Source organism: Mesorhizobium comanense (genome assembly GCF_005503535.1).
Taxonomy (GTDB): Bacteria; Pseudomonadota; Alphaproteobacteria; order Rhizobiales; family Rhizobiaceae; genus Mesorhizobium; species Mesorhizobium comanense.
Map to the genome: position 1 here is coordinate 333942 of NZ_SCNN01000003.1, position 55454 is coordinate 389395.

54 protein-coding genes and 2 pseudogenes (2 of these 56 cut by a window edge) are annotated in these 55454 nt (G+C 64.5%); 26 read left to right on the top strand and 30 right to left on the bottom strand.

The annotated features are described in order from the left end of the window. The 3 genes from FFS37_RS08280 to FFS37_RS08290 all read left to right on the top strand — a co-directional run. A protein-coding gene (locus tag FFS37_RS08280) for a DNA translocase FtsK (RefSeq protein ID WP_137930441.1) crosses the window boundary here: on the top strand, nt 1-432 show its 3' portion. Its footprint begins 2238 nt before the window's first position; 432 of the gene's 2670 nt are visible here — the last part of the coding sequence; its start codon lies off the left edge, out of view; it ends in the stop codon at nt 430-432. A 135-nt stretch (nt 433-567) separates the two neighbouring features. After that, on the top strand, nt 568-1248 hold the full coding sequence (locus tag FFS37_RS08285) for an outer-membrane lipoprotein carrier protein LolA (RefSeq protein WP_137930548.1): 681 nt from the start codon (nt 568-570) through the stop codon (nt 1246-1248). Nucleotides 1249-1371: 123 nt separating this feature from the next. Then, nucleotides 1372-2178, top strand: a complete 807-nt coding sequence (locus FFS37_RS08290) for an exodeoxyribonuclease III (RefSeq protein ID WP_137930442.1) — start codon at nt 1372-1374, stop codon at nt 2176-2178. A 173-nt stretch (nt 2179-2351) separates the two neighbouring features. On the opposite strand, the gene FFS37_RS08295 is transcribed toward FFS37_RS08290, so the two are convergent. Both FFS37_RS08295 and FFS37_RS08300 read right to left on the bottom strand, forming a co-directional pair. After that, on the bottom strand, nt 2352-2807 hold the full coding sequence (locus FFS37_RS08295) for a cyclic nucleotide-binding domain-containing protein (protein WP_137930443.1): 456 nt from the start codon (nt 2805-2807) through the stop codon (nt 2352-2354). Between the two features lie 181 nt (nt 2808-2988). Beyond that, nucleotides 2989-3672 (bottom strand): response regulator transcription factor, encoded by a 684-nt coding sequence (locus FFS37_RS08300; protein WP_137930444.1) that lies wholly within the window; start codon nt 3670-3672, stop codon nt 2989-2991. A 144-nt stretch (nt 3673-3816) separates the two neighbouring features. Between FFS37_RS08300 and FFS37_RS08305 the strand changes: the two genes are divergently transcribed. Beyond that, entirely contained in the window at nt 3817-4353 is a 537-nt protein-coding gene (locus tag FFS37_RS08305; protein ID WP_171026214.1) for a L,D-transpeptidase family protein, read from the top strand. A 94-nt stretch (nt 4354-4447) separates the two neighbouring features. Here FFS37_RS08305 and FFS37_RS08310 read toward each other — a convergent pair whose 3' ends face one another. Further along, nucleotides 4448-4687: a hypothetical protein gene (locus FFS37_RS08310; protein WP_137930445.1), complete on the bottom strand. Its 240-nt coding sequence runs from the start codon at nt 4685-4687 to the stop codon at nt 4448-4450. 131 nt (nt 4688-4818) lie between these two features. Here FFS37_RS08310 and gcvA point away from each other — a divergent pair, with 131 nt between their 5' ends. Further along, on the top strand, nt 4819-5745 hold the full coding sequence (gcvA, locus tag FFS37_RS08315; protein WP_137930446.1) for a transcriptional regulator GcvA: 927 nt from the start codon (nt 4819-4821) through the stop codon (nt 5743-5745). A 109-nt stretch (nt 5746-5854) separates the two neighbouring features. On the opposite strand, the gene FFS37_RS08320 is transcribed toward gcvA, so the two are convergent. The 7 genes from FFS37_RS08320 to tsaD are packed head-to-tail and all read right to left on the bottom strand — an operon-like array spanning nt 5855 to nt 10628. Then, a complete protein-coding gene (locus FFS37_RS08320) occupies nt 5855-6598 on the bottom strand; it encodes a glycosyltransferase family 25 protein (RefSeq protein ID WP_137930447.1) in 744 nt (247 codons plus the stop codon). Nucleotides 6599-6614: 16 nt separating this feature from the next. Beyond that, on the bottom strand, nt 6615-7031 hold the full coding sequence (locus FFS37_RS08325) for a DUF1761 domain-containing protein (RefSeq protein WP_137930448.1): 417 nt from the start codon (nt 7029-7031) through the stop codon (nt 6615-6617). Nucleotides 7032-7080: 49 nt separating this feature from the next. Next, nucleotides 7081-7737 (bottom strand): class I SAM-dependent methyltransferase, encoded by a 657-nt coding sequence (locus FFS37_RS08330; protein ID WP_137930449.1) that lies wholly within the window; start codon nt 7735-7737, stop codon nt 7081-7083. Next, nucleotides 7734-8159 (bottom strand): EVE domain-containing protein, encoded by a 426-nt coding sequence (locus FFS37_RS08335; protein ID WP_137930450.1) that lies wholly within the window; start codon nt 8157-8159, stop codon nt 7734-7736. The genes FFS37_RS08330 and FFS37_RS08335 overlap by 4 nt, the downstream gene beginning before the upstream one ends. 37 nt (nt 8160-8196) lie before the next feature. Then, nucleotides 8197-8493: a YciI-like protein gene (locus FFS37_RS08340; protein ID WP_137930451.1), complete on the bottom strand. Its 297-nt coding sequence runs from the start codon at nt 8491-8493 to the stop codon at nt 8197-8199. Nucleotides 8494-8514: 21 nt separating this feature from the next. Further along, entirely contained in the window at nt 8515-9540 is a 1026-nt protein-coding gene (locus FFS37_RS08345) for an NAD(P)H-dependent glycerol-3-phosphate dehydrogenase (RefSeq protein ID WP_137930452.1), read from the bottom strand. Further along, a complete protein-coding gene (gene tsaD / locus FFS37_RS08350; RefSeq protein ID WP_137930453.1) occupies nt 9537-10628 on the bottom strand; it encodes a tRNA (adenosine(37)-N6)-threonylcarbamoyltransferase complex transferase subunit TsaD in 1092 nt (363 codons plus the stop codon). The genes FFS37_RS08345 and tsaD overlap by 4 nt, the downstream gene beginning before the upstream one ends. 99 nt (nt 10629-10727) lie before the next feature. Here tsaD and hemC point away from each other — a divergent pair, with 99 nt between their 5' ends. The 8 genes and pseudogenes from hemC (at nt 10728) to FFS37_RS08385 (ending at nt 18428) form a co-directional block, all read left to right on the top strand. Beyond that, nucleotides 10728-11654, top strand: a complete 927-nt coding sequence (gene hemC, locus FFS37_RS08355; protein WP_137930454.1) for a hydroxymethylbilane synthase — start codon at nt 10728-10730, stop codon at nt 11652-11654. Nucleotides 11655-11656: 2 nt separating this feature from the next. Then, on the top strand, nt 11657-12373 hold the full coding sequence (locus FFS37_RS08360) for a uroporphyrinogen-III synthase (RefSeq protein ID WP_137930455.1): 717 nt from the start codon (nt 11657-11659) through the stop codon (nt 12371-12373). A gap of 112 nt (nt 12374-12485) precedes the next feature. Then, complete coding sequence (locus tag FFS37_RS08365) at nt 12486-13958, top strand: COG4223 family protein (RefSeq protein WP_137930456.1); 1473 nt, start codon at nt 12486-12488, stop codon at nt 13956-13958. Nucleotides 13959-13968: 10 nt separating this feature from the next. Further along, nucleotides 13969-15594: a heme biosynthesis protein HemY gene (locus FFS37_RS08370; protein ID WP_137930457.1), complete on the top strand. Its 1626-nt coding sequence runs from the start codon at nt 13969-13971 to the stop codon at nt 15592-15594. A gap of 36 nt (nt 15595-15630) precedes the next feature. Next, a complete protein-coding gene (locus tag FFS37_RS08375; protein ID WP_137930458.1) occupies nt 15631-16110 on the top strand; it encodes a tellurite resistance TerB family protein in 480 nt (159 codons plus the stop codon). Nucleotides 16111-16143: 33 nt separating this feature from the next. Further along, on the top strand, nt 16144-16854 hold the full coding sequence (locus tag FFS37_RS08380) for a glutamine amidotransferase (protein WP_137930459.1): 711 nt from the start codon (nt 16144-16146) through the stop codon (nt 16852-16854). Nucleotides 16855-17237: 383 nt separating this feature from the next. Beyond that, nucleotides 17238-17447, top strand: a pseudogene (locus tag FFS37_RS36135) (ImmA/IrrE family metallo-endopeptidase); the annotation flags it as partial. A 63-nt stretch (nt 17448-17510) separates the two neighbouring features. Continuing rightward, nucleotides 17511-18428, top strand: coding sequence for an ImmA/IrrE family metallo-endopeptidase (locus FFS37_RS08385; RefSeq protein WP_232375604.1), 918 nt, complete (start codon nt 17511-17513; stop codon nt 18426-18428). Between the two features lie 100 nt (nt 18429-18528). On the opposite strand, the gene FFS37_RS08390 is transcribed toward FFS37_RS08385, so the two are convergent. The 9 genes and pseudogenes from FFS37_RS08390 to FFS37_RS08430 all read right to left on the bottom strand — a co-directional run bounded on the left by FFS37_RS08390 (nt 18529) and on the right by FFS37_RS08430 (nt 28743). Continuing rightward, nucleotides 18529-19131 carry a hypothetical protein gene (locus FFS37_RS08390; protein ID WP_137930460.1) on the bottom strand — a complete coding sequence of 201 codons (603 nt, stop codon included), beginning with the start codon at nt 19129-19131 and terminating at the stop codon, nt 18529-18531. A 212-nt stretch (nt 19132-19343) separates the two neighbouring features. Next, nucleotides 19344-19622, bottom strand: a pseudogene (locus FFS37_RS08395) (MFS transporter); the annotation flags it as partial. Nucleotides 19623-19845: 223 nt separating this feature from the next. Continuing rightward, nucleotides 19846-21084 (bottom strand): MFS transporter, encoded by a 1239-nt coding sequence (locus tag FFS37_RS08400; RefSeq protein WP_137930461.1) that lies wholly within the window; start codon nt 21082-21084, stop codon nt 19846-19848. A 152-nt stretch (nt 21085-21236) separates the two neighbouring features. Further along, nucleotides 21237-22337 carry an aminotransferase class I/II-fold pyridoxal phosphate-dependent enzyme gene (locus FFS37_RS08405; RefSeq protein ID WP_137930462.1) on the bottom strand — a complete coding sequence of 367 codons (1101 nt, stop codon included), beginning with the start codon at nt 22335-22337 and terminating at the stop codon, nt 21237-21239. Nucleotides 22338-22459: 122 nt separating this feature from the next. Further along, on the bottom strand, nt 22460-22924 hold the full coding sequence (locus FFS37_RS08410) for a MucR family transcriptional regulator (RefSeq protein ID WP_137930463.1): 465 nt from the start codon (nt 22922-22924) through the stop codon (nt 22460-22462). A gap of 216 nt (nt 22925-23140) precedes the next feature. Further along, nucleotides 23141-23845, bottom strand: a complete 705-nt coding sequence (locus tag FFS37_RS08415; RefSeq protein WP_137930464.1) for an ROK family protein — start codon at nt 23843-23845, stop codon at nt 23141-23143. Nucleotides 23846-23875: 30 nt separating this feature from the next. Beyond that, on the bottom strand, nt 23876-25252 hold the full coding sequence (gene zwf, locus FFS37_RS08420; protein ID WP_137930465.1) for a glucose-6-phosphate dehydrogenase: 1377 nt from the start codon (nt 25250-25252) through the stop codon (nt 23876-23878). A 22-nt stretch (nt 25253-25274) separates the two neighbouring features. Beyond that, nucleotides 25275-26291: a phosphogluconate dehydrogenase (NAD(+)-dependent, decarboxylating) gene (gene gnd, locus FFS37_RS08425; protein WP_137930466.1), complete on the bottom strand. Its 1017-nt coding sequence runs from the start codon at nt 26289-26291 to the stop codon at nt 25275-25277. Nucleotides 26292-26340: 49 nt separating this feature from the next. Next, on the bottom strand, nt 26341-28743 hold the full coding sequence (locus FFS37_RS08430; RefSeq protein WP_137930467.1) for a glucan 1,4-alpha-glucosidase: 2403 nt from the start codon (nt 28741-28743) through the stop codon (nt 26341-26343). A gap of 216 nt (nt 28744-28959) precedes the next feature. Here FFS37_RS08430 and FFS37_RS08435 point away from each other — a divergent pair, with 216 nt between their 5' ends. The 8 genes from FFS37_RS08435 (at nt 28960) to FFS37_RS08470 (ending at nt 36765) form a co-directional block, all read left to right on the top strand. Next, complete coding sequence (locus FFS37_RS08435; protein ID WP_137930468.1) at nt 28960-30222, top strand: GAF domain-containing sensor histidine kinase; 1263 nt, start codon at nt 28960-28962, stop codon at nt 30220-30222. After that, nucleotides 30222-30959: a response regulator transcription factor gene (locus FFS37_RS08440; protein ID WP_137930469.1), complete on the top strand. Its 738-nt coding sequence runs from the start codon at nt 30222-30224 to the stop codon at nt 30957-30959. The genes FFS37_RS08435 and FFS37_RS08440 overlap by 1 nt, the downstream gene beginning before the upstream one ends. Nucleotides 30960-31095: 136 nt before the next feature. Beyond that, nucleotides 31096-31290: a tautomerase family protein gene (locus tag FFS37_RS08445; protein WP_137930470.1), complete on the top strand. Its 195-nt coding sequence runs from the start codon at nt 31096-31098 to the stop codon at nt 31288-31290. Further along, on the top strand, nt 31290-32180 hold the full coding sequence (locus tag FFS37_RS08450; RefSeq protein WP_137930471.1) for an SMP-30/gluconolactonase/LRE family protein: 891 nt from the start codon (nt 31290-31292) through the stop codon (nt 32178-32180). Before FFS37_RS08445 ends, FFS37_RS08450 begins: the two co-directional genes overlap by 1 nt. An 86-nt stretch (nt 32181-32266) precedes the next feature. Further along, nucleotides 32267-33280 (top strand): ABC transporter substrate-binding protein, encoded by a 1014-nt coding sequence (locus FFS37_RS08455; protein WP_137930472.1) that lies wholly within the window; start codon nt 32267-32269, stop codon nt 33278-33280. 43 nt (nt 33281-33323) lie between these two features. After that, nucleotides 33324-34832, top strand: coding sequence for a sugar ABC transporter ATP-binding protein (locus FFS37_RS08460; protein WP_137930473.1), 1509 nt, complete (start codon nt 33324-33326; stop codon nt 34830-34832). Between the two features lies 1 nt (nt 34833). Beyond that, the gene (locus FFS37_RS08465) at nt 34834-35814 is read left to right on the top strand and encodes an ABC transporter permease (RefSeq protein WP_137930474.1); all 981 of its coding nucleotides are present in this window, start codon (nt 34834-34836) and stop codon (nt 35812-35814) included. A 3-nt stretch (nt 35815-35817) separates the two neighbouring features. Beyond that, nucleotides 35818-36765 carry an ABC transporter permease gene (locus tag FFS37_RS08470; protein WP_137930475.1) on the top strand — a complete coding sequence of 316 codons (948 nt, stop codon included), beginning with the start codon at nt 35818-35820 and terminating at the stop codon, nt 36763-36765. A gap of 215 nt (nt 36766-36980) precedes the next feature. On the opposite strand, the gene FFS37_RS08475 is transcribed toward FFS37_RS08470, so the two are convergent. Further along, on the bottom strand, nt 36981-37757 hold the full coding sequence (locus FFS37_RS08475; protein ID WP_210240446.1) for a TetR/AcrR family transcriptional regulator: 777 nt from the start codon (nt 37755-37757) through the stop codon (nt 36981-36983). Here FFS37_RS08475 and FFS37_RS08480 point away from each other — a divergent pair. Together FFS37_RS08480 and FFS37_RS08485 are read left to right on the top strand one after the other, a co-directional pair. Continuing rightward, nucleotides 37714-39381, top strand: a complete 1668-nt coding sequence (locus FFS37_RS08480) for an MFS transporter (protein WP_210240447.1) — start codon at nt 37714-37716, stop codon at nt 39379-39381. The two genes, FFS37_RS08475 and FFS37_RS08480, sit on opposite strands and share 44 nt — an antisense overlap. Nucleotides 39382-39478: 97 nt before the next feature. Continuing rightward, complete coding sequence (locus FFS37_RS08485) at nt 39479-41551, top strand: 3-hydroxyacyl-CoA dehydrogenase NAD-binding domain-containing protein (protein WP_137930478.1); 2073 nt, start codon at nt 39479-39481, stop codon at nt 41549-41551. A gap of 27 nt (nt 41552-41578) precedes the next feature. Here the strand turns inward: FFS37_RS08485 and FFS37_RS08490 are convergent, their stop codons facing one another. From FFS37_RS08490 to FFS37_RS08535, 9 genes are all read right to left on the bottom strand, one after another. Then, a complete protein-coding gene (locus tag FFS37_RS08490) occupies nt 41579-42463 on the bottom strand; it encodes an intradiol ring-cleavage dioxygenase (RefSeq protein WP_137930479.1) in 885 nt (294 codons plus the stop codon). 5 nt (nt 42464-42468) lie between these two features. Then, complete coding sequence (locus tag FFS37_RS08495) at nt 42469-44223, bottom strand: FAD-dependent oxidoreductase (RefSeq protein ID WP_137930480.1); 1755 nt, start codon at nt 44221-44223, stop codon at nt 42469-42471. Next, nucleotides 44216-45304, bottom strand: a complete 1089-nt coding sequence (locus FFS37_RS08500; protein ID WP_137930481.1) for a branched-chain amino acid ABC transporter permease — start codon at nt 45302-45304, stop codon at nt 44216-44218. Before FFS37_RS08500 ends, FFS37_RS08495 begins: the two co-directional genes overlap by 8 nt. Before the next feature lie 5 nt (nt 45305-45309). Beyond that, nucleotides 45310-46176: a branched-chain amino acid ABC transporter permease gene (locus FFS37_RS08505; RefSeq protein ID WP_137930482.1), complete on the bottom strand. Its 867-nt coding sequence runs from the start codon at nt 46174-46176 to the stop codon at nt 45310-45312. A 238-nt stretch (nt 46177-46414) separates the two neighbouring features. Continuing rightward, nucleotides 46415-47116, bottom strand: coding sequence for an ABC transporter ATP-binding protein (locus FFS37_RS08515; RefSeq protein WP_137930483.1), 702 nt, complete (start codon nt 47114-47116; stop codon nt 46415-46417). Further along, nucleotides 47116-47835 (bottom strand): ABC transporter ATP-binding protein, encoded by a 720-nt coding sequence (locus FFS37_RS08520; RefSeq protein WP_137930484.1) that lies wholly within the window; start codon nt 47833-47835, stop codon nt 47116-47118. Before FFS37_RS08520 ends, FFS37_RS08515 begins: the two co-directional genes overlap by 1 nt. 175 nt (nt 47836-48010) lie before the next feature. Beyond that, nucleotides 48011-49291 carry an ABC transporter substrate-binding protein gene (locus FFS37_RS08525; RefSeq protein ID WP_137930485.1) on the bottom strand — a complete coding sequence of 427 codons (1281 nt, stop codon included), beginning with the start codon at nt 49289-49291 and terminating at the stop codon, nt 48011-48013. 19 nt (nt 49292-49310) lie between these two features. Next, on the bottom strand, nt 49311-50372 hold the full coding sequence (locus FFS37_RS08530) for a maleylacetate reductase (protein WP_137930486.1): 1062 nt from the start codon (nt 50370-50372) through the stop codon (nt 49311-49313). Beyond that, nucleotides 50369-51238 carry a dioxygenase family protein gene (locus FFS37_RS08535; RefSeq protein ID WP_137930487.1) on the bottom strand — a complete coding sequence of 290 codons (870 nt, stop codon included), beginning with the start codon at nt 51236-51238 and terminating at the stop codon, nt 50369-50371. Before FFS37_RS08535 ends, FFS37_RS08530 begins: the two co-directional genes overlap by 4 nt. 91 nt (nt 51239-51329) lie before the next feature. Here FFS37_RS08535 and FFS37_RS08540 point away from each other — a divergent pair, with 91 nt between their 5' ends. Continuing rightward, the gene (locus FFS37_RS08540; RefSeq protein ID WP_137930488.1) at nt 51330-52280 is read left to right on the top strand and encodes a LysR family transcriptional regulator; all 951 of its coding nucleotides are present in this window, start codon (nt 51330-51332) and stop codon (nt 52278-52280) included. Between the two features lie 69 nt (nt 52281-52349). Here the strand turns inward: FFS37_RS08540 and FFS37_RS08545 are convergent, their stop codons facing one another. Then, nucleotides 52350-53156, bottom strand: a complete 807-nt coding sequence (locus FFS37_RS08545) for a response regulator transcription factor (RefSeq protein WP_137930489.1) — start codon at nt 53154-53156, stop codon at nt 52350-52352. A 115-nt stretch (nt 53157-53271) separates the two neighbouring features. On the opposite strand from FFS37_RS08545, the gene FFS37_RS08550 reads away from it, so the two are divergent. Together FFS37_RS08550 and FFS37_RS08555 are read left to right on the top strand one after the other, a co-directional pair. Then, nucleotides 53272-54408: an ABC transporter ATP-binding protein gene (locus FFS37_RS08550; RefSeq protein ID WP_137930490.1), complete on the top strand. Its 1137-nt coding sequence runs from the start codon at nt 53272-53274 to the stop codon at nt 54406-54408. Further along, nucleotides 54389-55454 carry the 5' portion of an ABC transporter substrate-binding protein gene (locus FFS37_RS08555; protein WP_137930491.1) on the top strand. It continues 98 nt past the right edge of the window, so 1066 of the gene's 1164 nt are visible here — the first part of the coding sequence; it begins with the start codon at nt 54389-54391; the stop codon falls past the right edge of the window. Before FFS37_RS08550 ends, FFS37_RS08555 begins: the two co-directional genes overlap by 20 nt.

Genomic DNA, 55454 nt, shown 5'->3' on the forward strand with positions numbered 1-55454 from the left:
CAGCTGCTCGGCATGGGCGACATGCTCTACATGGCCGGTGGCGGGCGCATCCAGCGCGTGCACGGCCCCTTCGTTTCCGACGACGAGGTCGAGAAGGTCGTCGGGCACCTGAAGCTGCAGGGCGTGCCGGAATATCTCGACGCCATCACCGAGGATGACGACGAGGACGACGACGAGCCGTCGGGCAAGGGTGGATCGGGCGGCGGCGGTGGCGGCAATTTCGAGGATTCCGACGATCCGTACGACCAGGCGGTGGCCGTGGTGCTGCGCGACGGCAAGGCCTCGACCAGCTACATCCAGCGCCGGCTCGGCATCGGCTACAACAGGGCCGCCTCGATCATCGAGAAGATGGAAAAGGAAGGCATTGTCGGCCCGGCCAACCATGCGGGTAAACGCGAAATCCTGGTGCCGACCGAAGAGGACAAGTTCTGACGGCACCAAGGCCCTTCGCAACCTTGAACCCTTGGGCGCGTTGAAGCGAAGCGGCCTCGCCCGACCGCCAAACTTCAGCCCAACTGGGGGTCCAGGACAGCGGCGGATACAGGAATCACCAAGAGAGTGACCGACATGAAAAACCAGTCTTCAACGCTCGGCGAATTTGCTCCCACCCGGCGGCAATTCCTCGGCCTCGGGCTTGTCGTCGCGGGGGCCGCGGCCATCAACGTGGTACCCGGGTTCCAGTTGCTGGCCTCGGCGCAGGCGGCCGTGCCGCCGGCGGCGCAGAAGATCGCCGACCATTTCTCCTCGGTCAAATCGATGAGCGGCGAATTCGTGCAGTTCGCGCCCAACAACCAGCAGACGGGCGGCAAGTTCTTCCTGGAGCGTCCGGGCAAGATCCGCTTCAACTACGATGGATCGTCGAACTTCCGGGTGATCTCGGACGGCCGGTCGGTGGTCATCCTCAACAAGAAGCTGAACACGTCGGATCTCTATCCGCTGTCGAAGACGCCGCTGAAGCTTTTGCTCGACGACAGGATCGACCTCTCCGGCGGCCGCGTCCAAAGCATCAAGGAAGAGAGCGATCTCACCACCATTCAGCTTGCCGACAAGTCGGTCTTCGGCAATTCGAAGATCACCATGATGTTCGACCCGAAGACCTATGAGCTGCGCCAGTGGACCATCACCGACGCGCAGGGCAAGGATACGACGGTCATGATCTACAACGTCAAGGAAGGCGTCAGCTTCGCCCCCGATACGTTCGCCATCGACTATACGGCCAATCGCGAGCTGAACACGAAGACGCGATAAGCTTATCGTACCGGGCTTCTCTCCTGCGCGCGCGGTAACGGCGGCCTGTGAGCTGCATCAGGTCGCTTGTCTTTCCGGCGCGCGGCTGGCAGTAGTTCGGCGATCTCTCGCCGGACCCGCCGCATGCCCTTTTCCGTCGCCACCTGGAACATAAACTCCGTTCGCCTGCGCATGCCGATCGTCGAGCGCCTGCTCGACGAGTACGCGCCCGATGTGCTGTGCCTGCAGGAGACGAAAGTCCCCGACGAACTGTTTCCCGAAAAGGCGTTCCGCAAGCTGGGCTATCAGCATATCGCCTTCCATGGCCAGAAGGGGTACCACGGCGTCGCCACGGTGGCGCGAAGGCCAATCGAACTGGTCGAAAAGCGGCGCTTCTGCGAGATCGACGACAGCCGGCATCTGTCGGTGAAGGTGCATGCCGGCGGCAAAACGATCCTGCTGCATAATTTCTACGTTCCGGCGGGCGGCGACGAGCCTAATCCCGAAATCAACAGGAAATTCAGGCACAAGCTCGATTTCGTCGCCGAGATGAACGCGATCCGCGCCGAGCACGATGAAGTGTCGGCCTCCGTGCTGGTCGGCGACCTCAACATCGCGCCGCTCGAACACGATGTCTGGTCGCACAAGCAACTGCTCAACGTGGTCAGCCACACGCCGGTCGAGACGGAAAATTTCGAGGCGATGCGGCTCGGCGGCGGTTGGGTCGATCTCATGCGGCTCAACATTGCGCCCGAACAGAAGCTCTACACCTGGTGGAGCTATCGCGCGCAGGACTGGGAGGCGTCGAACCGGGGCCGGCGGCTCGACCATGTCTGGTCTTCGCCCAACCTTGTCGGCGACTTCGCCGGCTACGAGATCCTGCGGGCGGCGCGCGGCTGGGACCGGCCGTCGGACCATGTGCCTGTGATTGCGCGGTTCGATCTGGACTAGGTATGCCGATATTCAGGTGAGACCGGCCTGCAAATGGCCGATACCTCCGCTTCCGGTGCTCACGTACCCAAAGTACGCTCCGCTCCGGTTCTCGATATCAGCCATTTTCGACTCGGCCTGACCTGAATCTCGACATACCCAGCGTCTTGGCTGCGGCCGATGATTGCCCGCTCTTACCCCGAAAAGCGCGGTGCCAGTTCCTCGATGCGGCGGATCATGGCCTGGAATTCCTCGGAAATGCGCTGGTGCAGCTTCACAGCGACCTCGGGGTATTCCTCCAGGATGCGGCGGAACATCTTGCGGCTCAGCCGGATCACCTCCGCATCGGTGGCGGCGGAAGCGCTTGTCAGCCGTCTCGTATCGGCAATCAGCGCCAGTTCGCTCAGCATGGTGCCGGGCCCCGCGCTGCCGATGGCGATGCGCTCGCCATCCTGTTCGCGGTAGAGCACGATCTTGCCCCTGACCACGACATAGGCCGAATCGGCCTCGTCATCCTCGCGGTAGAGCTTGCGATCGGCATTGAGCAGGGTGGTCTCGGCGCCGAAGGCGAGCAGGCGCAGCTGTTCCTGCGTGAAGCCCTCGAAAAGCCTCACGGCGGACAGGATGCGGATGTCGTCATCCAGCGCCATCTCTAGCTGCGTCCCCGAACGGTCAGTCCAGTCCCTCCTTCACGAGCCGATCCTCAATCCCCTAGCCGGATCGCACCCGAAAGCGGTCCCGCCCAGACCGCTCTATCCCTTAGGTTTTCGCAATTCCGGACGGAAAACCGCCCACGCTTTTCCTGGAATTGCTCATTGGATAATGAAATGTTTAAGGAACCAGCTTGTAGCCGCCGCTTTCTGTCACAAGAATTTCCGCATTGGAAGGATCGCGCTCGATCTTCTGGCGCAGACGGTAGACGTGGGTTTCCAGCGTGTGCGTGGTGACTCCGGAATTATAGCCCCAGACCTCTTCCAGCAGCACGTCGCGCGTCACCACTTTCTGGTCGGCGCGATAGAGGTATTTGATGATCGAGGCTTCCTTCTCCGTCAGCCGCACCTTGGCGCCGCGCGGGTCGATGAGCAGCTTCTGGCTGGGCTTGAACGTGTAGGGGCCGACCGAGAAGGTGGCGTCCTCGCTCTGCTCGTGCTGGCGCAGCTGGGCGCGGATACGCGCCAGAAGCACGGCGAAGCGGAACGGCTTGGTCACGTAGTCGTTGGCGCCGGCCTCGAGCCCGAGGATGGTATCCGAATCGGTGTCATGGCCGGTCAGCATGATGATGGGCGCCTTGTAGCCGCCCTTGCGCAGGATTTTCACCGCCTCGCGGCCATCCATGTCGGGCAGGCCGACATCCATGATGAGCAGGTCGATGAGGCCGCCGCGCGCCGCCGTGACGCCTTTTGCCGCAGTGGCTTCCTGCAGCACGTCGAATTCCTCGTAGAGGGACAGTTGCTCGACCAGTGTGCCGCGCAGGTCGTCATCGTCGTCGACGATCAGGATGGTGCGTGAAGTCATGGATCAATCCGTTGTTTTGAAAAGTGAATTCAGTTGACCGCTGCGTATTTATGCGGAAGCTGGCCGGCACAACAGCCGATCACAGTGATTTGTTCCGTGGCACGATCATACAAGAAAAAACGCGATCGCAATGCAGCCGGCGCAATTTTGGTAAAACAGCTGCGTGTGCTGACCGTGCGGGCGCGGCCCGGCCATCCCACCCAGGGCCTGCTCCAGGCGGGGAAAACCGTGTTTTCCTGCGCATTGGGGCGCGGCGGCATCTCGGCGGACAAGCGCGAGGGCGACGGCGCCACGCCGCTCGGCCCGATGCGGATTCTTTCGGGATATTTCAGGGGCGACCAGTTCGCGGCCGGCCGCCGGACGCGCCTGTCCATGGCGCCGATCGGACCGGACCTCGGCTGGTGCGAGGTGCCGGACGACCGCAATTACAACCGTCCGGTCAAGATCCCCTACGGCGCCAGTCATGAACGCATGCGGCGCGACGACGAGCTCTACGATGCCTGCCTGGTGCTCGATTGGAACATTTCGCCGCGCCGCCGAGGGCGCGGCAGCGCCATCTTCTTCCACCTGGCCCGCCCCGGCTTCACGCCCACGCAAGGCTGCGTCGCGGTGAGCGCGCGCACCATGGCGCGGCTGCTGCCGCTGCTGTCGGACCGGACGGTGGTGCGGGTGGTGAGGTAGGGAGTAGGGAGTAGGGAGTAGGGAGTAGGGAGTAGGGAGTAGGGAGTAGGGAGCATCGCTCCTTGCCTAATGCCTCCCCCCTACTGCCAAATCCCTATCTCCTCGGCTGCTGCCAGCCGATGTCGAGCAGGCCCAGCCGGCCCATTTCGCGATCCATGGCGCGGGCTATGTCCTTGCGGGCGCCGCCGATGTCGCGCAACTGGCTGTCGGTGAGGTCCTCGACGTTGTCGTGCGGAAGATTGACCGCGACCCTGGCCTGACGCAGCCAGTCGCGGATCGCCGGCAGCCAGGCCGGCCGAGCGGCGTATCCGGGGTGAAGAGCAATGTGTGACATGGTGTGATCCGTTCATCCGGACATCAAATCCGGTTTGATGGTGTTTCGATGGTCACATCATGCCCGATTGAAATCTTGGGAGGAAACGAGTAGTTTTTTCTCGATTATCAAGTTTTCTTTGAGGATCTGGGATGGCAACCCTGCTGCCGGGGACGCGGGCGCTGAGGACGCTGGAAGCGGCCGCCCGGCATCTCAATTTCACCCGAGCCGCCGACGAGCTTGGCCTGACGCCGGCCGCCGTCAGCCACCAGATCAAGGAAATAGAGGATCAGCTCGGCATCGTGCTGTTCACCCGCACCAGCCGCACCATCAGGCTGACCGAGGCGGGCACGGTGCTCTACGAGGCCGCGACCGACACGCTCGACCTGCTTGGCCGTGCCGTCATGCGGGCGCGCAAGATGGCGCGCGGGACGGAATTCCTGAAGGTGACGCTGGACGCCCAGTTCGCGGCGAAATGGCTGATGCGGCGCGTCGAGGATTTCCGCAAGCAAAAACCGGGCATCGAGCTGCGGTTCGACATCGCCTATGGGCTGCGCGACTTCGACCTCGACGATGTCGATGTCGGCATCCGCTTCGGCGCCGGCAAATATCCGGGGCTTTGCGCCCACCGCCTGTTCGACAACATCATCATTCCAGTGTGCAGTCCGCGCCTGCTGGCGGCAGGGCCGCCGTTGCGCGAGCCGCGCGATCTCTTCCACCACACGCTCGCCCATATCGAGTGGGCGCGTCAGGGCGTGACGTGGCCGAACTGGCGCATGTGGATGGCGGCGGCCGGCGTCGACGATTTCGACGACAGCCGAACCGTCGTCTTCGGCACATCGACCGATGCGGTCCAGGCCGCGCTCGACGGCAACGCCGTCGCGCTTGCCGATTTCGCCCTGGTGGCAAACGACCTGTCGGAAGGCCGGCTGGTACGGCCCTTCGATCTCAGCATCAGGGTCGCGCCGGAATTCGCCTACTTCCTGGTCTATCCCCAGGCCATGGCCGAGGATCCGCGCATCGTCGCCTTCCGCGAATGGATTCTCGAGGAAGTGGCCAGGACGCCCAGCGCCGACTAGGTGTAGTGCAGTTTTGCCGCAATTCCCTGGGGACGCCATGCGTTTTTCCGGGAGCACCGCTTCAGACGTTTCCTGGAATTGCTCTACCAGCCCGCGCTCCGGCTGTTGTTCAGGAGCGGGCGTTGTGGCCGAAGATCATGCGGGTGTATTTCTTCCAATTCCATTCGAGCTTCTTGTAGAGAAGCGGGCGCTTCTTGCCTGCCACCGATGTGTGGAATGCGCCGTTCTCGCTGCCCTGTTCGACAATCGGCCGTTCGAACCAGAGCATCTCAACCCCCAGTTTCTCGTCCATCTGCTCAATCTGGTGATCGATCGCCGTGTAAATCTTGTTCCGGTCGATCCAGGCGCAGCGAGCCTCGGCGACCGGACGGGTGATGAGATAGGAATCGGCACATCTGGCGTGGAGCGCCGGGTAGAGCCTTTGACCCCGGCGCAGCTTCCAGATCGGCGTATAGTAGTTGCTGCCGTTGCCGAAATAGATGACCGCCTTGCGGTTGGGATCGCCGAGTTCGGCAAGCCCCTGCCGGAACCTGGCGACGAAGTCGCGGGCGAGAAACACGTCGTCCTCGAACACCAGGCAATATGGTTGGTCGGTCTCGAGGAAATCGCGCCAGATGCCGACATGTTTCAACGCCAGCGAAACCGCCGCCGGATGGGTAAAACCGGGCGCCACCAGCTCATCGCGAATCTGCGGGGTGATATCAGGCCGGTCCCATTCGGTGTAGAAATAGACAGGCACGCCGCGCCGCTCGAACTCGCGCACGATGTGCCGGCGCCGGTCTTCATAGCCTTGTTTCACATGGCAGATGCGGGTGAACACCAGGTCGCGGGGAAATCCAGCCTGATCCGCCATCGTCAGCACACCCGTCTCAGCCCGCCGAGGCGCCGAACCAGCCGATCACCGCTCCGATGATCAGCAGCACGCCCAGCCAATGGCCGCCGTCGATAAGGGTCAGGTCCCAGCCGAAATTCTCATAGCGGTGATTGACCGACAGCGTCGTGGCCACGAAGCCAAGCCAGAGCACGAAGCCGAAGATGATACCCGCGAGCAATGTCGGCTCGCCGCCGGTCATCGCGCCGACGACCAGGGCCATGACATAGGCCATCACCAGTTCGGCGATGAAGGAGATGATGAAAGGCAGCGGCGATTTCTTCATCGTCGCCGGATCGAGCTTGGCGGCCTTCAGCCATGGCTTGCTTAACGCCATGTACCAGGCGGCGCCGAACAGCCAGGCGACGACAGCGGCGGCGAAGACGCCCAGCCAGTTCACTGCGGAAAAATCCATGAGTCCCCCTCCGATGCTGTTTTATGCAAACGCCTGTTCGGCGATGACGTCAAGCAAGTCGCCAGACGGTCGTACGCTTGATCTCGGCATCTTCCAATGCCCGCGTCACCGGCACTTCGTAGACGGCCAGCGCCTCCAGTCCCGATCGCGGCAGGTAGGACCGGCCGGGGTCGCCGACCAGAATGTCGGCGCCACGCCGTCTGAGCGCGGAAAACCACTGCATAAGCCGGTCGGCGAAAGGCTTGTCGTAAAAGACGTCGCCGGCCAGGATCACGTCCCAACCGGCATCGGCGCCGATGCAATCGTCGCCGCGGAACTCGACCCTGACGCCATTGGCCCGCGCATTCAGACCGACGGCGGTGCCGCTGAAGGGATCGATGTCGGCAGCGGTCACCTCGGCCGCGCCGGCTCTCGCGGCGGCAATGGCGACGAGGCCGGAACCGGAGGCGAAATCGAGCACGCGCTTGCCCTCCACCAGGGCAGGACTGTCGATGACATAGCGGGCGAGGCCCTGGCCGCCGGCCCAGGCAAAGGCCCAGAAGGGCGGCGGCAGGCCGATCTCGACCAGTTCATCCTCGGTCCGCTGCCACAGATCGTGCGCTTCATCGGCAAGATGAAGCTGGATCTCGGGCACATGCGGCGGCGTCATCAGCGCCGTGTTGTCGAGGATGAATTGCTTCGCGCTGTCCGATGTCAGCACCGTCACGGCGCTGGTGTGAGGCCGCCCATGCGGCAGACTTCCTTCCACTCGGCCGGGGTCACGGGCTGAACCGACAGACGGCCGAGCCGCACCAGCGCCATCTCGCCAAGCTTCGGATTCGCCTTGATGTCGCCCAGTGTCGGCGGGGTCGGCACATCCCTGACGGCGCGGATGTCGACGCATTCCCAGCGCGGATCGTCCGAGGTGGTGTCGGGATGGGCGAGCGCGCAGACCTCGGCGATGCCGACGATGTCGAGGCCCTCATTGGAATGATAGAAGAAGCCGAGATCGCCGATCTGCATGGCTTTCATATTGTTGCGGGCGGCGTAGTTGCGCACGCCGTCCCACTGCGTTCCGGCCTTGCCCTTCGCCTTCAGCATCTCGAAGGAGAATTTGAACGGCTCCGATTTGAACAGCCAGTAGTTCATTCTTCTCCTCCTTGAGGCCAGTTGCGCCGGATCGAAATTAACTAGCCGCCGGCTTGTTGAAGGTCCAGTTCCACGGGCGGATTTCGACGCTTTCGAAGAGCCCCGCCTTGGCGTAGGGGTCGGCGGCCGACAGCGCCTGTGCACCGGCAAGGTCAGGCGCCTCGACGACGACCAGGCTGCCGTTCGGCTTGCCGTCGGCATCAAGGAACGGACCGGCGAAGGCCAGTGTCTTGTCGGCGTTCAGCTTTTCGAGAAACGCGACATGCTCGGGCCTTGTGTCGAGGCGCACCTGCAGGCTTGCGGGCTTGTCCTTGCAAATGAACGCGAACAGCATGTCTTCTTCTCCTGGTCTGGATCAATCGTCGGTTTCGGTCTTCAGCGGGCGGGTCATCAAGGCCGTCACAGCCTGCCGGATGGTGACGGCGCCGTCCAGTATGGCCGCCACGGCGGTGATGATCGGCGCATCGATGCCGCGTTCCGCGGTGATGCGGGCGGCGATCGCCGCCGTCGGCACGCCTTCCGCCAGCGGCAGGCCGGCAAGCGCCTTGCCTTGGCCGAGGGCCAGCCCGTAGGCGAAATTGCGCGACTGCGCCGACGAACAGGTCAGGAGCAGGTCGCCAAGGCCGGAAAGCCCCATCAATGTCTCGGGCCTGGCGCCGAAGGCGGCGCCGATGCGGCGCAGTTCGACGAAGCCCCGCGTCACCATGGCGGCCTGGGCGCTGGCGCCGAGGCCGGCGCCGGTGACGGCGCCGGCGGCGATGGCAAAGACGTTCTTCAACGCGCCGCCAATCTCGACGCCGATCAGGTCGCTGCTCGAATAGCAGCGCAGGTTTTCCGCCGAGAAACGGGCGGCAAGCTCGGTCGCCAGCGCTTCGTCGCCGGCCGCGACCACCACCGCCGTCGGCAGGCCGCGCGCGACATCCGTGGCGAAGCTTGGGCCGGACAGGGCGGCGACCGGATTGCGCGGCAGGATCTCCTCGACGATGGCGGACAGCAAGGCGCCGGTGTCGCGCTCTATGCCCTTGGCGCAAAGGACAAGCGGAATGCCGGCGGGCATATGGTCCTTCACCGCCGCCAGCGTTGCCCGCAATGCCTGCGCCGGCGTCACCGCCAGCACGCAATCGGCGCCGGCGAGCGCTGCCTTGATGTCACCCGTTGCTTCGATGCCGGGCGCGATGGCGATGCCGGGAAGGTAGCGCGGGTTCTCGCCGCGGCCGATCGCGACGACTGTTTCGGGATCGCGTGCGTAGAGCCGCACCGAATGCCCGGCGCGCAACATGGCGAGAGCCAATGCCGTGCCCCAGGCGCCGCCGCCGAGCACAGCGACACGCCAGCCGCCTGGATTGTTCATGTCGCGGCCGCTCCTGGGATCACCGGTCATGCCTTGGCCCCTCGCCTGCCGGAGCCGACCATCGGCGTCGAGACGCTGTCCAGCGGCCAGCGCGAGCGCGGCACGAAATCGAAGCCGTTCTCCTGCGCCATGCCCTCGCGCAGGCGTTCAATGCCGGCCCAGGCGATCATCGCCGCATTGTCGGTGCAAAGTTTCAGCGGCGGCGCGACGAAGGTGAAACCGGCGTCCGCGCAAAGCCTCTCCAGCGTTGCCTTGATGGCGCGGTTGGCGGCGACACCGCCGGCGACGACCAGGGCCGGCTTGTTCGTGCCGGGAAATGTCTCGGTGAACCGCGCCAGCGCGCGGGAAACGCGGTCGGCCAGCGCATCGGCGACGGCGGCCTGGAATGAAGCGCAGATGTCGGCGACATCCTGGTTGCTCAGCGGCTCGATCGCCGTCGCGGCCTGGCGCACGGCGGTCTTCAGGCCGGAGAAGGAGAAGTCCGGCTGGGCCGATCCCTTCATCGGGCGTGGAAAGGCAAAGCGCGACGCATCGCCCGCTTGCGCGGCCTTCTCGACGTTCGGCCCGCCGGGATAGGGCAGGCCCAGCATCTTGGCGGTCTTGTCGAAGGCCTCGCCCAGCGCGTCGTCGATGGTGGTCGCCCAGCGCTGATAGTCGCCGACGCCGCGCACGGCCAGGATCTGGGTATGGCCGCCGGAGACCAGCAGCAGCAGATAGGGGAATTCCAGCCCGTCGGTCAGCCTGGCGGTCAAGGCGTGGCCTTCGAGATGGTTGATGGCGATCAAAGGCTTGCCGGCGGCGGCGGCGATGGCCTTGGCCGTCATCAGCCCGACGATCAGGCCGCCGACCAGACCGGGGCCGGCGGTGGCGGCGATCGCATCTATGCCGGCCAGCGGCATGCCGGCATCGGCCAGAGCCGCCTCGACGATACCGTCCAGCGCCTCGACATGGGCGCGCGCGGCGATCTCGGGCACGACACCGCCGAAGGCGGCGTGTTCCTCGATCTGGGACAGCACCACGTTCGAGAGGATTTTCGGGGACGCGGCGTCGCCCTCCAGCGCCACGACGCTGGCGGCGGTCTCGTCGCAACTCGTCTCAATGCCCAGAACGCGGATCAATTCGTCGCTATCCCAAGAGATTGTATAGAAGGGCGTTCCTCGTTAGGAGAGTGCCCGGAAACGCAAAGCCAGCCGGGGGGTTATCACGGACCGCGCGCCATGCAAACAATCTTGAAAATCGGAACGCGCGGCAGCCCATTGGCTTTGGCCCAGGCGCACGAGACGCAGGCGCGGCTGATGGCCGCGCATGATCTGCCGGCGGCGGCATTCGAGGTCGTCGTCATTTCGACCAGCGGCGACCGCATCCAGGACCGTCCGCTGTCGGAGGCCGGCGGCAAGGGCCTGTTCACCAAGGAGATCGAGGAAGCGCTGCTGGCGGGTGCGATCGACATCGCCGTGCATTCGTCGAAGGACATGCCGACGCAACTGCCCGAGGGATTGGAACTCTCCGCCTTCCTGCCGCGCGAGGATGCGCGCGATGCCTTTGTCGGCAAGGCGGCCAAAACCATCGCCGATCTGCCCGAGGGAGCGAAGGTCGGCTCGTCGTCGCTCCGGCGCCAGGCGCTGATCCGCCGCATGCGGCCCGATCTCGACGTGGTGATGTTCCGCGGCAATGTGCAGACGCGGCTGCGCAAGCTTGAGGAAGGCGTCGCCGCCGGCACCATCCTGGCTTATGCCGGGCTGAAGCGGCTCGGGCTCGAGCATGTCGCCACAGACCTGATGCCGCTCGACATTTTTCCGCCCGCGCCTGGACAAGGTGCGATCGGCATCGAGACCCGCATCGGCGACCGCGAGGTCGAAAAGATGCTCGTGGCGATCCATGACGTGCCGACCGGGCAGGCGCTTGCCTGCGAACGCGCCTTCCTGGCGGCGCTTGACGGTTCCTGCCGCACACCCATCGCTGGCTATGCGGTGATCGAGGCCGGAATGCTCTCTTTCTCCGGACTGATCATCTCGCCCGACGGGACGCAATCGCACACGGTCGAACTGCGGGGGCCGGCGCAGGATGCGTCCCGCATCGGCGACGAGGCCGCGCGCTCGGTGCGGGTCAGCGCCGGCGAAAAGTTCTTCGACGGCTGGCTCTGACAATGCTTCGCGTCCTGGTGACGAGGCCTGAGCCGGGTGCATCGCAAACGGCGCGGCGGCTTCAGGACATGGGGCATCAGCCGATTCTCCTGCCTCTGACCGAAACGACGGCCTTGCCCGCCGATGCCGGACAGGTTCCAGCTGACGTCTCGGCGGTGGCGATCACCAGCGCCAATGCACTGCGCCATGCTTCGAAGGATCTGATCGCCAGGCTTGCTCGGTTGCCTTGCCATGCTGTCGGCAAGCGGACAGCGGAGGCCGCACGCAAGGCTGGATTCCTGTCGGTCAGCGAGGGGCCGGGCGACGCGGAGGCGTTGGCCGACGGCATTGCCGCCGCTCTTGCGGGCCAAGCAGTCGTCTATCTCTGCGGACGGGTAAGGTTTCCGCTGTTCGAGCAGAGGCTGGCGGCGGCCGGAATCCGGGTCCATGCCGTGGAGACATACGACACCCCGGCGATCGGTTACGCGGACGAGGCCATCCTGGCGCGGCTGTCGGCCCAGCCGGTCGATGCGGTGCTGCTCTATTCAGCCAAGGCAGCCGTGGCGATGCAAGACCTGACAAACCGGCCAGCTCTGCGGAAAGCCTTTGAAACGACGCGATTTTTCGCGCTTTCGGAACGCATCGCCGCTGCTTTCGGCGGTGCCGCCGGCAAGGCAATCCGCATCGCCGAACGGCCCGAGGAGGAGGCGCTGCTGGCACTGTTGCGGGCGCGGCGCTGAGCCCGCGTCATCACACCGCCCCTTTTCACCGCTTGGTGATGTGCTAGACCCTTTTTAGAACCATCATGCGCCGCCAGGCGTTGAGACGAAGCGAATTTTGCGGAGCCCAGGCATGGTCAAGACGCCGAAGATGCGACACTCGAAGAGCCGCCGCGAGCCGGTGACGATCGATCTCGAGCCCGGCGCCGTCTCGCGCATTGTCGATGAGGATGCCGCCGGGGAAACCGCCCGGAGCGACGAGGCGAAGGCCGAGGACGCGGTTGGCGCTCCTCCCGGGCCGGAGGTTTCGCAAGAGCCGGTGCATGCCGACCAGACCGACCTCGAGCCCTGGGAACACAGTGATTCCGCGGGACAGACGGCGGCGGATGCACAGGCGGAGGCGAAAGCCGGCGAACCGGAACTGCCTTACCCCGGCTCGGATAAGCCGTCCGGTCCTGGCAAGCCTTCCGATTACAATTTCGAGGACGCAACGGCCAAGACCGCGGACACCAGGGCGGCCGGCGCGAAAACCGACGCAAGGAGCGAACCAATGGCAGCGCAGCCGAAGCGTGGCGGCGTCAACGGCATCGCCGCCGGCATCATTGGCGGCGTCATCGCGCTGGTCGGCGCCGGCGGGCTGCAATTCGCCGGCCTGCTCGGCGCGCCGGGTTCCGGCGCCGGTGTCTCGCTGGATGGCGTCAACGGCGAGATCGCCTCGCTGAAGGGTGAAATCGCCAGCCTGAAGGAAGCGGGCGGCAACAACGGCGCCGCGGCCAGGGTCGATGGACTTTCGGCGGCGCTGGACCAGGTCAAAAGCGATGTCACGGCCCTGAAATCGGCCCTCCAGCAGGGCGGCGCGGGCGACACTGCCGGGCTTGCCGCGCTCGGCGACAAGGTCAAGCAGATCGAGACAGCGGTCGACGCCCTCGGCAAGGCCGCCAGCACGGCGCCGGTCGATCTTGGGCCGCTCAACGAAAAACTCGCCGGTCTCGATGCGCTGGTGAAATCGGCCGGCGACGCGGCGAAGGCGCAGGACGGTCGGCTCGCGGCGCTGGAACAGTCGGTGTCGCAGCTTTCCGGCAAGGTCGACGCGCAGGCATCGCAGCCCAAGATCGCGCTCGCCATCGCCGCTTCGGCGCTGAAGGCAGCACTCGACCGCGGCGCGCCGTTCTCGGCCGAACTCGACACGCTGGCGGCGATATCGCCCAACGCGCCTGAACTCGCGACCTTGCGGTCCTATGCCGAGAAGGGCGTACCGACCCGCACCGAGATCGCCTCGCAGATGGACGCCGCCGCCAATGCCATGGTGGCAGCCGCGACGCCGGTCGACCAGAATGCCGGCTTCCTGCAGAACCTGATGGCGAGCGCCGAATCGCTGGTCAAGGTCCGGCCGATCGGCGCCGTCGAGGGCGCCGGCGCGCCGGAAACCGTGGCGCGCATGGAAGTGGCGGTCAATCAGGGCGACTATGCCAAGGCGCTGAGCGAATACAATTCGCTGCCCGAGGCCGCGAAGGCCGCCGGAGCAGACTTTGCCGGCAAACTGAAGGCGCGCATCGAGGTCGAGACCCAGGTCGACGCCCTGATCTCCGGCGCGATGAAGGCATGAGGGCCAAACGATGATCCGCCTGCTTGCTTTCCTCATCGTCGTCTTCGCGCTCGGACTGGGCTTTGCCTGGCTGGCCGACCGGCCGGGCGACATGGTCGTCACCTTCAGCGGCTACCAGTACCAGGTCAGCCTCATGGTTGCGGCGGTGGCCGTGGTTGCCGTCGTTGCCGCGGTGATGATCCTGTGGTGGCTGATCAAGTCGCTGTGGAACAGCCCCTATACGATCTCGCGCTATTTCCGCGTGCGCCGCCGCGACCGTGGCTACCAGGCGCTGTCGACCGGCATGATCGCCGCCGGCGCGGGTGACGGGGCGCTTGCCCGCAAGAAGACCAAGGAAGCCGCCAAGCTGATCCGCTCCGACCAGGAACCGCTGATCCATCTCCTGGAGGCGCAGGCATCGCTGCTGGAAGGCGACCATGAAGGCGCGCGGCAGAAATTCGAGAGCATGCTCGACGATCCTGAAATGCGGCTGCTCGGCCTGCGCGGGCTCTATCTCGAGGCCGAGCGCCTGGGTGACCGCAACGCGGCGCGCCACTATGCCGGGCGGGCCGCCGCCGTGGCGCCGCAGCTGGCCTGGGCCGCCGAATCGACGCTGGAGGAATTGACGGCGCGCGGCGACTGGGACGGTGCCCTCAAACTGGTCGATGCGCAGAAGTCGACACGGCAGATCGAGCGTGACGCGGCCAGCCGCCGCCGGGCGGTGCTTCTGACCGCCAAGGCGCAATCGCTGGCCGACAGCGATCCCGCCGCCGCAAGGACGGCGGCCCTCGAAGCCAACAAGCTGCGCCCCGATTTTGCCCCCGCCGCCGTTGCCGCCGCCGCCGGGCTGTTCAAGCAGAACGATGTTCGCAAGGGATCGAAGATCCTCGAGACCGCGTGGCGGGCGGAGCCGCATCCGGAAATATCGGAGCTCTACACCCATGCGCGGCCGGGTGATGCCGTGCTCGACCGGCTCAACCGGGCCAAGAAGCTGCAGGAGATGAAGAAGAACCATGCCGAATCGTCGATGACGGTGGCGCGCGCCGCTCTCGACGCGCAGGATTTCTCGACCGCCCGCCGCGAGGCCGAAGCCGCGATCCGCATGGACCGCCGCGAGGGCGCCTATCTGCTGCTGGCCGATATCGAGGAGGCCGAGACCGGCGACCAGGGCAAGGTGCGGCAGCTCCTGTCCAAGGCGGTGCGGGCGCCGCGCGATCCGGCCTGGGTCGCCGACGGCGTCGTGTCGGAACGCTGGGCGCCGGTATCGCCGGTCACCGGAAGGCTCGACGCTTTCGAATGGCGCGCGCCGGTGGAGCGGCTTGGCCGGCTGATCGACAGCCGTGACGATGCGCCTGACGTGACGGTGGCGGCCATCGAAGCGCCGGCAAGGCCGGTTCCGGAAAAGCCGGCCGACGTCATCGAGCACGCCGGCCATAGTAGCGAGGCGGGTGGCAAGGACGCTGGTGAAAAAGACGCTGGTAACAGGCAAGCCGGGGACGATCAGGTCGCCCCGGTCACGGCCGCCGCCTTCGCCGCGGTGCCGGCCGATGCCGAGGCGGTCGAGCCGGCCGAAGAGTTGACGCGCCTGCCCGATGATCCGGGCGTCGATCCGGAAGACGAAGCCGACAAGTCGCCGCGCCGGTTCCGGTTGTTTTGATGCTGGCTGATCCTCTGGCCGTTTGGGAATGAATTGATGTTCGATCGGGTTTTGTCGTTTCTCAGGGATTTGCCGGCCGGCGCTGGCAGACATGCCAGCACGGATGATCCGCGCGTCGCGGCTTCGGCGCTGCTCTACCATGTCATGAACGCCGACGGCGTGCGCCAGGATGTCGAGTGGGAGCGGTTCAAGGCGGTGCTGGCGGAGAGCTATTCGGTCAGCGGCGCCGAGCTCGAAGCACTCGCGGCCGCCGGCGAACGGGCCGACAATGAGGCGATCGACCTCTATGCCTTCACCAGCGTGCTCAAGCGCCATCTCGACGCCGAGGGGCGCAAGGCTTTCATCGGCCTGATGTGGGAGATCGTCTATGCCGATGGCGAGCTGCACGAGCTGGAGGACAATACGGTGTGGCGCGTCGCCGAACTGATCGGCGTCGAGCGCCACGACAGGGTCGAGGCGCGCCGCAAGGCGGCGGCGCAGGCGCCGGGCGCGCGTGGAACGTCAAGCGACGAATAGACCAGCGACGAATAGACGGGATCCCGCCTGCCGATGCCGCGCACGACGAGTTCGAAGCCCAAGATCCTGATCGTTCTGCATCAGGAGAATTCGAGCCCCGGACGCGTCGGCCACATGCTCATCGAAGAGGGCTTCGAGCTCGATATCAGGCGTCCGGCACTGGGCGACGCCTTGCCCGAAACGCTGGACGGCCATGCCGGCACGGTGGTGTTCGGCGGCCCGATGAGCGCCAACGACCAGGACGAATTCGTCCGCCGCGAGACCGACTGGCTGGAAATTCCGCTCCGCGAGAACCGGCCGCTGCTCGGCATCTGCCTGGGAGCGCAGATGCTGGTCAATCATCTGGGCGGCAAGGTCGAGGGCCATGGCGAGGGGCTGGTCGAGATCGGCTGGTACCCGCTCAAGGCGACCGAGGCTGGCCGCAAGCTGATGCACTGGCCCGAAATGGTCTACCAGTTCCATCGCGAGGGCTTTTCGCTGCCGAGCGGCGCGACGCTGTTGGCGACGGCGGAAACCTATCCCAACCAGGCCTTCCGCTATGGCGACAATGCCTGGGGCATCCAGTTCCATGGCGAACTGACCATGGTGATGATGCACCGCTGGGTGGTGCGCGGCGCGCACCGCTTCGAACTGCCCGGCGCGCAGCCCGGCCGCGACCATCTCGGCGGCCGGCTGATCTGGGACATGCATCTGAAACGCTGGCTGGACGAGTTTTTGCGGATGGTGTTTGGCGGAGTGGTGTAGGGGCGGACTGTACCGGACGGGGCTTGCCCAAAAAGCAATCGCCGGGTAGGCGGAGCCTCTTGCGCCCCGTGTATATCGGTCGGACAAAATCTGCCTCCACCTGAAGTCAGACATACCACAACGCTATCGCGCTAGATTGATGTAGATCGTTAACTCGCCGAGAGTTAGCTCACATTGGTGAGGACGTGCCACGAACCACTCCACCAAACTAGGAGTATAAAATTCCCCGAAAAAATAGCATCATAACCGTCGGGCTGTCAGATTCGAGGACCTCTCGTGAATACATCTGAAAAAGGTGACGATCTAGAAGCTAGCTTCTACGAATATCTTGTCGAACAAAAAAATAACGGCGAGCTTCTCTATGGGCTTTATTCACCCGAGAATTGTACAATTTTCAGGAAAAAGGGTATTTTTGTAAGGAGCGAGGGGCAGACGTTCAATTTGATATTGTCATAGAGATTTCTCAGAGGGGGCGAAATAAGCCGTTTTCCTATATTGTTTTCGAGTGCAAGAACTATGAAGGCGGCATTCCCGAGACGTGCGTAACCGATTTCTCGGACAAACTTACGCGAATATTTCGGCATGCAGCTAAAGGCGTTCTAGTCGTATCTTCACGATTGCAATCGGGTGCTGATAGCATCGCCCGGAGCAGAGCCATGGGGATCGTGAAATATGATCAGTCAGGACTCGAAGTTGTAGCTGACCGCAGCATCCGTTATTGCTTAGAGGGCCGTTTCGTAAAGTCGCAAATTTTCCAAAGCGAACGCCCTGTCAAATCTCTGAAATTCTCAGCTTTTCATGACGGAAAGTTCTTCGGCACCATCAATCATTTTTTTCGTAGCCTTCAACCAGGGCCAGCATTGAATGTTGAAGTTGAGGATAAATCAGCCAGAGTTTCTGTGCCATATCTTTCCGCTGAATATATAGAAAAATCGGCCGGCGAGATGCTGGAGAAGGTCGGCTACGAACTTGGCTCAGTCGACCTCCAAAGAATTTGCTCAATTCTTCACATAGACCTAAAATTTAGCGAGCAGGTGATTGAGAACGAGGAAGGAAAACAGGTACTCGGTTCAGCAAATTTTGATCGGAAATCAATCCAGATAAATTTCCATGCGGACAAGAACCGAGAGCGCTTTACACTAGGGCACGAGATTGGCCATTTTTGCTTGAAGCATGATACTTACCTACGATCAGAGACAATTGTTGAGAGGGACCTTTTTATCAACACAGAGAGCGAGGGCATTTTTGACTATGAACGCCTTGAATTTCAGGCCAATTACTTCTCTTCCAACATTATTCTGCCCAATCACGTATTTTGCGTCGCGGTTAATGTAGCCCGACAAAAATTCGACATCCGAGATCGAGGACATGGCTACATATTTGTCGATGATCAGCCGTGCAATTTTGTTCCTTATAACCAATTGCTGCAGGAACTATCATCATATTTTGGAGTCTCGAGACGTGTGGTCGAGATAAAATTGAGAACCATGGGCTTTCTCATTGATCAAAGAATGAGTCGCCAGCCATCGTCGACTGCGCGGCTGGTGAAAGGTACTATTAGACTTGGCCGCTAAATACTCATCGAAAGCCGTAAACAGGCATGCGCCCAAGACACTCGGATAACCGCACTGTGCGCTAGGTCGATTACATAGGGAGTTACGAGGCAGCGCTCTCCTAAACGAAGGCGACGATCACTTGGAAGAACGTCATTGCGGTGGGGACGAAAAGCAACAAGATACCGAGAGAGTATGAAATAAGTGCGGCCGTCCTGCTTCCCAGACGCGAGACATTGAGGAGCCGATAGAGCTCTCCCATTGGATCTGCCAAGGTACCCGGATCGACCTTGCTTCTTCCCTCATCGTATTTGAAATTGGCCGCGTCGTGAGCGAGAGGCTCGGCCTCGGTCCCCAACTCGATCAATCTCAGCAGATATTCGAGATTTCGCGGCTGACAGAAATAGGCCTTCTCAGCGTCGAAAAAGGCGGCCGCCGAATCGTACTTCTTAATCAGCGCTGGGCATCTCAAGCTGTACAGCGCCGCACCTACCGCGATCGAACAGGACCCGAGATATAGGAGAAAGAGCCGAAGCGATGGAACACATTCAGCCGGCTGGCAAAAGTCGCTGTGTAACCTGAGAAACTTCGCAATCTCCGCGTTGAAGAGCAGGAGATACCCGACCAGCGGCACCGCAATGGTAGCTTTAGCAACGGGCGAATTTCCCAATCGTCGAAGAACGCTCCACCTGGACTGGTGATCCAGCAATGCAATTTTAGCCATTCCGCGTGCCGTCCTCCGGATTTAATCATCACTGCCGCGAATCGAAATAGCTAAAATCGACCAATATGACCCGACCGAAATTTGTTCTGGTATTGTACTCGACCCAAAATCCAGAAGAAAGCCGCTAAGTTCTGCACCGTCGAGGATCAGTGTAAGTTGAGAGACGATCAAGAATCAGCAAATTGATAAATAACGCATTTTCAGAATTAGAACTATTCCACGCAAAACCGCCCATTCAAATGCCGAACCTTGCGCAGCGCCGGGAACAGATACGCCCAACAGCCCCGCCACGGCCACAGCCCCGATCCCTCCAACCACACCGGCCGGAACCGTGCCGATCAGCGCCGCCATGGTGCCGGCGCGGAATTCGCCGACGGAGGCGCCTACGAAGACTTGGTTTACGGCGTTGACGCGGCCGCGCGCTTCGTTCGGCGTCCTTAGCTGGATCAGCGTTCCCGGATGTAGACGCTGAATATGTCGGTGGCGCCAAGCGTCATAGGCTGGCCTCCTGTTGCGGCGATCCTGTCGCAAGCGGGGCGACACCGCAAGGGAATTGGCTCTCCCGCGCACAGCCTGTAAGCCGGCGTGCAAAACCCGACATTCAGCAGCCGGCCCCAACTCAGATATTATCTTGACCGGGCCGTTTGGCCGGCCGATCCCATCAGCTGGCTTCGGCGCAGCCTGGTCCGCTTGATCACCGAATCCGGCGGCCGATCAATTCCGCCCGTTCAAGTGCCGCACCTTGCGCAGTGCCGGGAACAGCCAGGCCCACAGCCCCGCGACCGCGACGGCGCCGATACCGCCGACCACCACCGCCGGAACCGTGCCGATCAGTGCCGCCATCGTGCCGGCGCGAAACTCGCCGACCTCGTTGGAGGCACCGACGAAGACCTGGTTGACGGCGTTGACGCGGCCGCGCACTTCGTCCGGGGTCCACAGCTGGATCAGCGTTTCCCTGATATAGACGCTGAACATGTCGGTGGCGCCGAGCAGGGCGAGTGCCGCGATCGACAGCCAGGTCAGGGTGGAGAGGCCGAACAGCACGGTACAGGCCCCGAACGCGGCCACGAAGCTCAGCATGATCTTGCCGGCATGATCGCGGATCGGGTGGCCGGCCAGCCAGACCGCCACGCAGATGGCGCCGATGCCGGGCGCGGAGCGCAGCAGGCCGAGGCCCCAGGGGCTGAGCTGCAGGATGTCGCGCGCATAGACGGGCAGCAGCGCCGAGGCGCCGGAGAGAAGCACGGCGAAGAGATCGAGCGAGATGGCGCCGAGAACGATCTTCTCGCTCCAGATGTAGCGGAATCCGGCAAACAGGGTTTCCATCGTCGGCTTGTCGGTGGCCGTCTGCTGGGCGGGCCTGGGAATGGTGAAGATCAAAAGCGCCGCCACCAGCATCAGGATGGCCGCCGTCGCATAGGCGACCTCCGGCGAAACACCGTAGAGCAGGCCGCCGGCGACGGGGCCGATGATCGTTGCCGTCTGCCAGGCCGACGAATTCCAGGCGATCGCGTTGGCGAAGTCTTCCGGCGGAACGAGGTTGGCGAACAGCGAAGACGACGCGGGACCATAGAAGGCACGGGCGATGCCGAACAGGACCAGCACCATGAAGATCGGCAGCGGGCTGGTCAGCCCGCGCAGCGTCAGCATCAGCAGGGCCAGCGCGCAAGCGCCTTCGACCAGTGTCGACAGGGTCATGATCAGCCGGCGCCCGAACCGGTCGGCGACGACGCCTGTCACCAGCACCAGGAGCAGCGAAGGCAGGAACTGGACGATGCCGACAATGCCGAGATCGAAGGGATCGCGCGTCAGGTCGTAGACCTGCCAGCCGACGGCGACCGAGACGATCATCGTGGCGAAGGTGGTGAGGAAACGCGCCGCCCAGTAGCTGAGGAAGGCTTTGTGCCGGAACGCGGCGTAGCGCTGTTCCGGCGAAGTTTGTTCGACTGTCATGGAAAAAGGCCCCGATGCGCTGGCCGGCGGGGCACTTCCCGAACGGGCGCTGTTCCGGCCAATGAAACTTGATCAAGTTCGGCGCGCATATGCGTCAGAATGCGGCCGGGATCAAGCGCCTTTCACCGCGCACCGACGACCGCACGAGGAAGTTACCGGCGCAGCGCGGCCGAAATGGCGTCCAGTCCGCCCCTCAGCTCGGCCTCGGTCGGCCAGCCGAAGCCGACGCGGAAGAAGCGCTTTTCCATCTCGAACCAGTGGCCGGGACCGACATAGGTGCCGTGGTTCTCCAGCAGCTCGACATAGAACCGGTCGAGGTCGAAGCCGGGCTCGACATTGAGGCGCGGGAAGCCGACGACACCGCCTTCCGGCCGGACCCAGTCGACCAACGGCTCCTTGTCGATCCAGGCCTGGACGATATCGCGACGTTTCGCCATTTCGGGCAGCAAGGTCGCCAGGAACGCGTCGCGCCGCTCAAGCATGCCGCGCGCGATGCCCTCGTCGATGACGCTGCCGCAGATGCCGATCTGCTCCTTGGCGGCGAGGAAGGTCTCCTGGAGCTGCGCGTCGCAGGTGATGAGCCAGCCGATGCGGATGCCGGGGATGCCGAAGGCCTTCGACAGCGACGAGACGCTGATCGCCTTAGGGCTGAGCGATGCCGCCGATGGCAGGCGCCTGCCATAGGAAAGGTCGCGATAGGTCTCGTCGACCAGCAGATGACAGCCGTGGCTTTCAGCCAGCGCCACCAGCGCGTCGAGGTCGGTGCGCGACATCATCGTGCCGGTCGGGTTGTGCGGGCAGGTGACGCTGATCAGCCGGGTGTTAGGCCGGATCGCGGCCTTGACGGCTTCGACATCGATCGCGAAACCGGTCTCGAAGCCGAGATCGACGAAGCTGATGGCGCAGCCGATCGCCCGCGGGGTTTCGATGTTGGTGGCGTAATTGGGCCTGATGACGACGAGATGATCGCTCGCCGACAGCAGCGAGGTCGAGATGATGAACAGCGCGCCGGCGGCGCCCGCGGTGACAAGCACATCGTCCGGCGAGATGCCGGCATCCTGCGCCGCGACCAGCGCGCGCAATTCCTTGTCGCCACGGTGCTCGCCATAGAACAGCGTCAGGTCGGGTACGGACAGGCCGATGTCGGAGAGTTTCTGGTCGGCGATCGAGCTTTCCGAAAGATTGTAGCGGATACGGTCGTAGCCGTATTCCTCCGGCGCCTCTTTCTCGATGACCATCCTGGTGTAGTTCATGGCTTCCCCCTCAAAGAACTTCCAAGGTTCATCCAAGCCACAAAAACACGAAGCCTGCCAAGGCGGTTTCGCCGGCAGGCTTCTATTCCAGTCGTTCTAATTGTTGGCTCAGCGTCGACCGCTCAGGCCGAGACCTTGGCCTTCCGGCCCTTGGCCTTGGCGGGCGCCGGCTCGACGGCCTTGCGGCCGAGGCCGATCGACTTCGCCAGCTCCGAACGCGAGGCTGCGTAGTTGGGGGCGACCATCGGGTAGTCCGACGGCAAGCCCCATTTGGCGCGGTAGGCGTCCGGCGTCAGGCCGAAATGGACGCCCAGATGACGCTTCAGCGATTTGAATTTCTTGCCGTCCTCGAGGCAGATGATGAAATCCGGCGTCACCGACTTCTTGGGGTTGACCGCAGGCACCAGCGGTTCGGCGACCGGGACAGCCGGCTTGCCGAGGCCACCGATCGAGGTGGCGACGCTGGCGATCAGATCCGCAAGGCCGGAGGCGGGCAAGCGATTCTTCTCGACGTAAGCGGATACGATATGGGCGGTCAGCTCCAGAAGGTCGATGTCCTTGCGGGCTTCGTTGCTATCGTCGGTCAAATCTATTTCCTCCGTCTATGACGCGTGGCTTCGAAAATCGGGATCGTTTTCGAAGCGCCGCCGCCCCAATTCAAAGTGCTGGAGCGGCTCTCACGTGTGCCTTGGGCGCGTTGCAGTGTAATTTTGACGAAATTCGTAGTCGGCAAATCTGGGCGGCGCAATCACTGATGTGGCGCCACACGGTATTTTGAACAACTATACTAAACTGTAATAATATCAGACGATCAGCGCCTTGTCTCGCCACAGACGAAATCCGCCTTCGAAGGCGCGTGTGTTGTCACCGCGCCTGGATCCGGCGGGCAGTTCGTCGAGCTTGTCGACATTGCCGCCGCCGATGACGATATAGTCGGGCTGCAAGGCGGCGCGCAGCCGCTCGGCGACGTCGAAGACATATTTGCGCCACTTCTTCTTGCCGCGTTTTTCCAGTCCGCGCTCGCCGACATAGTCCTCGAAGCTCGCACCCTTCCTGTAGGGAAGATGGGCCAGCTCCATCGGCTGGCCGACATTGTCGAGCACCATCGCGGCGCCCAGCCCCGTCCCCAGCCCGAGAAACAGCATGCGGCCGCCCTCGTAGCTGCCGATGGCCTGCATCAGCGCGTCATTGACCACCTTGACCGGTTTGCCGAATTCGGCGGCGAAGTCGAAGCCGGCCCAGCCCTTGCCGAGGTTCATGGGGTCGCGCGTCGGCTTGTTCTGGCGCACCGGGCCTGGATAACCCATCGAGACGACATCGTAGGACAGGCCCTCGGCGAGCGCCTTCACCTTGTCGATCATCTGCCTCGGCGTCAGGCCGGGGCCGGAATCGGCCCGGCGCTCTGCTCCGCCGGCGCTGGTGAGGATCTTGACGTGCGAGCCGCCAATGTCGATCGCCAGCACGACCTTTTCCGGACCGGATGCCGTCTTCTTCACCGCCTTGGCCATTGCGTCCCTCCGTTGATGCCATCCGGGCGTTCATGCCACCGGGTCGATCCAGCCATTGGGCGGGCCGAAGCCGGCCATGGCGTCCGCCGGCCCCCAGGTCTTTGGCTCGTAGATGTGTGGCGGCGTGGTGTCGCCGAGCACCGGGCCGACGATGCGCCAGGCGAGTTCGGCGGCGTCCTGCCGGGTGAAGAGCTGGCCGTTGCCGTTCATGGCGTCGCCGATCAGCCGCTCATAGGGCGGCATGTCGCCCTTCGAGTCGTCCAGCGCGGTGAGTTCCACCTGCTCGCCGATCATGTCGTCGCCGGGCGCCTTGCGCTGGGCGCCGATGGCGATCATCACCTGCGGGTCGATGCGGAAGCGCACGTAGTTGTGGTCGGCGGGCTTGATCGGGTCGAAGACGTCAAGCGGCGGCCGCTTCAGCCGCACCACCACTTCCGTGACATGCACCGGCATGTTCTTGCCGGCGCGGATGAAGAACGGCACGTCCTGCCAGCGCCAGGTGTCGACGAAGAAACGCACCGCAGCAAAAGTCTCGACGGGCGAATTCGGCTTCACGCCGGGCTCGGCGAGATAGCCGGTGAACTGGCCGCGCACGACGTCATCCTTGGTCAGGGTCCGGATCGCCCGGAGCACCTGCACCTTCTCGTCGATCAGGTCGTCGGCGGAGCGGCCGACCGGCGGCTCCATGGCGAGCAGCAGGAGGATGTTGAGCAGATGGTTCTCGATGACATCGCGGATGCAGCCGACATCGTCATAGAACTTGCCGCGCCCTTCGACGCCGAAATCCTCGGCCATGGTGATCTGCACGCTCTCGACGAAATTGCGGTTCCAGATCGGTTCGAGGAAGGAATTGGCAAAGCGGAAATAGAGCAGGTTCTGGATCGCTTCCTTGCCGAGATAGTGGTCGATGCGGAAGATCGACTGTTCGTCGAACACCAGGTGCAGCACCCGGTTCAGCCAGCGCGCCGATTGCAGGTCGTGGCCAAAGGGCTTTTCCACCATCAGCCTTGCGCCATGCGCGGTGCCGGATTGCTCCAGCCCCTGCACGACGGTCTCGAACATGGTCGGCGGCACCGCCATGTAGTGCAGGGGCCGCTGCGCGCTTCCCAGCGCGGTCTTCAACTTCTCGAAAGTGGCTGGGTCGCGGTAATCGCCGCTGACATAACGCAGCTGCGAGGCGAGCTTTGCGAACACTTTCTCGTCGACCTGGCCAAGCGCATTGACGATGCCGTCGCGGGCGCGGTCCTGCAGTTGTTTCAGGTCCCAGGCGTCGAAGGCGACGCCGATCACCGGCTCGGTGAGCGTGCCCTTGGCGACCATCTGGTAGAGGGCCGGAAATATCTTCTTGTGGGCGAGGTCGCCGGTCGCTCCGAAGAGCACCAGCGTGTCGGACCGTTCCTGGCTCATGCTTGCGTCTCCCGCTGTGGCGTCACTGGCCGGCCTTGGGCTTCTCGACATGGCCGCCGAAGGCGTAGCGCATGGCGGACAGCAGCTTGTCGGCGAATTCGGATTCGCCCTGCGAGGAGAAGCGGTCGAACAGCGCCGAGGACAGGACCGGCGCCGGCACGCCGGTGTCGATCGCCGCCTTCAGCGTCCAGCGTCCTTCGCCGGAATCCGAGACGCGGCCGCCGAACTGGGCGAGACCCGGATCGCTCTTCAGCGCGCCGGCGGTCAGATCGAGCAGCCACGAGCCGATGACGCTGCCATGGCGCCAGACCTCGGCCACCTGAGGCAGGTCGATGTCGAACTGGTAGTATTGCGGGTTTTCCAGCGGGCTGGTCTCGGCGTCCGCCGTCCTTTGACGCTTGCCGGCATTGGCCGACTTCAGGATGTTCATGCCTTCGGCATAGGCGGCCATGACGCCGTATTCGATGCCGTTGTGAACCATCTTGACGAAATGGCCGGCGCCGCTCGGTCCACAATGCAGATAGCCATAGGGCGCGGTGCCGGCGGCCTTGTCCGGAGTGGGCGCGCCGGCGTCGAGGCCCGGCGCCAGCGTGGCGAAGACCGGATCGAGATGCCGGATCGCTTCATCGGGTCCGCCGATCATCAGGCAATAGCCGCGGTCGAGGCCCCAGACGCCGCCGCTGGTGCCGACATCGACATAGTGCAGGCCCTTGGCCGCTAGTTCGGCCGCCTGGTCGACGGCGTCGTGGTAGTAGGAATTGCCGCCGTCGATGATGATGTCGCCGGGTTCCATCAGCGCCGCGACCTGGTCGGCGATCTTGCCGGTGATCGCCGCCGGCAGCATCAGCCAGACGCAGCGCGGCTTGGCGAGTTTGCCGACGAACTCCTCCATCGAGGCGGCGCCAATGGCGCCGTCGGTCGCCAGCGCCGCGACGCTGGCCGGGTTGATGTCGTAGACGACGCATTCATGCTTGTCGCGCATCAGGCGGCGCACCATGTTGGCGCCCATCCGGCCCAGTCCCATCATTCCGATCTGCATGGTTTCGTCCCTGTTTCCTGAAAGAGTGCTGGATTTCCTGGAGAAAGGTCTACTGGCTGTCCCGGTCGCCTAATATGACGGAGAAGTCGACATTCTCCCAATCGCCGGTCCCGGGCCAGAAAAAAGTGAAGATCAGCGAGCTTCCGCTGGGGAGGCTGGTGACGGGCAGATCGACAAGATGGATGCCGAATGCGTTCTCCCGCGTCTTACTGTCGTGGGCGCTGGCCCAGTTGTCGGTGCTCCAATGAACCGTGGCGGCGGCCAGAAGCTCGATGCGCAATGCCTTGTCGGCAGGCAAGCCGCGGATCTTGTTGTTGAAGCGCCATATCCTGAAGGGCGACGTGGTGTTGTCCTCGACATAGCGCCTCACCCCTTGCGGCGGCATGTCGAAAACGGCGCCGTCGCGCAGTGAGCGCAAGAGCTTGATGTGCTCGGAATGGGCCCAGACCAGCGGCATGGCGCTGCCCGAGGGCCTGCCATGCAGCAATTCGCGGTCGGCCAGATCGGCGCCGTCCCAGACCTGCTCCGGCAGCAGGCCGCCGGGCTCGGCCGAACCTTCCAGCGCCGTAAGCAGACCGAGAGCGGCGTCCTTGCGGCCAGCCGCCAGTTCGTAATGGGCGCGTTCACCGGCCAGCAGGGGCCAGGGTCGTCCCTGGCCGGTGCCGTCGAAAGGGGCGCCGTCCTCGTGCTCGCCATAGCCGTCGCCGTCATAACGATACCAGAGCGGGCCCTGCGGCAGGTCGCGGCGCAACCGCGCATCGATGACCTTGACCGTGTTGGCGATGCGCGGATCATCGGCCGCCCTCAGGCCGAAGCGCACCAGCGCCAGCGCGTCCGGGCTGACGATTTCCTGCGCGGGCCGGTCTGCGTCGCCCGGCGGCCGGTTCTTGATCGGGACATAACCGTCCTTCGGCGATCCGGCCTCCGCGCTGTCGGGCGGCGCGATGCGGACATAGTAACCTTCGACACCCACGGCCTTGCAGACATCGGTGCCGGTGACATAGGTCCAGCGTTCGACCTGGTCGTTCCAGCAGTCGGCGGTCTCGCGCAGATAGGCCGCTTCCCCGCTCTTGCCGCAGGCGTCGAGTAGGTCGGCGCCGGCAAGCAGCGCGGCGATCTCTACCGAGAGCGTGAACGGGCTGAAGCCGGCATCCTCCTCCCAGCGGTCCTCGCCGGTGACGGGTCCGTTGCGCGTGACATAGCCGGCAGCCTTCTCGATCATCGGCTGGAAAGTCTTCAGTCTTGCGCGCGGCAAATGGCCGGCCCGATGCAAGGCATCGGCCAGCAGCAGAGGGAAGGCGCATTCATCCATCTGGATGCCGGGCCAGTAAGCCGACCCGTCGAGCCAGGCATTTTGCGGCCAGTGGCCGTCCGGCTGCTGGATGGAGCGCAGATATTCTAGGATCTGCAGCGCCGAGGCGGCATCGCCGGCGGCGAGAAAGCCGCCCGCCGTCTCGACAAGGTCGCGCGGCCAGACCAGATGGTAACCGCCGAGATCGTCATCGCCCTTGTTGAAGCCCCACGGGATCGACAGGCTGGCGACCGCCGCGCCTGGTGTCGCGACCGACCGGTGCGTCGCCAGGACCGCCGTGCTGGTCCGGTAGCTGTTGGTCCCGGGCCGGTCGAGAGGCTGCAGGCCGTGCTGCCATTTGCGCCAGTTGGCGACATAGGATTTCGCCGCTGGTTCGAAGCCTCGCTTCAAGCTGGCAAGGGCGTTGCCGGCGGCCTCGGCGGGCGTCGCGCCAAAGCCCAGAGCCAGCGAGGCCTTGTTGCTCGCAGGCGTGAAGCCGATCTCGCCGGTCAACGCGACATTGCCGTCCTCGGCGCGCTGGCAGGCGGGATCGAGCTTGCCAGTGTTGTGCAGCTGCTGCCAGCCGTCGGAGAAGCCGACATAGCCGGCCGAACAGTTGCCCCAGGGCAGCGACGAGGCAAGCGCCAGGCAAGTGCCTCGCCCCGAGGCGAAAAGCACCGTCTTGCCCTCGTGGTCGCCGACCCAGGCGGTGTTGCCCATGCCGGCATTGACCAGATGCGGCGCCAGAAGCACATGGACGCGGTAGTCGCCGGCGGAGCCCTTGAGCGGCGTGAAGGTGATCTCCTGCAGCAATGTCGGGCGGGCCGGGTCGGCGAGGATGCGCTTGTCGATCCGATAGACATCAGTCGTGTTTGTCAGCCTGTAGGCGGGCACCCCGGCCTCGAAGGGCTCGATCGCATGCGCGGCATCGCGCTTCTCTTCCGAGAAATAACCGTCTGGGCCGGTGACGATCAGGCCGAGGTCGCGGGTGCAGGCGCTGTCGAGGCGCGGATAGTAGATCTCGTTCAGGATGCCGTGGCTGATGGTGAACCAGAGCGGGCTTTTGGCTGAAAGCGCGGTTCCGACGCCGCTCTTGGCGCTTGATGTCCATCGCGCCGGAATCCCCGGGGCGCCCTGAGCAACCGTCGGCGTCACTGCCATGCATTGGCCTCCTGCCGCCGTTCCTAGACCAGGAGCGGACGGCTTTTCAATCGTCGCACCGCAAGTTGATCGCCGGTGCCGCAGCGTCAGCCGACGTTGACAGCGGTACCATCAAGCGGCCACTATTTCGAGAAGCTGGGAGGAATACGCAAAAAGGGTCACGCCGCAGTGCCATGCGCTGCGGTGTCGCGTACAGCGAGGCGGTAGGGAGGAGACATGGCGGAGGTATCTGCCCGACTGATCGACCGGCTGCTGGCGATCTCGCGGGCGCTGGCCGGCCACATCGATCCGGGTTCCGCGTTCCGGGCGACGGCGATCGAGATCGGCACGCTCATTCCCCATGACCATATCGACCTGGCGGTGCTCACGCTGGATGGGCGCATGCATGCCTGCTACGAAGCCGGCTTCCATACCAGCTGGAGCGAGCTTGCCCAGCATCCGGTCGAGGGCAGCCCCATTCGTTGCGTGCTGTGGGGCCATACACCCTACCTGCTGTCGGACAATGCGCTCGCCGACGATCGTTTCCACTTCGAGGGCGCCTTCGACGAGCCGATCTTCGCCGCCAAGCTGCGCAGCCGCATCATCGTGCCGCTCAGGGCGCGGGGCAGCGTGATCGGCGCGCTCAACATCAGCCGGCACGAGGCTGGATGTTACACGCAGGCCGATGTGCAGGTCGCCCAGCAATGCGCCGACCTGATCGGTCCCTACATTTTCGCGCTGATCCAGACCGAAGAGGCGCGCCGCGCCATGCTGGCCGAGAGCGATGCGCGCAACCACGCCGAGCTGCTGAGGGTCGGTGCCTCGCAGTTGACCGAGGGCATGGAGCGCGAGCGTCGCCGCATGGCCATGGACCTGCACGACCAGACGCTTGGCGACCTGGCCCGCATAGCGCGGCAGGTGTCGGCGTTCCGCAGCCGGGGCGTGGCGCGGGCGGCGCAGCTTGCCGATCTCGAACAGGAGATCGCCGGCTGCCTTGCCGAACTGCGCCACATCGTCGACGACATGCGTCCGAGCGTGCTCGAACTGTTCGGCCTGCGCGACGCGGTCGAGGCGCATCTCAACCGCAGCGTGGCAAGAGCCAAGCCGCCTATCGCGGTGCGCATCGCCGACAGCAGCGACGGCAGCGCCGACACCATGTCGGAAACGCTGCGCACGGCGCTCTACCGGATCGTCCAGGAGGCCATCAACAATGCCGTGCGCCATGCTGGACCGGGCCGCATCGATGTGCAGCTGTCATCGACCGACAGCGTGTTCCGGGTCGTGGTCACCGATGACGGGCTTGGCTGCGGCGCCGTGGACCCCGCCGCCCAGGGCGGCATCGGCCACATGCACACGCGCGCGGCGCTGGTCGGCGCGCGTTTGCGCTTCGAGCCGGTCAGCCGCAAGGGCGGCACGCGCGTGGTGATCGAGATCGATCGCACGCCACCGAGGAACGCGAAGATAATTCCGGCTGAACGGGCGGTGGTGGAGACGGTCTGATGCTGGTCATGATTGCCGAGAACGACGGCCTGCACCGCAGCTTCGCGCGGCGCACGGTGGAACAGTTGTGGCCTGATGACGTCGAGGTGATCGAAGCCGGCGACGGGCAGGACGCCATCAGCCTGGCGGCAGAGCACGAGCCGCCGCATGTCGTGCTCGACCTGCAATTGCCCAAGGCGACGGGTATCGAGGTGGCTCGTGCCATCTGGAGCCGCCGCGCCGGCACGCATATCCTGTTTTGGTCGAATTTCGCCGACGAGGCCTATGTGCGGGGCGTGGCGCGCATCGTGCCGCCGGGGTCGGTCTATGGCTATGTGCTGAAATCGGCGACCGAGGAAGGCATGCGCTCGGCGCTACGCGGCGTGTTCCGTGAGGGTCACTGCATCATCGACCGCGAGATACGAGGCATTCAGCATCGCGTCCAGGACCGGTTCGAGGGCATCACCGATGGCGAGTACGAAAGCCTGATCGACATCGCGCTCGGCCTGACCGACCGGGCGATCGCCGCCCGGCGCGGGCTGTCGATCCGCGGCGCGCAAAGCCGCATCAAGCATGTCTACGACAAGCTCGGCATCGCGCCGCCGGAAGAGGGCGCGGGCGAGGCCTCCGTCTTCAACTCCCGCACGCGGGCGATCTACCTCGCCCTGGCGCGGGGCCTGGTCAACGTCGATGCCCTGCGTCGCGAACAGGACCAGCTCGACGCCTGGCTGGCGCAGGCGATACCCTTGCAGGAGTAGGCCTCCCAAGGAGGCATCGCGCCGACTGTGCAAAACCACAGTCGGCGATGGGCATAGACCGGTATCGCCCGGCTTCCATCCTGACTAGGTTTTTGTCCTACAAAAAGAAAAACGGACAAATATCGGGGAGGTGCCCATGCCGTTCGTCAGCATACGGATACTCGAGGGCCATTCGCAAAAGCGCAAGAACGAGATTTCGCGCCGCGTCACCGATGCGATCAGCGAGATCGCCGAACTGCCCAGGGAAGCGATCTGGGTGGTGATCGAGGATGTGCCGGGCAGCGACTGGTTCGTGGGCGGCGCACCGGTGCGCGAGCCGAAGAACGCGTAATGTCGATCCAGGCGCGTGCCCATCGATCCGGCTTCGACGACGTCGTCGGCAACGCGGCGATGGAACGGCTCGCCACGGGCTACGGCTTCATCGAGGGGCCGGTGTGGCATCCCTATGAGAAATGGCTGGTCTTTTCCGATATTCCGGCAGGCCGCATGCATCGCAGGCTCGCCTCGGGCGCAATCGAGCTGTTCCGGGAGCCCAGCGGGATGGCCAACGGCAACACGCTCGACCGCCAAGGCCGGCTGGTGACCTGCGAGCACGCGACCAGCCGGGTGACACGCGCCGAACCGAACGGCACCACGACCATTCTCGCCACCCATTACCGGGACAGGCAGCTCAACAGTCCGAACGACATCGTCGTCGCCACCGGAGGGTCGATCTACTTTACCGATCCGAGCTATGGCCGGGTGGAGTTCTATGGCGTGCCGAGGCCGCAGGAACTGTCGTTCCAGGGCGTCTACCGGATCGACGGCGACGGCGGCCGGCTGACCTTGCTGGCGGACGATTTCGTGCAGCCGAACGGGCTCTGCTTCTCGCTCGATGAATCGCGGCTGTTCGTCAACGACACGGAACGCGGCCATGTCAGGGTGTTCGGCGTTGAGGCGAATGGCGACCTCAATGGCGGTGCGGTGTGGGCGGTGACCGAAGGCGACGAGCCGGGTTCGCCGGACGGCATGAAGATCGACAGCCGCGGCAACCTCTATTGCACCGGGCCTGGCGGCATCCATGTCTTCGATGCCTCGGGCGAACTTCTCGGCGTCATCGCGACGCCTGAATATTGTGCCAATTTCACCTTCGGCGATGACGATTTCCGAAGCCTATACATTGCAGCCTCGACGTCGCTCTACCGGTTGAGGGTGCGCGTGCCGGGGCTCAGGCTGTTTTGAGCCGTATGCCCGCGTGAGACGGGAGTGAAGCCGGTCCGCAAGGATCCATGGAAGTGCAGCAGTCAACATCTGGGAGGATAATCGACATGAAGAAACTACTCGTCCTGAGCGCTCTGGCGGCGATGCTCGCCTCGGGCACCGCGCTTGCCGACACGAGCGGCAAGAAGATCGCGTTCTCCAACAACTATGCCGGTAATTCCTGGCGCCAGGCGATGCTCGACAGCTACGGCATCGTCACCAAGAAGGCGGTCGACGACAAGATCGTCGGCGCCGCAGACATCTTCACCACCGCCGACAAGGAAGTGCCGACCCAGGCTGCCCAGGTGCAGAACCTGATCCTGCAAGGCTATGACGCCATCGTCATCAACGCGGCCTCGCCGGATGCGCTCAACGGCGCCATCAAGCAGGCCTGCGACGCCGGCATCGTCGTCGTCTCCTTCGACGGCATCGTCACCGAGCCCTGTGCCTACCGTGTCGTCGTCGACTTCAAGGACATGGGCAAGCAGGAAGTCGAGCAGATGGCCAAGTTCCAGCCGAAGGGCGGCAACCTGCTCGAAATCCGCGGCCTTGCCGGCACCTCGATCGACGACGCCATCCATGCCGGCATCCTGGAGGGGGTTGCCGCCCATCCCGAGTTCAAGATCGTCGGCTCGGTCACCGGCGACTGGGACCAGACCACGGCGCAGAAGGCGGTCGCGACCATCCTGCCCTCGCTGCCCGAGATCGTCGGTGTCGTCGACCAGGGCGGCGACGGCTATGGCGCGGCACAGGCCTTCGCCGCCGCCGGCAAGCCGCGTCCGACCATCATCATGGGCAACCGCCAGGACGAACTGAAATGGTGGAAGGAACAGAAGGACAAGGACGGCTACCAGACCTGGTCTGCATCGATCGCGCCCGGCGTGTCGTCGCTCGCCTTCTGGGTGGCGCAGCAGGTGCTCGACGGCCGCAAGGACATTCCGCACGACCTTCTGGTGCCCTATCTCGCCTTCACCCAGGACGATTTCGAGGCCGCGCTGCCGAAGATCAAGGAAGGCGGCGTCGCGACGCACGAATACAGCCAGGAAGACGCCATCGCCGCCATCAAGGCCAACATCAAGTGATGATGGCGTTGCCGTCCGTATCGCCGAGCGAGTATCGTTGAGCATGGCTGGGGCGGACATCAGACTGAACGGCGCCGAAAAACATTTCGGCGCCGCCAATGTTGAGATCGTAAGACTTGACGGCGCCGAAAAGCATTTCGGCGCTGTCAGGGCACTGGGCGGCGTGGATTTCCACGTCGGACCGGGCGAATGCGTCGGCCTGGTCGGCCACAATGGCGCCGGCAAATCGACGCTGATGCATATGGTGGCGGGCACGCTCACGCCCGACAGCGGCACGATCGGCGTGCACGGCGCCGTCGAGGACAATTACTCGGTGTCGCGGGCGCAGCAGCTCGGCATACGCTGCGTGTTCCAGGAACTGTCGCTCTGCCCCAATTTGAGCGTTGCCGAGAACACGCGCATCAATCACGCCGCGCTCACCGGCCTGGGCTGGCGGCGCAGGGCGGCCAACCTGATCGCGGCCAAGCTGGACGAGATCTTTCCGGACCACGGCATTTCGGCCGCCGACATTGTCGGCGACCTGTCGATCGGGCGACGCCAGATGGTGGAGGTGGCGCGTGCCTTCACGGTGACCCGGGACCGGCTCGATCTCGTCATTCTGGACGAGCCGACATCGTCGCTGGACGCGCATACATCAGGCCAGTTGCTCGCCTTCGTGCGCCGCTTCGTCGCCGGCGGCGGCAGCTGCATCCTGATCTCGCATGTGCTGGGCGAGGTGCTGCGCAACGCCGACCGCATCGTGGTGATGCGTGACGGCAAGGTGGTGGCGTCGGATGCGGCCGCCGCATTCGACCGTGATCGCCTGGTGGCGGTAATGGGCGGAGCGGAAGCGCACAGGAAGAGCGCGGTGCAAGCCGCAGCCAAGGCTGGCGCCAGTCCGTTGCGCGTTCGCGCCAGGCCCGCCGGGCAGATGGACGGCAAGGATCTCGTGGCCTGCGCGGGCGAGATCATCGGCCTCGCCGGCCTTGCCGGTCATGGGCAGACCGACCTTCTGCTGCAAGTCTTTGCCGGGGCAGCGCGGGCGAAGGCCGGCATCGAGGTGACGGCGCCGGTGGCGCTGGTCGCCGGCGACCGCCAGTCGGACGGCATCTTTCCGCAATGGTCGATATCAGAGAATATCGGTATCCGCTCGCTGTCGCGGCTGCGCAACGGGCTGCTGATCTCGCCGCGTCGCGAGGCCGAGCTCGCCGACTTCTGGCAGAAGAAGATCGGCATCCGTACGCCCGACATGAACAACAACATCTTCTCGCTGTCGGGCGGCAACCAGCAGAAGGCGCTGTTCGCCCGCGCGCTGGGATCGGACGCCGGGATCGTGCTGATGGACGATCCAATGCGCGGCGTCGACATCGGCACCAAGCTCGAGGTCTACGACCTCGTGCGCGAGGAAGCGAGCCGGGGCCGCACATTCCTCTGGTACACGACGGAAACCGAAGAGCTCGACAATTGCGATCACATCTACGTCTTCAAGAACGGCCGGATCGTCGCCAACCTGACCCGCGACGAACTGACGGAGGAAAAGATCATACAGTCCTCGTTCGGCGACGCGGCCTGAGATGACGGCAGCTCCCATCGACACCGGCTTCAAGGGATCGGCGGCGCGCAATGCGGCGGCCCGCGCGCGCCTGCTGCGCGGCCTTCTGCCGGCGCTGTCGCTGGCGCTGGTGCTGCTCGCCATCGCCTGGCTCAATCCGCGCGCCATCAGCTATTTCGGCTTCAACCTGATGCTGAACCTGGCGATCCCGATCGCGCTGGCGACGATCGCGCAGATGTTCGTCATCGCAGGCAACGAACTCGACCTGTCGATCGGCACCTTCGTCGGCTTTGTCGGCTGCGTCACCGCGACCTGGCTGAAGGAGGCGCCGCTGATCGGCGTCCTGATCCTGCTCGGCTCGATCGGCGTCTATGCGCTGCTCGGCGCGCTGATTCATCTGCGCAACCTGCCCTCCATCGTGGTGACGCTGGGCATGAGCTTCGTCTGGCAGGGGCTTGCCATCCTCGTTCTGCCCAAGCCGGGCGGCAAGGCGCCGGACTGGCTGCTGGCGATCATGTCGTTGAAGCCGCCTTTCGTTCCCTTCCCGATCATCGCGGCGTTGCTGATCGGCCTGGTCGTCCATTTCGGTCTGATGCGGACCTCTTACGGCACGATCCTGCGCGGGTCCGGCGGCAATCCGGCGGCGCTTCGGCGCGCCGGCTGGTCGCTGCTCTGGACCAAGGTGGCGCTGTTCTCGCTGACCGGCCTGTTCGGCGTGCTGTCGGGCATGGCGCTGATCGGCATCACCACTTCGGCGGATGCCAATATCGGCAATGGCTACACGCTGCTGTCGATCGCCGGCGTCATCCTGGGCGGCGGCGAATTCGTCGGCGGCCGGGTGTCGCCGATCGGGGCGGTGATCGGCGCGCTGACCTTGGCGCTGGCCGCCTCGCCGCTGCTGACCTTCATGCACATTCCGCCCGACTGGCAGGTGGCCGCCAATGGCGCCATCCTCATCATCGTCCTGGCGGCGCGCGTGCTGATCAGCCGCAAGGAGAGGTGAGTGATGGCTTCGCTGAAGGCGCTGGTCACCAAACCGTGGATCTGGTCGTTCGTCGGCGCGCTTCTGGTGTGGCTGGTCACGATCGCCTTCACCGGCGGTTACGGCGCCGGCGGCATGGTGACTGCGGCGCTGTCGCTGGCCGTGTTCACGGTCATCGTCGGTGTCGGCCAGATGTTCGTCATCACGCTCGGGCCGGGCAATGTCGACCTGTCGCTGCCGGCCAATATCGGGCTCGCCAGCGCGGTGGCCATGAAGGTGATGGGCGGCAGCGATTCCATGATCGTCGTCGGCCTGCTCGCCGCGCTCGCCTGTGGGGCCGCGATCGGCGCCATCAACTATCTCCTGATCTGGGCGCTGCGCATTCCGCCCATCATTGCGACGCTTTCCGCCAGCTTCATCATCCAGTCGGTCGACATCAGCTTCGGGCGCGGGCTGCAGATCAAGCCGCCGCCGGGTTTCGCCGATTTCACCAACTGGCAAATTTTCGGCGTTCCGGTGCTGGCCATGCTGACCGTGCTGTTCACCATCGGCGCGGCGATCGCGCTGCGGCGGATGATCTATGGGCGCTCGGTGCTGGCGATCGGCCAGAACATCCGCGCGGCCTGGCTCGCGGGGGTCAATGTCGGCCGCGTCCGCTTCCTCACCTACACGCTGTCGGGCGCGCTCGGCGGCATCGACGGCGCGCTGCTCGCCGGCTATTTCCGAGGCGCCAACGTCGATATCGGCAACGAATATCTGCTGGCCTCGATCGCGGTCGTGGTCATCGGCGGCACTTCCGTTGCCGGCGGCAAGGCCAATGTGCCCGGGGTCTGGGGCGCGGCGCTGTTCCTGGTGCTGCTGCTCACCATGCTCAACACGTTCGGGGTCAGTGCCGGCGTGCGGCTGCTGCTGACCGGGCTGATTATTGTGGGCGTGATCACGGCGGCGGGTGGCGAGAAGGCGGTGCGGTAGCAAGATGTCGATGCTGGCGGGACAGCACCCCTCTCTGTCCTGCCGGACATCTCCCCCGCAAGGGGGGAGATCAGACGCCACTTCGGCTTTCGCCAATGTCCGTCGCTGAAGAGCAAGCGAGACACTGAAGCTGCCAATCTCCCCCCTTGCGGGGGAGATGCCCGGCAGGGCAGAGGGGGGTGTGAAGGATCGCGGCAGAACCACCCTCAGCTGTGTCAGTCCGTATCCACCTCCAAGTGCCGCGCCAACATCGATCGCAATTCCTCCAGCACGCCATCGCGCAGGCGTTTCTCGCCGACCAGCGCCAGCGGGATGCGCATCAGCTGCGGCACGATGACGGCCAATCGCTCGGCCTGGCCGGCCGGGAGCGGCGGTTCGGCCTGTGCGAACAGAGCGGCGATCTGCTCGCGCCGGCGTCCCCGCATCTTGCGCCGCCAGCCCTCGTCGCCGGGCAGGTCGAGCAGCGCTGAATAGGCCGGATGGGTGCCCACGAAACGGCCCAGCAACTCGAACAGCGCATCCGCGATGGCTGCCGGCGCCAGGCCTGTGGCCTGTTCCTGCAAGGCGTCGAGCTGGGCAGACAGGCTTTCCGCGTTTTCGGCCAGAATCGCCTGCGCCAGCGCTTCCTTGGTCGGGAAGAACAGGTAGAGCGTGCCGATGGCCGCGCCGGCGCGCGCGGCGATCTCGGTCATCGTCGTCGCGTCGAACCCTTTCTCGACAAACAACGCCGAGGCACTCGCCATCAGCGCGGCGACCCGCTCACGCCCTCTTTTTTGTTGCGGCGCACGCGGATTCATCACCGATGCTCTTGCTTTTTCCGAAGCCATCCTCATATTTCCAAACCTGAGACTATCCTCATATATTACGCTGACGGCAATCGCGCCAGCACCGTCGAGAGTTACCACCATGAATACCGCCGCAGATAGCCGCCCGCAGAGCCACAAATGGATGGTTCTGAGCAACACGACGCTGGGCATGCTGGCCGCCGCCATCAACGGCTCGATCCTTTTGATCAGCCTGCCGGCGGTGTTTCGCGGCATCGGCCTCAAGGCGCTCGATCCCGGCAACATCAATTACCTCTTGTGGGCGATCATCGGCTACATGATCGCCACCGCCGTGCTCGTGGTCGCCTTCGGCCGGCTCGGCGACCAGTTCGGCCGCGCGAAAATGTACAATCTCGGCTTCGCCATCTTTACCGCCGCCTCGATCGCGCTCAGCCTCCTGCCGGGCCAAGGCGATTTCGCCGCCATGTATCTGATCTCGGTGCGCATTATCCAGGGCATTGGCGGCGCGCTGATCATGGCCAATTCCACCGCGCTCTTGACCGATGCCTTTCCCGAGAACGAACGCGGCTTCGCGCTCGGCATCAATGTGGTGGCGGCCATCGGCGGCCAATTCATCGGCCTCTTGATCGGTGGCCTGCTCGCCGACACGGACTGGCGGCTGGTGTTCTGGATCAACGTGCCGTTCGGCCTCGTCGGCACGGTCTGGGCCTATCTGAAGCTGCATGACGCGCCGAACCGCTCCACACACACGATCGACTGGCTCGGCAATATCAGTTTCGGGCTCGGCCTGGTGCTCATCCTCACCGCCATCACTTACGGCCTGCAGCCCTATGGCGAACAGGTCATGGCGTGGACCAGCCCGAAAGTGCTGACGCTGTTTGCGATCGGCTTCCTCTCGCTGGTCGCCTTCATCTTCATCGAGCAGCGCGTCGCCAAGCCGATGCTGGACCTGAAGCTGTTTCGCATTCCAGGTTTCGCCTACGGCAACATCGCGAACCTCGCCTCCGGCATCGCGCGCGGCGGGCTGCAGTTCATGCTGATCGTCTGGCTGCAAGGCATCTGGCTGCCACTGCACGGCTATTCCTTCGAGCAGACGCCGCTGTGGTCGGCGATCTTCATGCTGCCACTGACGGTCGGCTTCCTGATCGCCGGCCCGGTGTCGGGCTATTTCTCCGACCGGATCGGCGGCGTGCCCTTCGCGGTCGGCGGCATGGTGGTGGGCGCGGCGAGCTTCGTGGCGCTGATGGCGCTGCCGGCCGACTTTTCCTACACGGCATTCGCTGGCCTGCTGTTCCTCAACGGCCTCGGCTCCGGCCTGTTCGTGGCGCCGAATTCAACGCAGATCATGAATTCGGTGCCGGCGCGCGAACGTGGCCAGGCCTCGGGCATGCGCGCGACGACCACGAACGCCGGACAGGTGCTGTCGATCGGCCTGTTCTTCAGCCTGATGATCGTCGGCCTCGCCGCCAGCCTGCCGCAGAGCATGGAAGCGGGCCTGCTGGCGCAGCACGTCCCGCAGGGGATCGCGCACCAGATCGCCAACATGCCGCCGGTCGCCAGCCTGTTCGCCGCCTTCCTCGGCTACAATCCGATGGGCGAACTGATCCCGGCCGATGTGTTGCACGCGCTGCCGCAGCAGAGCATCGACACGCTGACCGGGCATGCCTTCTTCCCGGAGCTGATGTCGGGGCCGTTCAAGCACGGGCTGGTTTTCGCGTTCACCTTCTCGGCGGCTCTGTATCTCCTGGCGGCCTTTGCCTCCTGGCGTGGCGGACGCAACGCCGGCGCCGCCATCCCCGGCATGGTCGCCGAAGCCGCCGGCCAGCGCTGATTGCCGTAACACACCGACGCCGGTTCCTTTCCCGGCCATGGCGCTGTAAGTCCTGTTCGCGCGGCCATGGCCGCTTGTCATTCCCGGGAGGTTTTGCGTGTCCGATTTCGTGAAGGTCAGCCGCGATGGGGACGTCGCCATCGTCACCATCGACAATCCACCGGTCAACGCGTTGAGCTTCCACGTCCGCGAGCCGCTGATGCAGGCGCTACTTGCCATGCGCGACGACGCTTCCGTGGCCGCGATCGTGCTGGCCTGCGCCGGCCGCACCTTCGTGGCCGGCGCCGACATCACCGAATTCGGCAAGCCGGTGCAGCAGCCGGACCTGCGGGCCATCGTGGCCGTGCTGGAGACAATCGCCAAGCCAACGGTCGCCGCGATCCACGGCACCGCGCTCGGCGGCGGGCTCGAACTGGCGCTCGGTTGCCATTTCCGCGTCGCCGACGCCGGCGCCAGGCTTGGCCTGCCCGAGGTCAAGCTCGGCATCCTGCCCGGCGGCGGCGGCACGGTGCGGCTGCCGCGTCTTCTTGGCGCGGTGAAGGCACTGAGGATGATCGTTTCGGGTATGCCGATCAGCGCGGCCGAGGCGCATGAAGCTGGTCTGGTCGATGCCGTTTTCCAGGGCGATCTGACGCCCCACGCCGTGAACTTCGCGCGCGAGATGGCGCGCAAGGGCGGCCCGTTCACGCCAGTCCGCGACCGCGACGACCTGCTGGGGGAAACCGACCTCGCGGCCTTTGACGCCGAGGCGGCGGACCTCGCCAGGAAGGCCCGGGGCCTCGAGGCGCCGATCGCCTGTGCGCAGGCGGTGCGCAACGCCGTCACAATGCCCTTCGACGAGGCGCTGGCGGCGGAACGCGCGCTGTTCGTGAAACTGGTCGCCAGCGACCAGTCGCGTGCGCAGCGGCATCTGTTCTTCGGCGAACGCGAGGCGGCGAAGCTTCCGGGCAAGGATGTCGTCAAACGCAGGATCGGCCGAGTCGGCGTCATCGGCGCCGGAACGATGGGCGGCGGCATCGCCATGGCCTTCGCCAATGGCGGCTTCCCCGTCACCTTGCTGGAGACCAGCCATGAGGCGCTGCAGCGTGGGTTGGGTACGATCGAGAAGAATTATGCCGTCTCGGTCACACGCGGCTCGCTGAGCGAGGAGGCCAAGCGGGACCGGCTCGCTCAGTTCAAAGGCTCCACCGATTACGCCGATCTCGCCGATTGCGACCTGATCATCGAAGCCGTGTTCGAGGATATGGCAGTCAAGAAGGAGGTGTTCGGCAAGCTGGATGCCGTCGCAAAGCCGGGCGCCATCCTTGCCACCAACACCTCCTATCTCGACATCAACGAGATCGCCGCTTCGATCTCGCGGCCGCAGGATGTGCTCGGCCTGCATTTCTTCTCCCCGGCCAATGTCATGAAGCTCTTGGAGATCGTTCGCGCGGAAAAGACCGCGCCGGATGCATTGGCGAGCGTTGTCGACCTAGCGCGCAGGATCGGCAAGGTGGCTGTCGTCGTTGGCGTCTGTCACGGTTTTGTCGGCAACCGCATGCTGGCCGCGCGGGGGTCTGAGTCCGAAGCGCTTCTGCTGGAGGGCGCGACACCCAGCCAGATCGACAGGGCTTTCACCGATTTCGGCTGGCCGATGGGGCCGTTCCAGATGGGCGACCTCGCCGGTCTCGATATCGGCTGGCGCAACCGCAAGGCACGCGGGCTGACGGCTGTCATCGCCGACACGCTGTGCGAACGCGGACATTTCGGCCAGAAGACCGGCCGCGGTTTCTATCTCTACGAGGCAGGTGCGCGCGCTGGTATCCCCGACCCTGAGGTGGAGTCACTGATCCGCGAAAAAGCCGCGGAGAAGGGCATCGCACCAAGGGAGATCAGCGCCGATGAAATCATCGAGCGCACGCTCTATCCGTTGGTCAACGAGGGCGCGAAAATCCTCGAAGAGAAGATCGCCGCCCGCGCCTCCGACATCGATGTCGTGTGGGTCAACGGCTACGGTTTCCCGATCGGCAGGGGCGGGCCGATGTTCTGGGCCGGCCTTGAGGGGGCGTCCAAAATTGTCGAGCGGCTCGAGCACTGGCACCAGCGCACCGGCAAGGATGTCTTCAAGCCCGCGCAGCTGCTGAAGCGGATGGCGGAGACCGGCTCGTGGGATGTCGACGCGAAGGCCTGACCGTCCCGCCATCGGGAGAAGGGGTCGCTATTTGCGATCCCTCGCCAGCACGAAATCGTGCTCGACCTCCCAGAACGGTCCGCCGAATTCCAGGCTCTCCGCCCGCCCCGGATCGTCGATCCGCCTGAATTCGGCGAGCAGGCTTTCCTTCACGCCGAAGACCGCGTCCGAATTGATGTAGGGGTCGTCGGGGTCGAAGATGTGGGTGGTCAGCGTCTCGAAACCGTCGGCCTTGAGGATGTAATGCAGGTGCGCCGGGCGGTAAGGGTGCCGGCCCAGCGCATGGAGCAGCTTGCCGACCGTGCCATCATCGGGGATCGGGTAGAATTTCGGCTTCACGGCGCGAAACCAGTAGCGGCCGTCGGCGCCGGTGCGGAAGACGCCGCGCAGGTTGAAATCGGGCTGGATGCCCTTCTGCTGGACATCGTAGAAGCCCTCGTCATTGGCCTGCCAGACATCGAGCACGGCATTGGCGATCGGCTTGCCCTCGGTGTCGAGGATGCGGCCATGGATGAACATGTCCTCACCCTTCTGGTCGAGGCAGATGTTGGCGCCCATCGGCAGTTCCGGCGCGTCGGCGATGTGGAACGGCCCGAGCACCGTCGATTCCGAAGCGCCAGACGGCTTGCGGTTGTTGATGGCGTCGACCAGCATCGAAACGCCCAGCACGTCGGACAACAGGATGAATTCCTGCCGCCATTCCGTGGAGAGCTGGCCGGTCCTGGTCAGGAACAGGATGGCATCGAACCATTCGTCCTGAGTCGGTTCGATCTCCTTCACCGCCTCATGCAGCTTGCGGGTGATGACCTCCATCACCGCCTTGAGCCGTTCGCTGCTGGCGTTCCTGTTGCGGCCGGTGACGACCTCGACCGAATTCGCCTCGGTGAAGAAGCCTTTTTCGTGCGCTTCCATGTCTCTCACCTGTCCAGGATTGCGGTCAGCGCCCGGCGCAAGTCGGCCGCCGGGTCGGCGCTGATCGTGTCGCTGCGCCAGCCGACATGCTGGTCGGGCCGCACCAGCAGCACGCCGCTGTCGCGGATTTCGCGGGCGCGCGCCCAGTCGCCGGAAAAGTCCTGCCAGGGTTGGCGCGGGCCGATGAGGTGGCCTGATATGTCGATGCCCAGTTCCTTGCCGACTGTCTTGGCGGCGTCGAGCCAGCCCTGGCCGCCAATGCCGGTCAGCATGGTAAACTTGCCATGGCCGGTCAGGTCGAGCGTGGAAACCTTGTCGCCCCGATCCGAATGTACCCAGACATGCGGCAGCCGTGCGCCGGGCCAGCTCGTTGGTTGATAGTGCAGTTCGGCGTCCTTCTCGAAGGCCGGTTCCTTCTGGCCGTCGGTGACGATGGCGTTCGAGATATAGCGCTGGTTCATCTCGACGCCATGGGCATCGAACTCATAGACCTTGGAAGCGATGGTTTCGCGGATTTTTGTCCGCTGCGCTTCGGCGGCCGGCGTGTCGTCGCAGCGCGCGTCCATGTTGGACTGCATCTTCACCGGATCGATGGAATCGAGCAGGCCGAGCGCCTTGAAGATCGGGCCGAACTCCTCGATCGACTTGTTGGCGCGGGTGACGATCTGCTTGGCGACTGGAGCGCGCTCCCGCGAATAGCTGTCGAGCAGCCTTTCGCCAGCCTTGCCCTTGAGGACATAGGCGAGCTTCCAGGCTAGATTGAAACCATCCTGGATCGAGGTGTTGGAGCCCAGCCCGTTCGACGGCGGGTGCCGGTGGATGGCATCGCCCATGCAGAAGACGCGGCCCTTGGAGGTCTGCGTGGCGTACATGTTGTTGACGGTCCAGGTCGATACCGACTGGATTTCGATGTCGAGTTCCGGGTCGCCGACGAGATCGCGCGCCACCTTTTTGGCGAAGGCGTCGTCGACCTTCGGCGCCGGCTGGTTGATGTCGTAGCCCCAGACGATCAGCCATTCGTTCCATGGCCGGATCATGCGCACCAGGCCCATGCCGATGCCGCCGACATCGGCCCCCGGCTGCACCACCCAGTAGAGCACGGACGGGCGGTGGGCGACGTATCTCGACAGGTCGGCCTTGAACAGGATGTTCATCGAACCGCCGACGCCCATCTTGCCCTCGAAGGGCAGGCCGGCATGTTCGGCAACCAGCGAATTGCCGCCGTCGGCGCCGACCAGATATTTCGAACGCACCGTGAAATCCTTGCCGGTCAGCCGGTCGCGGCAGGTGGTGGTGACGCCCTCGGCATCCTGCACATGCGAGAGATATTCGGTCGACATGCGCGCCTGCGTGCCGCGCGAACAGGCGGTCTTGAACAGCAGCGGCTCCATGAAGGTCTGCGGCAGATCGTTCATATGCGAGGGCGAGGAGAGCAGGTGCTCGGCGCGGGAGAGCGGATGCTTGCCCCAGCTGCGCATGCGGCCGATCTCCTCGCCGGCAAGCGAGGTGCAGAACACGTTCTCGCCCATCAGGTCCTGTTCGGTGGCGTGCATATAGGCTTCCGCCTCGACATCGCTGCCGAGGTCGCGCAGCACCTCCATGGTGCGCTGGTTGGTGATGTGGGCGCGCGGCGTCGCGGCCAGCCAGCGGTAGCGGTTGATGATCATGTTCTCGACGCCATAGGTCGAAAGCAGCGCGGCCGTCGCCGAACCCGCTGGCCCGGTTCCGATGATCAGAACGTCGGTGGTGATGTCAGCCATGCGGCCCTCCCTTTGTGCTTGAAGACAGTGGTCCTCCGGTCAGCCGCCGGCGAACGGGAAACAGCTGGATGCCGGTGCGCCCGGTGAACAGGCCCCACAGGCCACGCGGCGCAAACAGCATGATGACGATGCCGATCAGGCCGAGGATCAGCAGGTACCAGGAACCGTAGTCGGCCAGCAGGGTCTGCAGGATATAGAAGACGATGACGCCGACGATCGGTCCCTCGATGGTGCCGATGCCGCCGATGACGACGATGAAGATGACATAGGCCGTCCAGTCGACCACGGAGAAGGCCGCGTCGGGCGAAATGCGCGCCTTCTGCACGTAGATCAGCGCGCCGGCGAGCCCGGTGCCGAAGGCTGCGGCAAGATAGACCAGTGTCTTCATGCGGCGGGCGTCGACGCCGACCGAGCGCGCGGCTTCCTGGTTGTCGCGCACGGCGGCGAGGCCAAGTCCCTGTTTCGAACGCAGCAGGCGATAGACGAGAAAGATGGTGGCAATGGCCAGCAGCAGCGCCAGCCAGTAGGTCAGGATGTCGCCGGCGCCGGACGATTTGACGCCGAACAGGTCGCCGATGAATTTCAGCGCCGGCATATCCCGGGTCGCCTCGCGCGGCAAAGAGGTGCCGGTGCCGCCGCCCAGCATCTTCCACTGCGCCAGCGCCAGCCGCACCACTTCGGCGATGACCCAGCTGCCGATGGCGAAATAGGCGCCCTGCAGCCGAAACAGGAAGAAGGCGGTGGGGATGGCGAGCAAGGCGCTGGCAATGCCGGCCAACAGGATCGCGGCCAGCGGGTCGAGCCCGGCGAGGATGACGAGGGCAAACATGGCGTAGGCGCCGAAACCGACGAAAGCCTGCTGGCCGACCGAGACCAGACCGGCATAGCCGGCGAGCAGGTTCCAGTTCTGCGCCAGCGCCAGCATGGTCAGGATGAAGAACAGGTCCTGCAGCACGCTGCGCGATGCAAACAGCGGCGCGGCGAAGGCGAGCACGATAACCAGCGCCCCTATGACAGCTGATATCGCCGATGCCCTGGTGCGTGTTTCGACTTTCCATTGCGTGAGGGAAGCGTCGGTCATGGCGCTCAATCCACCGCGCGCGGGAACAGGCCGCGCGGCCTCACCAGCAGCACGACGAGGAACGCCAGATGCCCGGCAAGGATCTGCCATTCCGGGTTGATCGCGGCGCCGAAGGTTTGCGCGATGCCGATGACGATGCCGCCGGCGAGCGTTCCCCAGAGCGAGCCAAGGCCGCCGATGATGACCGCCTCGAAGGCGTAGATCAGCCGGGCCGGCCCGATGGTCGGGTCGAAATTGGCGCGCGTGCCGAGATAAAGCGCCGCGATCGTCACCACCACCATGGCGATGCCGGTGGCGGTGGCGAAGATACGCTTCGGCCGGATGCCCATCAGCCCGGCGGTGACGGGATCGTCGGAGGTGGCGCGGAAGGCGCGGCCCAGCGATGTGCGATAGAAAAGCTGGTTCAGGCCAATGATGACGGCAATCGCGGAAACCAGGGTCAGCAACGGCATGACGCCGACATTGATTGGCCCAAGGGCGATCGAGGCCGATTCCAGGCCGCCGACCGAAATGCGCCGGCTGTCGGCGCTAAAGACTTCGAGCAGGCCGTTCTGGATGACGATCGAAAGACCGAAGGTGACAAGCAGCGGCGGCAGGATGTCGGCGCCCAATGTGCGGTTGAGCAGGAAGAACTGCAGCGCCCAGCCGACGATGAACATCAGCGGCATGGCCACCAGCGCGGCGGCGAACGGATTGAGCCCGAGCGCGGTCACGAGCACCAGGATCAGGAAGGCGGCAAGCACGATGAGATCGCCATGCGCCAGATTGACCAGCCGCATGATGCCGAAGACGAGGCTCAGGCCGGCGGCGAACAGCGCGTAGAGGCCCCCAAGCAGAATGCCCTGGATGATGGTGTCGAAGGCGCTGGTCATGGGGTTTGACCCGGTCGCGGATTGTTGACGTCGAGTTCCGTCACACCCCTCTCTGTCCTGCCGGACATCTCCCCCGCAAGGGGGGAGATCAGATGTCGCGGATGCTTTCGCAAATCGCCAACGTTGCAAGATGTGCGGCAGCGTTGAAGCTGCTGATCTCCCCCCTTGCGGGGGAGATGGCCGGCAGGCCAGAGAGGGGTGCCTGGGCTCGACGTAAACATTCTATCCATCACCACCCTCAATGCCCGAAATAAGCGGCGTGAATGGCCTCGCGCGTCAACGCGGCCGGCGCACCGGACAGCGTGATTTGCCCTTCCATCATGCAATATACCCGATCGGCGACCTTCAGCGCCTGGCCGATATCCTGCTCGACCACGACGATCGAGGCGCCGGCGGCGCGGATGCGCGGGAAGGCGGCGTAGATATCCTTGATGACGACCGGCGCCAGGCCAAGGCTGATCTCGTCGCAAAGCAGCACGCGCGGGTTGGACATCAGTGCGCGGCCGATCGCAACCATCTGCTGCTGGCCGCCTGACAGGGCCGTGCCCGGATTGGCGCGTCTTTCCCTGAGGATTGGAAACAGTTCGTAGACGGTGTCGAGGCTCCAATGGCCATCGACGGCGCGGCCGTAGCGGCCGATGAGCAGGTTTTCCTCGACACTGAGCGAGGCGAACAGCTTTCGCCCCTCCGGCACCATGGCGATGCCGCGCGCGACGATGTCGGGGGCGGCCAAGGCGCCGATCTTCTCGCCGTCGAACAGCACGGCCTCGGCCCGGTTGGCCAGAACGCCCGATATCGAGCGCATCAGCGTCGTCTTGCCGGCTCCGTTGGCGCCGATGACGGCAATCGTCTCGCCCTGGTCCAGCGCAATGCCGACACCGAACAACGCCTGGAAATCACCATAGCGGGCGGTGAGGTTCCTGGTCTCGAGCAGCGCCATCAGACGTCGATCCCGAGATAGATTTCCCGCACCTCGCGAGAGGCCATGACGACGTCAGGCGCGCCCATGCCGATAACCTTGCCGAAGTTGAGCACCAGCAGCCGCTCGACCACTGAATTCAGCGCATGCAGCACATGCTCGATCCAGATGATCGACATGCCGGCTCTGTGGATGCCTCTGATCGTGTCGACCAGCATGCCGCATTCGCCTTCGGTCAGGCCGCCGGCGATTTCGTCGAGCAGCAGCAGTTTCGGTTCGGTCGCCAGGGCGCGGGCAAGCTCCAGACGCTTGCGTTGCAGCAGGCTTAAGGTTCCGGCCGGATGGTTGGCGCGATCGATGAGGCCTGTCTCGACCAGGATTTCGGCGCAGCGCTCGCCGACCTCGGCTTCGGTCTTTCTCGCTCCGAAGGCGCCGGCCACGAGCAGGTTCTCGAACACGGTCAGTTTCTCGAAGGGCTGCGGTATCTGGAAGGAGCGGCCGACGCCCGCCAGGCAACGCTGCATCGGCGGCAGCCGCGTCATGTCGCGGCCATCGAAGAGGATGCTGCCGGCGTCGGCCGAGATGTTGCCGGTGATCAGGTTGAACAGCGTCGACTTGCCGGCGCCGTTCGGGCCGATGATGCCCAGCGCCTCGCCCTCGCGCAACTGGAACGAAACCGCGTCGGCGACCGTCAGCGCGCCGAAGCGTTTCGAGACATTGGAGAGCGCGAGGATGGGCATGGCTTTTCTCACCCTCCCCCTTGTGGGGAGGGTCGATCGGTAAAGCCGATCGGGGTGGGGGTGCTTCGCACCAGCATTTTCCCGTTGACCCCCACCCCGTCTCTCCCGCTTTGCCTTGCAAAGCGTGTTCGCCGACCCTCCCCACAAGGGGGAGGGTAAAGTGCCGTCGCCGCGCTCATCCGATCGCTTCCATCTTGCCGCCGGTCGGGATGTTGGGCGCGGTCTTGTTGTCGGTGATGACGAGATCATAGCCGCCGCCGTCCTTCAGCCGCCATTGGCCGCCGACCAGCGGTGTCTTGGCGATGTTCTTGGCAGCGAAGGGCGGCAGCTTGGCGCCGTCCCAGGCGATCGGGCCGACCAGCGTGTCGAGCTTGGTCGCGGCGATCGCGGCTGCCACCTTGTCGCCGTCGCCGGCTTCGCCGGCCCGCTTCATCACGTCGACGGCAATCTCGAACAGCGCATGGACAAAACCGATCGGCTGCGTCCATTGCCGGCCGGTGGCCTTGGTGAAGCCTGCCGCCACCTGCGCCGAGCTTTCGCCGGTGAGCGACGATTTGAACGGGTGGTTGGGTGTCCACCAGACCTCGGACGACAGGTTGTGGCCGGACTTGCCGAGCGCCTCGACCGATTGCGGGAACAACAGCGCCTTGCCGATCGACGCCACCTTGGGCGCGAAACCCTGCTGCTTGGCCTGGTTCCAGAAGGTGGTGAAATCGGGCGGGATCATCACGCCGGTGATGATTTCGCACGATGCGCCCTTGAAGGCGTTGATCTGCGCGGAGAAGTCGTCCGTCAGGTTCTGATAGCGGCCGGTGTCGGTCAGCCCGTAGCCGCCCTTGGCCAGCACCGGCGGGAAGCCGACCGTGCCATCGCCCCAGGCATTGCCGTCGCCGTCATTGGGGAACAGGCCGCCAACTTTCTTGTTGGTCTCGACCTGGGCCCACATGTTGGTGAAGACGGCAATGACGTCCTCCAGCCCCCAGAAGAAATGATAGGCGTAGTTGAATGGCTTCCATGAGGAGGGGTCGCCGGGATTGCCCTGCTGGCCGATGAACCAGGGCTGCCATGGCGCCACGGTCGACAGGCAAGGGACCTCCTCGGCCTCGCAGGTTGTGGCGACCGGGTTGGTCGTCTCGGGCGTCGAGGCGACAAGCATCAGGTTGACCTTGTCGGTGACGATCAGCTCCTTGGCGACTTCCGCCGCCCGGTTGGGGTTGGACTGGCTGTCCTTGACGACGACCTGATAGTTGAGGCCGGCGGCCTTGGTGGCGGCGAGAAAGCCGTCGATGATGAATTTGTCCGCCTCGGCGAAGGCCGCGAGCGGGCCGGATTGCGGGCTGACATAGCCAAGCTTGATCGGCGCATTCTGCGCGATGGCCGGCATGGCAAGCCCCGATGTGCCCGCGAGCAGGCCGGTCGCGGCGGTGTTGCGGATGAAGTCGCGTCTGGTGATCATGGTTTCCTCCCTCTGAACTTCAGTCTTGCGGTCGTCTTCCCTCCCACGCGTCCTGCAGCAGGGCGCGGATCGCGGCGATGTCGAAGGGCCGCGGGTTCCAGTATGGATTGCTGGTCGCGATCTCGGCGGCGCGGCCGAGGTCCGTCTGCTTGAGGCCAAGCTCCTTTAACGTCAGCGGCGCGCCGACCGAGTTCGCGAAATCGTGGAGGCCGCCGCCCGCGCTGCCGCCGAAGAGGGCGGCGACCGGCTGGAGAAGGTCGGGCACGGCGACGGCGTTGAAGCCGATCGTGTGCGGCAGCATCACCGCATGGGTCTCGGCATGCGGCATGTCGAAGGAGCCGCCCAGCGTGTGGCAAATCCTGTGATGCAACGCCATGCCGACCGTGCCGAGCACGGTGCCGCACAGCCATGCGCCATAGAGTGCGTCACCGCGCGCCTCGAGATTTCTCGGCTCTTTCACCAGCACGGGAAGTGCGGCTTTGAGGGCGCGCAACCCCTCGGTCGCCATCAGCGTCGAGACCGGGTTGCGGTCCTGCGCGTAAAGCGCCTCAGCGGCATGCGCCATGGCATTGAGGCCCGAGGTGACGCTCATCGCCACCGGCAGGCCGATGGTCAGTTCCGGATCGTAGATGACGACCTCCGGCAGGATTTTCGCATCGCGCACCGTGGTCTTCGCGCCGTTCTCGGTCTGGCCGAGGATCGGCGTCACTTCCGAGCCGGCATAGGTGGTGGGGATGACCAGTTGCGGCAGGTCGGTGCGGTACGCGATCGCCTTGCCCAGTCCGGTGGTCGAGCCGCCGCCGAGCGCCACGACGCAGTCGGCATTCACCTCGGTTGCCTTGCGCATAGCGGCTTCCGTCACGTCGACGGGCGTATGCATGGCCGCGCCGGAGAAGGTGCCGGCGGCGAACCGCCCCAGCCGATCCGCCAGCGCTTCGCCGTCGGCCGCCTGATGCGGCGTCGACAGAACCAGCGCACGTTCGCAGCCGAGCCGTTCGATCCAGGCGCCGACCTCGGCCGAGGCGCCATTGCCGAAAACGATCCGTGCCGGGCTGCCGGAATAGGTGAATTGCCGCGTCATGCCGCCCGGCTCCCCTTGCGCGCCATTGCCATGACGAAGTTGAAATCGAGCGTCCATTTTCCCGAACCGCCCGCATGTTTGAAATCGCCGACCAGTTCCGGCTTGACGCCGAACAGCGCATCTTCGGCCAGACGCGGATCGCCGCGCTCGAACACTTGCGTGGTCAGTGTCTCGAACCCGTCGGCACGGATGAGGAAATGCAGATGCGCCGGGCGGTTGAGCGGGTAGTTTAGCCGGCCAAGCATCTGCCCTACAGGGCCATCATCCGGCACGCCATAGCCGGCGGGCTTGACCGTCCGATAATGGAAGCGACCGTCCCCGCCGGTGATGAAGACGCCGCGCAGGTTGAATTCCGGCTGCAGGTCGGGCTGCTGGTTCTCGTAGAGACCTTGCGCATTGGCCTGCCAGGTCTCGACCGTCGCGCCCGGTATGGGCTTGCCGTCGAGATCGGTCACCTGCCCCATGACGGCGAGCGGCGCGCCGACGCCATCGAGCGAGATGTCGGCGCCAAGCGGCAGCCTAGGCGCGTCCGCGCGGTAGAACGGGCCGCGTCCCGTGTTGGGCGTGGCGCCGTTCGGGCGGCGCGAATTGATGTCCTCGACCAGCGCGGTGACGCCGAGCAGGTCCGACAGAAGAACCCATTCCTGTCTCTTGTCGTCGCTGGCGTGGCCGATTTCCGTGAGGAAGGCGATTGCCTGGCGCCAGTCCGACGCGGTGGGCCGGGTCTCCCTGACGATCTGATGGAGATGGTCGACGACGGCCGCGAGAAAACGCGGCAACGGCCCGGCCTTGGCCCTCGACAGCCGCTGGGCGACCAACTCGGCGGAGTTGGCCTCGCTGAACGACGGTATGCCTGGATGTGACATGCGCCTCCCCGGTTCCATCTCACCAAGAGACATTACCGCAGGCCGGATATAAAGATGATGATTTCTGGCCGGTTTAATATACCATATCGTTATGAAGCTCGATGAACGGCATCTCATCCAGCTGGCGGCAGTGGTGCAGGCCGGCGGCGTCACCGAAGGGGCGGCCCTGGTCGGTCTGTCGCAGCCGGCGGTGTCGCGTACGCTCTCGATGCTGGAAAAGCGCCTGGGTGAGCCGCTGTTCCTGAAGGGGCGCAGGCCGCTGCAGCCGACGCCGCTTGGCCGGGCGCTCGCCGACCATGGCCAGGTCATGCTGGCGGCCTCGCGCAAGGCCTCCGACATCGTCGCCAATTTCAGCCAGGGCCGCTCTGGCGTGGTACGGGTCGGCGGCACGCCCTTCTTCATGGACGCGCTGATCTCCGGCATGATCGCCGATTTCCAGAATGCCTATCCGGATGTGCGTGTCGACCAGAGCTACGGCTACCTCCCGGATCTGCGCGCCGCCATCAACGCCGATCGCATCGACCTTGCCGTCTGCCCGATCGATATTCTGGAAGAGGGGTCGGGGATGGAGTTCCGCGAGATACTGCCGGGGCGCAATGTCGTCGCCTGCCGGGCCACGCATCCGCTGCTGTTGCGGCGCAAACTCCGGACCGTCGACCTTCTCGAGTATCCCTGGATCGCGCCGCCCCCCGGCAGCCCGCTGCTGGAGGATCTGCGCAGCCTGCTTCTGTCGCTGGGGGCGACGGAGATAAAGATCCGTTACTCCGGCGGATCGCTGACCAGCGCCATCAACTACATGAAGGAAACCGATGCGCTGACCGTGCTGCCGCACAGCGTGGTCTTCGCCTTTCGCAAGGACAAGGCGATCACCGCGCTGCCGGTGGCGATCCCGCATCCCGAGCGGGCGCTCGGCCTGCTCAGGCGTGCCGACACGCCGCGCGCACCCGCCGTCGACGCCTTCGCCAGGCATATCCGCCAGAGTTTTGATAATCTGAAGCACCTGATCAAGCGGCATGAGCAAGCGGTGGTCTGGGGCGCTTAGAATCTGGTGAGACATCCGTTCGAAAATGGACCCACTAACTTCGCCATACGATGACGAAGCAAGGGGTTTCTACCTTGGCCGTGCGTCGATGATCTCGACGAAACGCGCGAAGAGGCCGGCCTGCGACTTGATCTTGAGCTTGCGGTAGATGTTGCGGCGATGGACCTTCACCGTTCCCGGCACGATGCGCATGGCCCTGGCGATCGATTCGGTGGAGTGGCCCTGCAGCACCAGGTCGACGACATGTTTTTCGCGTGGCGTCAGCGACAGGCTCTGCCAGATATGGGCGCGGTCGAACTCGTTGACGGCGGCTATTTCCTCGCCCTGTTTCGCCTCGGCCGGTTCGTCGGCGGGAAGAGCGGGCCAGCGCAACCTGATGAAGCTGATCACCGCCGGGGCCATGTCGCGCAGCAGCCTGGCATCGGCGGTGCCAAACGGGCCTGAAGCGCTCAGCCGCATCAGCGACAGCACCAGCGCGTCCTTGCCCGGCAGCGGCACGAAGAAGCCGACCTCTTCGGCCAGCCTGGTCTGGCTGTAGTAGGAACGAAAATACTCGCTGGCATAGAAACGGTCGGGCGCGAGTTCGCGCATGCGCCAGAAGCCTTCCTTGCGCTCGACCGCCGCGTGGTGGAACGGGTCGAGCAGATAGGGGCCCTCCTGGTAGAGCGCGACGAAGACATGGCTCTCGGCCGGCGAGAAGGTCTCGAACAGCAAGGGCGGGCGCGAGGCACCGCGATAGCCGAAGATCACGCAGTGGTCGAAGTCGACATGCTGCCGCAGCCAATCGACGATGGCCGTGCCGAACAGGTCGCCGCTGGTTTCCCGTGTCGCCGAGACCAGCTGGGCCAGTCGGCTGTATTCATCGCTGCGGGCCAATTCGTACCCCTCTAAACGAGAAAATAGATCAGATATACCACCTCCGAGGTATATACTAGCCGCCATTGGCTCTGGTAGCGTTTGTGAAATCGCCTTGTTGCTGGAGCCGCAGCCTTTGACCGCAGTGCCCGACATCGAGTTTCGCGGCGTCACCAAGCGCTATGGCGCGGTGACCGCGGTCACCGGCATTGATCTTTCTGTTCCGCCCTCCGCCTTTGTCGCCCTGCTCGGGCCGTCCGGCTGCGGCAAGACCACCTGCCTGCGCATGATCGGTGGCTTCGAGCAGCCGAGCGAGGGCCAGGTCTTCATTCGCGGCCAGGACATGGCCGGCACGCCGCCCTACCGGCGTCCGGTCAACATGGTGTTCCAGCAATACGCGCTGTTCCCGCATCTGGATGTCGAGGACAACGTTGCCTACGGGCTGTGCCAGGCACGACCACGACTGGCATCGCGCGAGATTGCCCGGCGGGCTGGCGAAGCGCTCGAAATGGTGCGGCTCGCCGGCTATGGTCGCCGCAAGATCCACGAACTGTCCGGCGGCCAGCAGCAGCGTGTCGCGCTGGCTCGCGCGCTGGTTAACAAGCCGGCGGTCCTGCTCCTCGACGAGCCGCTGGCGGCGCTCGACAAGAAACTGCGCACCGACATGCAGATCGAGTTGCAGAACCTGCAGCGCGAGATCGGCATCACCTTCGTGCTCGTCACCCACGACCAGGAGGAAGCGCTCTCGATGAGCGATTTCGTCTGCGTCATGAATGGCGGACGCATCGTCCAGCTCGGACAGCCGAGCGAGATCTATGACGAGCCGGCCGATCTGTTCGTCGCCGACTTCGTCGGCAAGACCAACCTGCTGAGCGGCACCGTCGCCGGACACTCAGGCGATCTGGTGGAGGTCGTGCTCGCCGATGGCACCGTCATCGCGGCGCGCAAGCGGACTGCCTTGCAAAAAGGCGAAGCCGTTTCGGTCAGCCTGCGTCCGGAATCGCTCAGCCTCGGCGCGCCGGAAAGCGCGCCGTTCAAGGGCATCGTGCGCAACCGCATTTTCCTGGGCTCGACCGCGGAATACGCGATCGAGGTCCAGGGCATCGGAACGCTGCTGGCCAAGGCCGATCACGTCATCGGCCACGGCAATCTCTTCAAGCCGGGCGAACCCGTCGCCATCGGCTTTGCCAAGGGAACGCCGCTGGCGTTTCCGGAAACCAAGAACAACGGGACCAACCAGAGGGTAACCAACCATGTCGAAATCATATCGTGACGGACTGCCGATAAGCCCCGAGAACTTCGTCGACCAATTGATGCGCCTCAAGCGCGGCTCGATCGGCCGCCGCGATTTCCTCGGCCTCACCGGCCTCGGCATCGCAACGGCCGTGATGGCGCGCGAGATCGGCATCCTGCCGACGCCGGCCTTCGCCGCCGAAAACCTGGGCGACCGCATGTCGATCGCCACCTGGCCGAATTATCATGACCCGCAGACCTTCGAGAATTTCAAGAAGGACACCGGCGTCGCCGTCGAGGTCAATGTGTTCGGCTCCAACGAGGAGATGCTCGCCAAGCTGCAGGCAGGGGCCTCGGGCTGGAGCCTGTTTGTGCCGACGAACTACACCATCTCGACCTACAAGAAGCTCGGCATCATCGAGCCGCTGGACATGGCCAAGCTGGCGAATTTCGACGGCAAGTCGGAAGATTCGCGCTTCACCGCCGAAGGCACGATCGACGGTACGATCTATGCGGTGCCGAAGAACTGGGGCACCACCGGCTTTGCCGTCAACACCAAGAAGCTCGCCAAGCCGATGACCAGCTGGAAGGAGTTCTGGGATACGGCCATGGCCGAGGCCGACGGCCGCACCATGGTGCATGATTACCAGCTGACCACGATCGGCAATGCGCTGAAATACTACGGCTACTCGTTCAACTCGCTGAAGCAGGACGAGCTCGCCAAGGCCGAGGAGCTGCTGCTCAAGGTCAAGCCGCATCTGTTCGCGGTCTCATCCGACTACCAGCCGGGCATGCGGGCGGGCGACGCCTGGATGACCATGTGCTGGACCAATGACGGCGCGCAGCTTCACCGCGACATTCCCGAGATCGCCTATGTGCTGGGCAAGGAAGGCGGCGAGATCTGGACCGATTTTTACGCCATCCCGAAGGATGCGCCGAACAAGCCGGCCGGTTATGCCTTGCTCAACTACCTGATGAACCCGCAGGTCGCCGTGAAGGAGCACCTGGCCAATGGTGCGCCGTCGACCGACGCGCGCGTCAACAAGCTGCTGCCCAAGGAAGTGCTCGACAATCCGATCCTCTATC

What these genes read in the sequence shown, in the direction of transcription:
- FFS37_RS08285 (WP_137930548.1), top strand. Translation starts at nt 568, where the DNA reads ATGAAAAACCAGTCTTCAACGCTCGGCGAATTTGCTCCCACCCGGCGG.
- FFS37_RS08290 (WP_137930442.1), top strand. Translation starts at nt 1,372, where the DNA reads ATGCCCTTTTCCGTCGCCACCTGGAACATAAACTCCGTTCGCCTGCGC.
- FFS37_RS08295 (WP_137930443.1), bottom strand. Translation starts at nt 2,807, where the DNA reads ATGGCGCTGGATGACGACATCCGCATCCTGTCCGCCGTGAGGCTTTTC.
- FFS37_RS08300 (WP_137930444.1), bottom strand. Translation starts at nt 3,672, where the DNA reads ATGACTTCACGCACCATCCTGATCGTCGACGACGATGACGACCTGCGC.
- FFS37_RS08310 (WP_137930445.1), bottom strand. Translation starts at nt 4,687, where the DNA reads ATGTCACACATTGCTCTTCACCCCGGATACGCCGCTCGGCCGGCCTGG.
- gcvA (WP_137930446.1), top strand. Translation starts at nt 4,819, where the DNA reads ATGGCAACCCTGCTGCCGGGGACGCGGGCGCTGAGGACGCTGGAAGCG.
- FFS37_RS08320 (WP_137930447.1), bottom strand. Translation starts at nt 6,598, where the DNA reads ATGGCGGATCAGGCTGGATTTCCCCGCGACCTGGTGTTCACCCGCATC.
- FFS37_RS08325 (WP_137930448.1), bottom strand. Translation starts at nt 7,031, where the DNA reads ATGGATTTTTCCGCAGTGAACTGGCTGGGCGTCTTCGCCGCCGCTGTC.
- FFS37_RS08335 (WP_137930450.1), bottom strand. Translation starts at nt 8,159, where the DNA reads ATGAACTACTGGCTGTTCAAATCGGAGCCGTTCAAATTCTCCTTCGAG.
- FFS37_RS08340 (WP_137930451.1), bottom strand. Translation starts at nt 8,493, where the DNA reads ATGCTGTTCGCGTTCATTTGCAAGGACAAGCCCGCAAGCCTGCAGGTG.
- FFS37_RS08345 (WP_137930452.1), bottom strand. Translation starts at nt 9,540, where the DNA reads ATGACCGGTGATCCCAGGAGCGGCCGCGACATGAACAATCCAGGCGGC.
- hemC (WP_137930454.1), top strand. Translation starts at nt 10,728, where the DNA reads ATGCAAACAATCTTGAAAATCGGAACGCGCGGCAGCCCATTGGCTTTG.
- FFS37_RS08360 (WP_137930455.1), top strand. Translation starts at nt 11,657, where the DNA reads ATGCTTCGCGTCCTGGTGACGAGGCCTGAGCCGGGTGCATCGCAAACG.
- FFS37_RS08365 (WP_137930456.1), top strand. Translation starts at nt 12,486, where the DNA reads ATGGTCAAGACGCCGAAGATGCGACACTCGAAGAGCCGCCGCGAGCCG.
- FFS37_RS08370 (WP_137930457.1), top strand. Translation starts at nt 13,969, where the DNA reads ATGATCCGCCTGCTTGCTTTCCTCATCGTCGTCTTCGCGCTCGGACTG.
- FFS37_RS08375 (WP_137930458.1), top strand. Translation starts at nt 15,631, where the DNA reads ATGTTCGATCGGGTTTTGTCGTTTCTCAGGGATTTGCCGGCCGGCGCT.
- FFS37_RS08380 (WP_137930459.1), top strand. Translation starts at nt 16,144, where the DNA reads ATGCCGCGCACGACGAGTTCGAAGCCCAAGATCCTGATCGTTCTGCAT.
- FFS37_RS08385 (WP_232375604.1), top strand. Translation starts at nt 17,511, where the DNA reads ATGGGGATCGTGAAATATGATCAGTCAGGACTCGAAGTTGTAGCTGAC.
- FFS37_RS08390 (WP_137930460.1), bottom strand. Translation starts at nt 19,131, where the DNA reads ATGGCTAAAATTGCATTGCTGGATCACCAGTCCAGGTGGAGCGTTCTT.
- FFS37_RS08400 (WP_137930461.1), bottom strand. Translation starts at nt 21,084, where the DNA reads ATGACAGTCGAACAAACTTCGCCGGAACAGCGCTACGCCGCGTTCCGG.
- FFS37_RS08405 (WP_137930462.1), bottom strand. Translation starts at nt 22,337, where the DNA reads ATGAACTACACCAGGATGGTCATCGAGAAAGAGGCGCCGGAGGAATAC.
- FFS37_RS08415 (WP_137930464.1), bottom strand. Translation starts at nt 23,845, where the DNA reads ATGGCCAAGGCGGTGAAGAAGACGGCATCCGGTCCGGAAAAGGTCGTG.
- zwf (WP_137930465.1), bottom strand. Translation starts at nt 25,252, where the DNA reads ATGAGCCAGGAACGGTCCGACACGCTGGTGCTCTTCGGAGCGACCGGC.
- gnd (WP_137930466.1), bottom strand. Translation starts at nt 26,291, where the DNA reads ATGCAGATCGGAATGATGGGACTGGGCCGGATGGGCGCCAACATGGTG.
- FFS37_RS08430 (WP_137930467.1), bottom strand. Translation starts at nt 28,743, where the DNA reads ATGGCAGTGACGCCGACGGTTGCTCAGGGCGCCCCGGGGATTCCGGCG.
- FFS37_RS08435 (WP_137930468.1), top strand. Translation starts at nt 28,960, where the DNA reads ATGGCGGAGGTATCTGCCCGACTGATCGACCGGCTGCTGGCGATCTCG.
- FFS37_RS08440 (WP_137930469.1), top strand. Translation starts at nt 30,222, where the DNA reads ATGCTGGTCATGATTGCCGAGAACGACGGCCTGCACCGCAGCTTCGCG.
- FFS37_RS08445 (WP_137930470.1), top strand. Translation starts at nt 31,096, where the DNA reads ATGCCGTTCGTCAGCATACGGATACTCGAGGGCCATTCGCAAAAGCGC.
- FFS37_RS08450 (WP_137930471.1), top strand. Translation starts at nt 31,290, where the DNA reads ATGTCGATCCAGGCGCGTGCCCATCGATCCGGCTTCGACGACGTCGTC.
- FFS37_RS08455 (WP_137930472.1), top strand. Translation starts at nt 32,267, where the DNA reads ATGAAGAAACTACTCGTCCTGAGCGCTCTGGCGGCGATGCTCGCCTCG.
- FFS37_RS08460 (WP_137930473.1), top strand. Translation starts at nt 33,324, where the DNA reads ATGGCTGGGGCGGACATCAGACTGAACGGCGCCGAAAAACATTTCGGC.
- FFS37_RS08465 (WP_137930474.1), top strand. Translation starts at nt 34,834, where the DNA reads ATGACGGCAGCTCCCATCGACACCGGCTTCAAGGGATCGGCGGCGCGC.
- FFS37_RS08470 (WP_137930475.1), top strand. Translation starts at nt 35,818, where the DNA reads ATGGCTTCGCTGAAGGCGCTGGTCACCAAACCGTGGATCTGGTCGTTC.
- FFS37_RS08480 (WP_210240447.1), top strand. Translation starts at nt 37,714, where the DNA reads ATGGTTCTGAGCAACACGACGCTGGGCATGCTGGCCGCCGCCATCAAC.
- FFS37_RS08475 (WP_210240446.1), bottom strand. Translation starts at nt 37,757, where the DNA reads ATGGCGGCGGCCAGCATGCCCAGCGTCGTGTTGCTCAGAACCATCCAT.
- FFS37_RS08490 (WP_137930479.1), bottom strand. Translation starts at nt 42,463, where the DNA reads ATGGAAGCGCACGAAAAAGGCTTCTTCACCGAGGCGAATTCGGTCGAG.
- FFS37_RS08495 (WP_137930480.1), bottom strand. Translation starts at nt 44,223, where the DNA reads ATGGCTGACATCACCACCGACGTTCTGATCATCGGAACCGGGCCAGCG.
- FFS37_RS08500 (WP_137930481.1), bottom strand. Translation starts at nt 45,304, where the DNA reads ATGACCGACGCTTCCCTCACGCAATGGAAAGTCGAAACACGCACCAGG.
- FFS37_RS08505 (WP_137930482.1), bottom strand. Translation starts at nt 46,176, where the DNA reads ATGACCAGCGCCTTCGACACCATCATCCAGGGCATTCTGCTTGGGGGC.
- FFS37_RS08515 (WP_137930483.1), bottom strand. Translation starts at nt 47,116, where the DNA reads ATGGCGCTGCTCGAGACCAGGAACCTCACCGCCCGCTATGGTGATTTC.
- FFS37_RS08520 (WP_137930484.1), bottom strand. Translation starts at nt 47,835, where the DNA reads ATGCCCATCCTCGCGCTCTCCAATGTCTCGAAACGCTTCGGCGCGCTG.
- FFS37_RS08525 (WP_137930485.1), bottom strand. Translation starts at nt 49,291, where the DNA reads ATGATCACCAGACGCGACTTCATCCGCAACACCGCCGCGACCGGCCTG.
- FFS37_RS08530 (WP_137930486.1), bottom strand. Translation starts at nt 50,372, where the DNA reads ATGACGCGGCAATTCACCTATTCCGGCAGCCCGGCACGGATCGTTTTC.
- FFS37_RS08535 (WP_137930487.1), bottom strand. Translation starts at nt 51,238, where the DNA reads ATGTCACATCCAGGCATACCGTCGTTCAGCGAGGCCAACTCCGCCGAG.
- FFS37_RS08540 (WP_137930488.1), top strand. Translation starts at nt 51,330, where the DNA reads ATGAAGCTCGATGAACGGCATCTCATCCAGCTGGCGGCAGTGGTGCAG.